Annotated in this window: 53 protein-coding genes and 1 tRNA gene (2 of these 54 running past the window's edge); 30 read left to right on the forward strand and 24 right to left on the reverse strand. The window is 66.7% G+C overall.

Translation table 11 applies throughout. The features are described from left to right. From bioB to IP91_RS22270, 4 genes are all read left to right on the forward strand, one after another. Nucleotides 1-302, forward strand: partial view of a biotin synthase BioB gene (gene bioB / locus IP91_RS22255; protein WP_145652093.1) — the 3' portion only. The gene continues 739 nt to the left of window position 1, outside the view; only the last 302 of its 1,041 coding nucleotides appear in the window; the start codon falls outside the window, past its left edge; the stop codon is at nt 300-302. Nucleotides 303-415: 113 nt separating this feature from the next. Next, nucleotides 416-2,464 (forward strand): acetyl/propionyl/methylcrotonyl-CoA carboxylase subunit alpha, encoded by a 2,049-nt coding sequence (locus tag IP91_RS22260; protein WP_145652095.1) that lies wholly within the window; start codon nt 416-418, stop codon nt 2,462-2,464. Beyond that, the gene (locus IP91_RS22265) at nt 2,464-3,396 is read left to right on the forward strand and encodes a 2-hydroxyacid dehydrogenase (RefSeq protein WP_145652097.1); all 933 of its coding nucleotides are present in this window, start codon (nt 2,464-2,466) and stop codon (nt 3,394-3,396) included. The genes IP91_RS22260 and IP91_RS22265 overlap by 1 nt, the downstream gene beginning before the upstream one ends. Before the next feature lies 1 nt (nt 3,397). Next, a complete protein-coding gene (locus IP91_RS22270; RefSeq protein WP_145652098.1) occupies nt 3,398-4,306 on the forward strand; it encodes a hydroxymethylglutaryl-CoA lyase in 909 nt (302 codons plus the stop codon). 151 nt (nt 4,307-4,457) lie between these two features. Here IP91_RS22270 and IP91_RS22275 read toward each other — a convergent pair. Continuing rightward, nucleotides 4,458-4,534: transfer RNA gene (locus tag IP91_RS22275), tRNA-Pro, on the reverse strand. Between the two features lie 125 nt (nt 4,535-4,659). On the opposite strand from IP91_RS22275, the gene IP91_RS22280 reads away from it, so the two are divergent. Next, a complete protein-coding gene (locus tag IP91_RS22280; protein WP_145652100.1) occupies nt 4,660-5,277 on the forward strand; it encodes a hypothetical protein in 618 nt (205 codons plus the stop codon). 13 nt (nt 5,278-5,290) lie between these two features. Beyond that, nucleotides 5,291-5,902 carry a glutathione S-transferase family protein gene (locus IP91_RS22285; protein ID WP_145652102.1) on the forward strand — a complete coding sequence of 204 codons (612 nt, stop codon included), beginning with the start codon at nt 5,291-5,293 and terminating at the stop codon, nt 5,900-5,902. Between the two features lie 28 nt (nt 5,903-5,930). Here IP91_RS22285 and rsmI read toward each other — a convergent pair whose 3' ends face one another. Then, a complete protein-coding gene (gene rsmI, locus IP91_RS22290) occupies nt 5,931-6,845 on the reverse strand; it encodes a 16S rRNA (cytidine(1402)-2'-O)-methyltransferase (protein WP_145652104.1) in 915 nt (304 codons plus the stop codon). A 10-nt stretch (nt 6,846-6,855) separates the two neighbouring features. Here rsmI and IP91_RS22295 point away from each other — a divergent pair, with 10 nt between their 5' ends. From IP91_RS22295 to IP91_RS22315, 5 genes are all read left to right on the forward strand, one after another. Continuing rightward, entirely contained in the window at nt 6,856-8,151 is a 1,296-nt protein-coding gene (locus IP91_RS22295) for a penicillin-binding protein activator (protein ID WP_229474831.1), read from the forward strand. Between the two features lie 12 nt (nt 8,152-8,163). Continuing rightward, the gene (locus IP91_RS22300) at nt 8,164-8,520 is read left to right on the forward strand and encodes a YraN family protein (protein ID WP_145652106.1); all 357 of its coding nucleotides are present in this window, start codon (nt 8,164-8,166) and stop codon (nt 8,518-8,520) included. 130 nt (nt 8,521-8,650) lie between these two features. Continuing rightward, nucleotides 8,651-9,247 (forward strand): phosphoheptose isomerase, encoded by a 597-nt coding sequence (locus IP91_RS22305; RefSeq protein WP_145652250.1) that lies wholly within the window; start codon nt 8,651-8,653, stop codon nt 9,245-9,247. Beyond that, nucleotides 9,240-9,890 carry a BON domain-containing protein gene (locus IP91_RS22310; protein ID WP_145652108.1) on the forward strand — a complete coding sequence of 217 codons (651 nt, stop codon included), beginning with the start codon at nt 9,240-9,242 and terminating at the stop codon, nt 9,888-9,890. The genes IP91_RS22305 and IP91_RS22310 overlap by 8 nt, the downstream gene beginning before the upstream one ends. Before the next feature lie 8 nt (nt 9,891-9,898). Then, nucleotides 9,899-10,411, forward strand: a complete 513-nt coding sequence (locus IP91_RS22315; protein WP_145652110.1) for a peroxiredoxin family protein — start codon at nt 9,899-9,901, stop codon at nt 10,409-10,411. A 150-nt stretch (nt 10,412-10,561) separates the two neighbouring features. Here IP91_RS22315 and IP91_RS22320 read toward each other — a convergent pair whose 3' ends face one another. From IP91_RS22320 to IP91_RS22335, 4 genes are all read right to left on the reverse strand, one after another. After that, a complete protein-coding gene (locus IP91_RS22320) occupies nt 10,562-10,984 on the reverse strand; it encodes a PaaI family thioesterase (protein ID WP_145652112.1) in 423 nt (140 codons plus the stop codon). A gap of 78 nt (nt 10,985-11,062) precedes the next feature. After that, the gene (locus IP91_RS22325) at nt 11,063-11,986 is read right to left on the reverse strand and encodes an ABC transporter permease (protein ID WP_145652114.1); all 924 of its coding nucleotides are present in this window, start codon (nt 11,984-11,986) and stop codon (nt 11,063-11,065) included. After that, nucleotides 11,983-13,089 carry an ABC transporter permease gene (locus tag IP91_RS22330; protein ID WP_145652116.1) on the reverse strand — a complete coding sequence of 369 codons (1,107 nt, stop codon included), beginning with the start codon at nt 13,087-13,089 and terminating at the stop codon, nt 11,983-11,985. The genes IP91_RS22325 and IP91_RS22330 overlap by 4 nt, the downstream gene beginning before the upstream one ends. Next, entirely contained in the window at nt 13,076-14,668 is a 1,593-nt protein-coding gene (locus IP91_RS22335) for an ABC transporter ATP-binding protein (protein ID WP_145652118.1), read from the reverse strand. Before IP91_RS22335 ends, IP91_RS22330 begins: the two co-directional genes overlap by 14 nt. Nucleotides 14,669-14,932: 264 nt before the next feature. Here IP91_RS22335 and IP91_RS22340 point away from each other — a divergent pair, with 264 nt between their 5' ends. The 7 genes from IP91_RS22340 to IP91_RS22370 all read left to right on the forward strand — a co-directional run bounded on the left by IP91_RS22340 (nt 14,933) and on the right by IP91_RS22370 (nt 20,933). After that, nucleotides 14,933-15,685 carry a GntR family transcriptional regulator gene (locus IP91_RS22340; RefSeq protein WP_145652120.1) on the forward strand — a complete coding sequence of 251 codons (753 nt, stop codon included), beginning with the start codon at nt 14,933-14,935 and terminating at the stop codon, nt 15,683-15,685. Between the two features lie 240 nt (nt 15,686-15,925). Further along, complete coding sequence (locus IP91_RS22345; protein WP_145652122.1) at nt 15,926-16,777, forward strand: outer envelope protein; 852 nt, start codon at nt 15,926-15,928, stop codon at nt 16,775-16,777. Nucleotides 16,778-16,793: 16 nt separating this feature from the next. After that, nucleotides 16,794-17,873 (forward strand): BMP family ABC transporter substrate-binding protein, encoded by a 1,080-nt coding sequence (locus IP91_RS22350; RefSeq protein ID WP_145652124.1) that lies wholly within the window; start codon nt 16,794-16,796, stop codon nt 17,871-17,873. Between the two features lie 55 nt (nt 17,874-17,928). Next, nucleotides 17,929-19,344, forward strand: coding sequence for an 8-oxoguanine deaminase (locus IP91_RS22355; RefSeq protein ID WP_145652126.1), 1,416 nt, complete (start codon nt 17,929-17,931; stop codon nt 19,342-19,344). Between the two features lie 50 nt (nt 19,345-19,394). Continuing rightward, complete coding sequence (locus tag IP91_RS22360; RefSeq protein WP_145652127.1) at nt 19,395-19,874, forward strand: nucleoside deaminase; 480 nt, start codon at nt 19,395-19,397, stop codon at nt 19,872-19,874. 190 nt (nt 19,875-20,064) lie between these two features. Next, nucleotides 20,065-20,442, forward strand: a complete 378-nt coding sequence (locus tag IP91_RS22365) for a hypothetical protein (protein ID WP_229474833.1) — start codon at nt 20,065-20,067, stop codon at nt 20,440-20,442. A gap of 77 nt (nt 20,443-20,519) precedes the next feature. Continuing rightward, nucleotides 20,520-20,933, forward strand: coding sequence for a lysozyme inhibitor LprI family protein (locus tag IP91_RS22370; RefSeq protein ID WP_145652129.1), 414 nt, complete (start codon nt 20,520-20,522; stop codon nt 20,931-20,933). Nucleotides 20,934-20,959: 26 nt separating this feature from the next. Here IP91_RS22370 and IP91_RS22375 read toward each other — a convergent pair whose 3' ends face one another. The 6 genes from IP91_RS22375 to IP91_RS22400 all read right to left on the reverse strand — a co-directional run bounded on the left by IP91_RS22375 (nt 20,960) and on the right by IP91_RS22400 (nt 26,896). Beyond that, nucleotides 20,960-21,622, reverse strand: a complete 663-nt coding sequence (locus IP91_RS22375; RefSeq protein WP_145652131.1) for a uracil-DNA glycosylase — start codon at nt 21,620-21,622, stop codon at nt 20,960-20,962. Between the two features lie 70 nt (nt 21,623-21,692). Then, on the reverse strand, nt 21,693-22,679 hold the full coding sequence (gene lipA, locus IP91_RS22380) for a lipoyl synthase (RefSeq protein WP_145652133.1): 987 nt from the start codon (nt 22,677-22,679) through the stop codon (nt 21,693-21,695). An 18-nt stretch (nt 22,680-22,697) separates the two neighbouring features. Next, nucleotides 22,698-23,387: a lipoyl(octanoyl) transferase LipB gene (gene lipB / locus IP91_RS22385; RefSeq protein WP_145652135.1), complete on the reverse strand. Its 690-nt coding sequence runs from the start codon at nt 23,385-23,387 to the stop codon at nt 22,698-22,700. 83 nt (nt 23,388-23,470) lie between these two features. After that, on the reverse strand, nt 23,471-23,746 hold the full coding sequence (locus IP91_RS22390) for a DUF493 family protein (RefSeq protein ID WP_145652137.1): 276 nt from the start codon (nt 23,744-23,746) through the stop codon (nt 23,471-23,473). Nucleotides 23,747-24,054: 308 nt separating this feature from the next. Next, nucleotides 24,055-26,157 carry a DUF6600 domain-containing protein gene (locus IP91_RS22395; protein WP_199754712.1) on the reverse strand — a complete coding sequence of 701 codons (2,103 nt, stop codon included), beginning with the start codon at nt 26,155-26,157 and terminating at the stop codon, nt 24,055-24,057. 100 nt (nt 26,158-26,257) lie between these two features. Then, on the reverse strand, nt 26,258-26,896 hold the full coding sequence (locus IP91_RS22400) for a LysE family transporter (protein ID WP_145652139.1): 639 nt from the start codon (nt 26,894-26,896) through the stop codon (nt 26,258-26,260). A 110-nt stretch (nt 26,897-27,006) separates the two neighbouring features. Here IP91_RS22400 and IP91_RS22405 point away from each other — a divergent pair, with 110 nt between their 5' ends. From IP91_RS22405 to hemN, 4 genes are all read left to right on the forward strand, one after another. Next, complete coding sequence (locus tag IP91_RS22405; RefSeq protein ID WP_145652141.1) at nt 27,007-27,951, forward strand: DUF808 domain-containing protein; 945 nt, start codon at nt 27,007-27,009, stop codon at nt 27,949-27,951. Nucleotides 27,952-28,013: 62 nt separating this feature from the next. Then, nucleotides 28,014-28,427 (forward strand): inner membrane protein YiaA, encoded by a 414-nt coding sequence (gene yiaA / locus IP91_RS22410; RefSeq protein ID WP_145652142.1) that lies wholly within the window; start codon nt 28,014-28,016, stop codon nt 28,425-28,427. Nucleotides 28,428-28,629: 202 nt separating this feature from the next. Beyond that, the gene (locus IP91_RS22415; RefSeq protein WP_145652144.1) at nt 28,630-30,255 is read left to right on the forward strand and encodes a methyl-accepting chemotaxis protein; all 1,626 of its coding nucleotides are present in this window, start codon (nt 28,630-28,632) and stop codon (nt 30,253-30,255) included. Between the two features lie 31 nt (nt 30,256-30,286). Continuing rightward, nucleotides 30,287-31,702 carry an oxygen-independent coproporphyrinogen III oxidase gene (gene hemN, locus IP91_RS22420; RefSeq protein ID WP_145652146.1) on the forward strand — a complete coding sequence of 472 codons (1,416 nt, stop codon included), beginning with the start codon at nt 30,287-30,289 and terminating at the stop codon, nt 31,700-31,702. Nucleotides 31,703-31,718: 16 nt separating this feature from the next. Here the strand turns inward: hemN and fnr are convergent, their stop codons facing one another. Next, nucleotides 31,719-32,474 (reverse strand): fumarate/nitrate reduction transcriptional regulator Fnr, encoded by a 756-nt coding sequence (gene fnr / locus IP91_RS22425; protein ID WP_145652148.1) that lies wholly within the window; start codon nt 32,472-32,474, stop codon nt 31,719-31,721. A gap of 142 nt (nt 32,475-32,616) precedes the next feature. On the opposite strand from fnr, the gene IP91_RS22430 reads away from it, so the two are divergent. Continuing rightward, on the forward strand, nt 32,617-35,721 hold the full coding sequence (locus tag IP91_RS22430; protein ID WP_145652150.1) for a HAMP domain-containing sensor histidine kinase: 3,105 nt from the start codon (nt 32,617-32,619) through the stop codon (nt 35,719-35,721). A 45-nt stretch (nt 35,722-35,766) separates the two neighbouring features. Here IP91_RS22430 and IP91_RS22435 read toward each other — a convergent pair whose 3' ends face one another. Further along, nucleotides 35,767-36,654, reverse strand: coding sequence for a LysR family transcriptional regulator (locus tag IP91_RS22435; RefSeq protein ID WP_145652152.1), 888 nt, complete (start codon nt 36,652-36,654; stop codon nt 35,767-35,769). 99 nt (nt 36,655-36,753) lie between these two features. On the opposite strand from IP91_RS22435, the gene IP91_RS22440 reads away from it, so the two are divergent. Beyond that, entirely contained in the window at nt 36,754-37,668 is a 915-nt protein-coding gene (locus tag IP91_RS22440) for a DMT family transporter (protein WP_145652154.1), read from the forward strand. 9 nt (nt 37,669-37,677) lie between these two features. On the opposite strand, the gene IP91_RS22445 is transcribed toward IP91_RS22440, so the two are convergent. From IP91_RS22445 to IP91_RS22480, 8 genes are all read right to left on the reverse strand, one after another. Beyond that, nucleotides 37,678-38,655, reverse strand: coding sequence for an SRPBCC family protein (locus tag IP91_RS22445; RefSeq protein ID WP_145652156.1), 978 nt, complete (start codon nt 38,653-38,655; stop codon nt 37,678-37,680). Beyond that, complete coding sequence (locus tag IP91_RS22450) at nt 38,642-38,995, reverse strand: ArsR/SmtB family transcription factor (RefSeq protein WP_145652158.1); 354 nt, start codon at nt 38,993-38,995, stop codon at nt 38,642-38,644. The genes IP91_RS22445 and IP91_RS22450 overlap by 14 nt, the downstream gene beginning before the upstream one ends. An 81-nt stretch (nt 38,996-39,076) precedes the next feature. Further along, nucleotides 39,077-39,571 (reverse strand): energy transducer TonB, encoded by a 495-nt coding sequence (locus IP91_RS22455; protein ID WP_158643188.1) that lies wholly within the window; start codon nt 39,569-39,571, stop codon nt 39,077-39,079. A gap of 113 nt (nt 39,572-39,684) precedes the next feature. Further along, nucleotides 39,685-41,178, reverse strand: a complete 1,494-nt coding sequence (locus tag IP91_RS22460; protein ID WP_145652162.1) for a tryptophan halogenase family protein — start codon at nt 41,176-41,178, stop codon at nt 39,685-39,687. Nucleotides 41,179-41,188: 10 nt separating this feature from the next. Continuing rightward, on the reverse strand, nt 41,189-42,190 hold the full coding sequence (locus IP91_RS22465) for a cupin-like domain-containing protein (RefSeq protein ID WP_145652164.1): 1,002 nt from the start codon (nt 42,188-42,190) through the stop codon (nt 41,189-41,191). Further along, on the reverse strand, nt 42,174-42,896 hold the full coding sequence (locus IP91_RS22470; RefSeq protein WP_145652166.1) for a SapC family protein: 723 nt from the start codon (nt 42,894-42,896) through the stop codon (nt 42,174-42,176). The genes IP91_RS22465 and IP91_RS22470 overlap by 17 nt, the downstream gene beginning before the upstream one ends. Before the next feature lie 37 nt (nt 42,897-42,933). After that, nucleotides 42,934-44,490 (reverse strand): tryptophan halogenase family protein, encoded by a 1,557-nt coding sequence (locus IP91_RS22475; RefSeq protein WP_145652168.1) that lies wholly within the window; start codon nt 44,488-44,490, stop codon nt 42,934-42,936. 179 nt (nt 44,491-44,669) lie between these two features. Continuing rightward, nucleotides 44,670-47,690 carry a TonB-dependent receptor gene (locus IP91_RS22480; protein ID WP_145652170.1) on the reverse strand — a complete coding sequence of 1,007 codons (3,021 nt, stop codon included), beginning with the start codon at nt 47,688-47,690 and terminating at the stop codon, nt 44,670-44,672. A gap of 343 nt (nt 47,691-48,033) precedes the next feature. On the opposite strand from IP91_RS22480, the gene IP91_RS22485 reads away from it, so the two are divergent. Together IP91_RS22485 and IP91_RS22490 are read left to right on the forward strand one after the other, a co-directional pair. Then, nucleotides 48,034-49,440 (forward strand): M20/M25/M40 family metallo-hydrolase, encoded by a 1,407-nt coding sequence (locus IP91_RS22485; protein ID WP_145652172.1) that lies wholly within the window; start codon nt 48,034-48,036, stop codon nt 49,438-49,440. A 13-nt stretch (nt 49,441-49,453) separates the two neighbouring features. Beyond that, complete coding sequence (locus tag IP91_RS22490; protein ID WP_145652174.1) at nt 49,454-49,990, forward strand: DinB family protein; 537 nt, start codon at nt 49,454-49,456, stop codon at nt 49,988-49,990. A 4-nt stretch (nt 49,991-49,994) separates the two neighbouring features. On the opposite strand, the gene IP91_RS22495 is transcribed toward IP91_RS22490, so the two are convergent. Further along, complete coding sequence (locus IP91_RS22495; protein WP_145652176.1) at nt 49,995-50,762, reverse strand: SDR family NAD(P)-dependent oxidoreductase; 768 nt, start codon at nt 50,760-50,762, stop codon at nt 49,995-49,997. Nucleotides 50,763-50,877: 115 nt separating this feature from the next. On the opposite strand from IP91_RS22495, the gene IP91_RS22500 reads away from it, so the two are divergent. The 3 genes from IP91_RS22500 (at nt 50,878) to IP91_RS22510 (ending at nt 53,347) form a co-directional block, all read left to right on the forward strand. Continuing rightward, a complete protein-coding gene (locus IP91_RS22500; RefSeq protein ID WP_145652178.1) occupies nt 50,878-51,789 on the forward strand; it encodes a LysR family transcriptional regulator in 912 nt (303 codons plus the stop codon). A 43-nt stretch (nt 51,790-51,832) separates the two neighbouring features. Continuing rightward, nucleotides 51,833-52,918, forward strand: a complete 1,086-nt coding sequence (locus IP91_RS22505; protein ID WP_145652180.1) for an MBL fold metallo-hydrolase — start codon at nt 51,833-51,835, stop codon at nt 52,916-52,918. Nucleotides 52,919-53,047: 129 nt separating this feature from the next. Further along, nucleotides 53,048-53,347, forward strand: a complete 300-nt coding sequence (locus IP91_RS22510; protein ID WP_145652182.1) for a hypothetical protein — start codon at nt 53,048-53,050, stop codon at nt 53,345-53,347. A gap of 92 nt (nt 53,348-53,439) precedes the next feature. Here the strand turns inward: IP91_RS22510 and IP91_RS22515 are convergent, their stop codons facing one another. Then, nucleotides 53,440-53,682: a hypothetical protein gene (locus tag IP91_RS22515; RefSeq protein WP_145652184.1), complete on the reverse strand. Its 243-nt coding sequence runs from the start codon at nt 53,680-53,682 to the stop codon at nt 53,440-53,442. Nucleotides 53,683-53,718: 36 nt separating this feature from the next. Here IP91_RS22515 and IP91_RS22520 point away from each other — a divergent pair, with 36 nt between their 5' ends. Further along, on the forward strand, nt 53,719-55,719 hold the 5' portion of the coding sequence (locus tag IP91_RS22520) for a TonB-dependent siderophore receptor (protein WP_145652186.1). It continues 237 nt past the right edge of the window; the window shows 2,001 of its 2,238 coding nt (coding positions 1-2,001); its start codon is at nt 53,719-53,721; the stop codon falls past the right edge of the window.

Raw genomic sequence — 55,719 nt, forward strand, 5'->3', positions numbered from 1 at the left:
CGGGCACGCCGCTGCATGGCCTCGACCGCCTCGACCCGCTGGAGTTCGTGCGCACGATCGCCGTGGCGCGCATCACGATGCCGAAGGCGCGCGTGCGCCTGTCGGCCGGCCGCCGCGAACTGGGCGAAGCCGTGCAGGCGATGTGCTTCCTGGCCGGTGCCAACTCGATCTTCTACGGCGACAAGCTGCTCACGACCGACAACCCGGAAGCGAACGACGACCGTGCGCTGCTGGAGAAACTGGGCCTGCCGACGCGCGCCGCGCTGCTCGATTCGGTACAGAAGGAAGCCTGCGGCTGCTGAGTATCGAAAGCGCCGAACGGGCCGCAGAGCCCGTGCGCAGCAGCCGTGCCGCCATGGCAGTAAGGAACCCCGCACTGGACTGACGGGGTCGGAAAGCTCATAGGGGAGACAATATGTTCAAGAAAATCCTGATCGCCAACCGCGGCGAGATCGCCTGCCGCGTGGCGGCCACCGCCCGCAAGCTGGGCATCCAGACCGTGGCCGTGTATTCGGAAGCCGATGCCGATGCCCGGCACGTGGCCGTCTGCGACGAGGCCGTGCTGCTGGGTCCCGCGCCGGCCCGCGAAAGCTATCTGTGCGGCGACAAGATCATCGCCGTGGCGCTGGCCACCGGCGCGGAAGCGATCCATCCCGGCTACGGTTTCCTGTCGGAGAACGCCGAGTTCGCGGAGAGCTGTGCCGAAGCGGGCCTGGTATTCATTGGTCCGCCGGCGGCAGCGATGCGCGCCATGGGCTCCAAGTCCGCCGCCAAGTCGCTGATGGAAAGGGCCGGCGTACCGCTGGTGCCCGGCTACCACGGCGACGAGCAGGGCGCCGAGTTCCTGCAGCAGCAGGCCGACCGCATCGGCTATCCGGTGCTGCTGAAGGCTTCGGCGGGCGGTGGCGGCAAGGGCATGCGCGTCGTCGACGATGCCGCGGCATTCAAGGAGGCGCTGGCTTCCTGCAAGCGCGAAGCCACCAGCTCCTTCGGCGACGACAAGGTGCTGGCCGAAAAATACCTGCAGCGTCCCCGCCACATCGAGATCCAGGTGTTCGCGGACATGCACGGCAACTGCATCCACCTGTTCGAACGCGACTGTTCGGTGCAGCGCCGGCACCAGAAGGTGCTGGAGGAAGCGCCGGCACCGGGCATGACGCCTGAGCGCCGGCAGGCCATGGGCGATGCCGCCGTCGCTGCCGCGAAGGCTGTCGGCTATGTCGGCGCCGGCACGGTGGAGTTCATTGCCAATCAGGATGGCAGCTTCTACTTCATGGAGATGAACACGCGGCTGCAGGTCGAGCATCCCGTGACGGAAATGATCACGGGGACGGACCTCGTCGAATGGCAGCTGCGGGTGGCGGCCGGCGAGCCGCTGCCGAAGCGGCAAGAAGAACTGACCATCCATGGCCATGCGATCGAAGCGCGCATCTACGCGGAGAATCCCGACAAGGGTTTCCTGCCTTCGATCGGCACGCTGCGCCACCTGCAAACGCCGGGTGCGGTGCAGTTCGAACTGGGCGGCACGCCGGCACAACCGGCCGCCGTGCGCATCGATTCCGGCGTGCGCGCGGGCGATGCCATCTCGCCGTTCTATGACCCGATGATCGCCAAGCTGATCGTCTGGGGCGCGGACCGCCGGCAGGCGCTGGCGCGGATGGCGCAGGCGCTGGCCGACTACCAGATCGTGGGCCTGGCCGCCAACGTGGCGTTCCTGAAGCGGCTGGTGGAAAGCCCGGCGTTTGCCGAGGCGGACCTGGACACGGGCCTCATCGAACGCAACCAGGACACGCTGTTCCCGCCGAAGCGCTCCGTGTCCGTGGCCGCACTGGCCCTGGCCGCGGTGGCGCTGATCGACGACGAGCGCGCCGCGGCGGCGAGCCTGTCCGGCCAGCGTGGCGATCCCTGGGGCCATGCCACGGGCTGGCGCCTGAATGCGCGCTATTCGCGCTCGCTGGCCTTCCATGACGACCAGGAGAAGGAATACGCACCGATCGTCACGTATCTGCCGGCCGGCTGGCAGCTGGCCATCCGTGGCATCGATGTCGACGTGGCCCTGCAGTCGCGCGATGGCGCGAAGCTGTCGATCCGGCTGGGCGAAACGTCCGTGCAGGGCACCGTGCGGCGCGATGGCGACACCTTCCACGTATTTGCCGGCGGCCTGCATCACATCCTGCAGTACAACGATCCGCTGGCCCATGCGGGCGAGGCGGAAAGCGAAGGCGGCCGCTCATTTTCTCCATTGACGGCACCGATGCCGGGCAAGGTGGTGGCCGTGCTGGCCACGCAGGGCCAGGAAGTGAAAAAAGGCGAACCGCTGGTGATCATGGAGGCGATGAAGATGGAGCACACGATCGCCGCGCCGCATGACGGCACCGTCGACGAGATCCTGTATGCGGTGGGCGACCAGGTGGCCGATGGCGCGCCGCTGCTGGCCTTCCGCGCGGCGGTACAGGCATCCTGATGCGCCTCCTCCTGTACCGTAGCGATGGGGCGACCGGCCCGTGGCTGGCCGATCTTGCCCGTCATCTGCCGCAGGCCGAGTACGTGACATGGGTGGCGGGCGAGACGCCGCCGCCGTGTGATTACGCGGTGGTGTGGGGGCCGCCGCCCGCGATGCTGCCGGCATTGGCCGAGGTGCGCGCCGTCTTTCTCATGGGTGCCGGTGCCGATGCGGTGCTGAAGCATGGCGATGCCCTGCCCCGGCAAGTGCCGGTGGTGCGGCTGGGCGATGCGGGCATGGGCGTGCAGATGGGCGAATACGTGGCCCATGCCGTGCTGCGCTACTTCCGCCGTTTCGACGACTATGCCGACCAGGCGGCCGTCGGCGAATGGCGCCCGCTGGAACTGCACGAGCGGGCCACGTTCACGGTCGGCGTGCTGGGTGCCGGCGTGCTGGGCCGGCGCGTGCTCGACTGCCTGCGCCCGTTCGGCTTTCCACTGCAGGCGTGGAGCCGCAGCCCGAAAGCGCTGGACGGCGTGCAGTCGTTCAGCGGCGAGGCGGGCCTCGATGCCTTCCTGCGCAGCAGCCGCGTGATCGTCTGCGTGCTGCCGCTCACGGAGGCCACCGCCAACCTCCTGAACCGCGCCAACCTGGGCAAGCTGCCGGCGGGTGCGTATGTGATCAACGTGGCGCGCGGCGGCCACCTGGCCGAAGCGGACCTGCTGACCTACATCCAGTCCGGCCACATCGCGGGCGCCACGCTGGACGTGTTCCGCAACGAGCCGCTGCCGGCCCAGCATCCGTTCTGGCAGGAGCCGCGCATCACCATCACGCCGCACATCGCGGCCATGACGCTGCGCGCCGAAAGCGCACGGCAGATTGCCGGCAAGATCGGCCAGCTGGAACGGGGCGAAGCCATTGCCGATGTCATCGACCGAGAACTGGGATACTAAAATGAACCTGCCGACGCAAGTGAAGATCGTCGAAGTGGGCCCGCGCGACGGCCTGCAGAACGAGAAGGAAGACGTGCCGGCGGAGGTGAAGATCGCGCTGGTGGACCGCCTGAGCGCCGCCGGCTTCGCCAATATCGAGGCGGCCGCGTTCGTGTCGCCGAAATGGGTGCCGCAGATGGCCACCAGCCGCCAGGTCATGGACGGCATCGCGCGCAAGCCGGGCGTGATCTATTCGGCGCTGACGCCGAACCTGCAGGGCTTCGAGGCGGCGCTGGCGGCACGGGCCGATGAGGTGGTGATCTTCGGCTCCGCCTCCGAGGCGTTCTCGCAGCGGAACATCAACTGCTCGATCGCCGAATCGATCGCCCGCTTCGAGCCGGTGGCGCGCGCGGCCAAGGAACACGGCATCCGCCTGCGCGGCAGCATCAGCACCGCGTTCGGCTGCCCGTACCAGGGCGAGGTGCCGCTGGCCGCCGTGTCGGACGTGGTGGCGCGCATGCGCGACCTGGGCTGCGACGAGATCGACATCGCCGATACCATCGGCGTCGCCACGCCCCGCCATGCGCAGGCCGTGATGGCGGCAGCGATCGCCGCGTTCCCGATCGAGCGGCTGTCCGGCCACTTCCACGACACCTACGGGCAGGCGCTGGCGAACATCTACGCGTCGCTGGAACTGGGCATCGCGATCTTCCACTCGTCCGTGGCGGGCCTGGGCGGCTGCCCGTACGCGAAAGGCGCCACCGGCAACGTCGCCACCGAGGACGTGCTGTACATGCTGAACGGGCTGGGCATCGACACCGGCATCGACCTGGACCAAGTGGTGGACGCCGGCGCCTACATCTCGCAGTTCCTCGGCCGCAAGGGCGCCAGCCGCGCCGGCAACGCCCTGCTCGCCAAACGGGCCCCCTAACACTGCCCAGCCCGTGTCCTGGTGCCAGGCACCAGGACACGGACAGAGCAATGTCCTGGTGCCTGGCACCAGGACACGGGCTCTGCCGTAAACCGACGGCACAAACAAAAAGACCCTTGAGTCGAAACTCAAGGGTCTTTCTGATGAATCTTGGTCGGAGTACAAGGATTCGAACCTTGGACCCTCTGGTCCCAAACCAGATGCGCTACCGGGCTGCGCTACACTCCGAAGAAGCAAGATAATACCTGTCCATCCAAAGGTCGTCAAGGGTCGATTCAAATTAATTCAATTCGCTTGCACTTGCCAACTAAGCAATATGAGAAGATGGCCGCTCCTGGCACGAATGACGAGCGATGCAATCGACCCTGACCTACCCCGGTGGACCCCGTCCGCGCCTCGTGGCCGGGCTGGCGGTGTCGCTGCTGCTGCATGCCGTATTGCTGCTCCTGCTGCGCGCCCCTTCCGCGCCGCCACCAAGCGATGAGCGCCGCTGGGCCCAGCCGCTGACGGTGCTGCTGGTGCCGCCGAAGGTCGTTCCCGAGCCGATCCGCGCGCCGGAGCCAAAGGCAGAGCCGAAGCCACGGCGCGTCCAGGCGTCGGCCAGGCCGGCACCAGAGGCCGACACCCCGGCAACCCGCCCCGCTCCAGCCCCGATCACTGTCACGCAGGAAGAAGCCACCGCCGCAGCGGCACCAGCGCCAACGCCAGCGCAGGAGGAACCCAGATTCGACCAGGAGGCTGCCCGCAAGTCCGCCCGTGGCATGTATGACGCGGTCAAGCCGCCCGTCACCAACTGGGCGGCCGAGAAGCTGAACAAGGACAAGGAGTGGAAGGAAACGAAGTTCGAGCGCTTCGGCAAGGCCGTGGCCAATTCGGCGCGCGAAGACTGCAAGACGGCCCATGCCAGCGCCGGGCTGCTGGCGCCCCTGTTCATGCTGGCGGACAAGAAAGACAGCGGCTGCAAATTCTGACCAAAGGAGAACCATGAAGACCGTGCTGGGCAAACTCGTCTCGATCAACGTGCGCAAGGTGTTGTGGACCGCCCGCCTGCTCGATATCCCCGTTACCCTGGAACCGTGGGGCGCGGGCGTGCGCGATCCGAACGTGCCGGAATTCCTGGCGCTCAATCCGAACGGCCAGGTGCCGGTGCTGCGCGACGGCGACACGGTGCTGTGGGAATCGAACACGATCTGCCGCTACCTGGCCCACGGCAGCGCGCTGCTGCCGCCCGACGCGCTGGGCCGGGCCCGCGTGGAGCAGTGGATGGACTGGCAGGCCACCGAACTCAATAACGCCTGGCGCCCCGCCTTCATGACGCTGCACCGCGGCAGCACGAAATTCAGCGCGGACGAGGTGCAGGCCGGCGTGCGCGACTGGAATACGAAGATGGCCCTGCTCGATGCGCAGCTGGCGCGCACCGGCGCCTACGTGGCCGGCGATGTGCCCAGCGTGGCGGACGTCGTCATCGGCGTCTCCGTGCACCGCTGGCGCGCCACGCCGATCGACCATGCCGACCTGCCGGCCGTGCGTGCCTACATGGAGCGCCTGAGCCTCCTGCCCGGCTACGAGGTGTACTGCGGCGACGCCACGCCCTGAACGGCAGCGGGCTGCCGGGCGCGGTGTATCAGTCCGCGTCCTTCAGCGCCAGCGCGCGGTCATACAAGGCGTTCTTCTTCATGCCCGTGATCTGCGCGGCCAGGCTGGCGGCCTGCTTCACGGAGCACTCGGCCAGCAGGATCTTCAGGATGCGCTCCGCATCCGCTTCCTGCGCGTCGGTCTGCTCCATCGCGCCTTCCAGCAGCACCACGTATTCGCCCTTCTCGCGGTGCGCATCCGCGGCCAGCCACGCGGGCGCGTCGGCCAGCGGGCAGCGGTGGATTTCCTCGAACAGTTTCGTCAGCTCGCGGGCGAACACCACTTGCCGCGCCGGCCCGAAGACCTCGAGCAGCGCCTGCGCGCATTCGACGATGCGGTGCGGCGCTTCATAGAACACCAGCGTGGCCGTGGCGGTACGCAGCGCCGTCAGCGCCGTCTCGCGCTGCTTGGCCTTCGATGGCAGGAAGCCGACGAAGTGGAACTGGTCGTTCACCAGGCCACTGGCCGACAGCGCCGTCACCGCGGCCGAAGCACCGGGCAGCGGCACCACGCGCAGGCCCGCGGCGCGCACCGCGTCGACGATCTTCGCACCCGGGTCGGAGACGGCCGGCGTGCCAGCATCCGAGACCAGCGCGATGCGCTCGCCCGCCTGCAGCCGCCGCACGATCGCCTCGCCCGCCTCGCGCTCGTTGTGCATGTGCGCCGCCACCAGCGGCTTCGACAGGCCGAAGCGTCCCATCAGCTGCGCCGTATTGCGGGTATCCTCGCAGGCGATGGCATCGGCCAGCGCCAGAACGTGCAACGCGCGCAGGCCGATGTCGGTAACATTGCCGATGGGAGTGGCCACTACATACAATGTTGCCGTAGGATACGTTTGAAGCGCTGTCTCGCCGAGCACCGGCAGGGCGGCAATGCTGACGGGGTTAGTGGATGGAACGGTCATGGAGGTAACGATGCTGGCTGATAGGATGAATGGACTGCTGTCCTGCGTGGCGGGCGTGGCGGCGGCGCTGTCGCTGTCGGCCTGCAGCACGCCTTGCGGCAGCCCGGGGGCATTGTGCGCGCCAATCGAGAGTGTGACAAGCCCGGCGCCCCGCGTCACGGCGCCGCCGCAGGAACGTCCCGCGCCGCCGCCGCCCACGCCGGAAGAACAGGCGCAGGTGGAAACCTTCGCCGTCGCGACGCCCGGCGACATGAGCGGCAACACTGCCACCGCACCTTCGGGCCAGACGACCCGCATCGGCCTGATGCTGCCGTTGCGCTCCGAAACGCTGGGCCGCGCCGCCGATGCCGTGCGCGCCGGCTTCATGGCGGCCTGGGAACGCGACCGCGCCGGCTTCGAGGTGACCGTCATCGAAACCGGCGACGCATCCGAGGACATCCTTGCCACCTACAAGGGCGCGCTCGAACAGCAGGACATGATCGTCGGCCCGCTGGCCCGCTCCGCCGTCACGGCCCTGGCCAGCAGCCCCGCGGTGACCAAGCCCACCATCGCACTGAATCACCCGGAAGCGCGGGACAACACGGTGCTGCCCACGAACATGCTGTCGATCGGCCTGTCCATCGAGGACGAGTCGCGCCAGGTGGCCGAATGGGCCGCGCGCGAACATCCGGCCGCGAACGCGATGATCCTGTCCGGCAGCGCCGCCTGGCAGCGCCGCATCGCCACCGCGATCGCCGCGCAGGCCGAGCGCCTGGGACTGACGTCGAAAACGCTGGAACTGACGGCGCTGAACGGCTACCTGAGCGATCCGGAACTGGTGGCCCTGCGCGCGCGCCTGGCGGAACAGCCGGTGGACGTGCTGTTCGCCGCCCTCGATGCGGACCAGGCGCGCCAGCTGCGCATCGCGCTGAGCGCCCCGCCCGTGGGCGACATTCCGCTGTACGGCACCTCGTCGCTGAATCCCGGCCGTGTCACGCTGCTGCCCGGCCCCGAGCTCGATGGCGTGAAGCTGCTCGACCTGCCGTGGCAGATCCAGCGCGACAGCCCCGCCGTGATGGCCTATCCACAGCCCGTGCCGCGCGACGACCAGCGCCTGTCGGCCGACATGGAGCGCCTGTACGCGCTGGGCATCGATGCCTTCCGCGTGGCGCGCGAACTGGCGCTGCATCCGGGCCAGCCGGTGGCGCTGGACGGCGTCACGGGCCAGCTGTCCATCGAGTTCGGCAGCGGCCGGGCGAAAGTCAACCGCATCGAACCGCGCGCCATCTACCGCAACGGCGTGCCGGTGCCCCTGACTGCCCAGTAAGGACCCGGGGCCATGGCCCGCACCGACAAGCAGAACCTGGGCCGGCAGGGCGAGGACGATGCCCTCGACCACCTGCAGCGGCACGGCCTGGCGCTCGTCGCCCGCAATTTCCTGTGCAAGGGCGGCGAGCTCGATCTGGTCATGCGCGACGGTGCCGCGCTCGTGTTCGTGGAGGTCCGGCGGCGCAAAAGCAGCCGGTTCGGCGGCGCCGCCGCCAGCATCACGCCGGCCAAGCAGCGCCGCATGACGCTCGCGGCGCAGGTCTTCCTGCTGCGCTACCCGCAACCGCCGCCGTGCCGCTTCGACGTGGTGGCCATCGATGCCGGCCACATCACCTGGCTGAAAAACGTGCTGGACGATGGTGCCTGAGCGCGCGCCCCTCCCCATTGCATGCACGATAAGCCTGCTGAGCATGCATCGTTTTCAAGTTTAGTTTGTAAGTTTATTTATCCGTCCTTGGCGAACGGCGCGGTCCGCAGCACTATATAATTTCATGACTATGACCAATCAACGCATCCTCTCGCACTTCCACGAAAGTGCCGAAACCAAGATCCAGTCCGCCACCGTGCTGGCGCAACCGATCGCCCAGGCGATCGAACTGATGTTTGCCGCCCTCTCCAACGGCAACAAGATCCTTGCCTGCGGCAATGGCGGCTCCGCGGCCGACTGCCAGCACTTCGCGGCCGAGCTGGTGGGCCGTTTCGAACGCGAGCGCTTCCCGCTGCCCGCGCTGGCGCTGACCACCGACACGTCGCTGCTCACCGCGGTGGCCAACGACTACAGCTACCGCGAAATCTTCAGCAAGCAGGTGCAGGCGTTCGGCCAGGCCGGCGACATCCTGCTGGCCATCTCCACGTCCGGCAACTCGGCCAACGTGATGGCGGCGATCGAAGCGGCGCTGGAACGCGAAATGCGCGTGGTGGCGCTGACCGGCAAGGGCGGCGGCGCCATCGGCAAGATGCTGACGGATGCGGACGTGCACATCTGCGTGCCGGCCGAGCGCACCGCGCGCATCCAGGAAGTCCATTTGACCTGTATTCACTGTATCTGCGACGGTATCGACGTTGCCCTGTTCGGAGGAGATGTGAATGAATAAAGCCCTGCTGGTACGCCTGCAGCGTCCCGTCGCCATCGCCCTGCTGGGCGGTGCGCTGATGGCCAGCCTGTCCGGTTGCGTGGGCCTCGTCGTCGGCGGCGCCGTCGCCGGCACCATGTCCGCGTCCGACCGCCGCACCTTCGGCGCGCAGACGGAAGACAAGACCATCGACTTCAAGGCCAGCAACCGCGTGCGCAACCTGGTGGGCGATGCGGCCCACGTGAACATCAATGCGTTCAACCGCAAGGTGCTGATCACGGGTGAAGTACGCGACCAGGCGATGAAGCAGGCCGTCGAAAACGAAGTGAAGACCGTCGAGGGCGTGCAGTCGGTGGTGAACGAACTGGTGATCGCCGGTCCGGCCAGCTACACCTCCCGCTCCAACGACACGCTGCTGACGACGAAGGTGAAGGCCAGCCTGGTCGATGCGAAGGACATCTCGGCCAACTCGTTCAAGGTGGTGACGGAACGGGGCGAAGTGTTCCTGATGGGCCGCGTGACGCAGTTCGAAGCGGGCCGCGCTTCCGACATCGCCCGCGGCGTGAACGGCGTGACGAAAGTCGTGCGCGTGTTCGAGTACATCTCGGAAGCCGAGTACAAGCAGTACCAGACGTCGTCCTCCTCGGGCTCGTCCTCGAACTGAGGCCGGCCATGGGCAGCGCGACGAGACCCTGGCTGAAACCCGCGCTCGCAGCCGCCGTGCTGGTGGGCGCGGGCGTGGCGGCGTATGCCTTCCTGAACAGCGGGCCGGCCGCGCCGGACATCACCTTCACCGGCATCAAGGGCGAGCGCATCACGCCGGCCGACCTGCGCGGCAAGGTGGTGATGGTGAACTTCTGGGCCACCTCGTGCGCCACCTGCGTGGCCGAGATGCCGGAAATGGTCGATACCTACAACCGCTTCAAGGGACAAGGCATGGAGTTCGTTGCCGTGGCCATGAAGTACGACCCGCCGAACTATGTGCTGAACTATGCCGAAACCCGGCAGCTGCCGTTCAAGGTGGCGCTGGACATCACGGGCGAAGCGGCCAAGGCCTATGGCGACGTGCAGATGACGCCCACCACCTTCGTCATCGGCAAGGATGGCAGGATCCTCAAGCGGTATGTGGGCAAGCCGGAATTCGCGGCGCTGCACCAGCTGCTGGAGAAGGCGCTGAAGGGTTAATGAAACAGGACGCCGAGGCGTCCTGTTTCATTTTTGCTCCCGGTCCTTCCTGCGCCGGTTCCGCTGCCACTCCCACACCAGCGGCGACAGCGCCGCCACGATCCCCGCGGCGATGATGGCCAGGCTGGCGTAGAGCATCCTGCACCTCCGCTACTTCGGGTACAGCACCATCTGCGTGCAGCGGAACAGCGCAATGGTCTTGCCGTTCGCCTTGTTGCTGACGGTGGCATCCCACACCTGCGTCGTCTTCCCCATGTGGGCCGCCTTGGCGGTGACGGCGATGGTGCCGTCGCGCGCGGTGCCGAGATGGTTCGACTTCAGTTCGATGGTGGTGAAGTTCTCGGCACCTTCCGGCAGGCTCGTGAAGCAGCCGTAGCCGCAGGCCGTTTCGGCCAGCGTCACCACCGTGCCGGCATGCAGGAAGCCATTCGGTGCCAGGTGATGCTTCTGGATGTCGATCTCGGCGGAGAGCTCGCCGTGCGCGGCGGCCGTGAAGCGGATCCCCATGTGGTCGGGCAGCGTGCCGTTGGCGCGGCTGTTGAAGCGTGCTAGTTTTTGCTGGATGTCGTCCATCTCTGTCCCCTGGTGAATGCCGCATCATAGACCAGGGAACGGCACTGCGCGCCGAGTGACTCTTTTAAAGCGGAACCCTCAATCCGCCTTGAAGTTCTGCCCCAGCGACATGGGCTTGTTCAGCAGGATCGTCTTCGGATCGCGGCAGATGATCACCAGGATCACGATGGTGGCGAGGTACGGCAGCATCGCCAGGAACTGCGACGGCACGTCGATGCCCATGCCCTGGCCGTGGAACTGCAGCACCGTCACGCCGCCGAACAGATAGGCGCCGACGACCAGGCCGCGCGGCTTCCACGTGGCGAACACCACCTGCGCCAGCGCGATCCAGCCGCGGCCCGCCACCATGCCCTCGACCCACATCGGCGTGAGTGCCAGCGACATGTAGGCACCGCCCACGCCGGCCATCGCACCGCCGAACAGCACGCAGGCGTAGCGCAGCTTGACGACGGACATGCCGATCGCATGGGCGCTGTGCGGCGCTTCGCCCACGGCGCGGATCTGCAGGCCGAGGCGGGTGCGCGCCAGCAGGTAGCCGATGGCCGCCACGAGGATCAGCGACAGGTAGACGATGCTGTCGAAGCGGAACAGCAGCGGCCCGAGGAAGGGGATGTCGGACAGCACGGGGAACGACAGCCGCGCGATCGGCGCCACCGTCTGGCCCACCAGGTCGCGGCCCAGGAAGGCGGACAGGCCCGTGCCGAACAGGGTCAGCGCCAGCCCCGTCGCCACCTGGTTGGTTTGCAGCGTCAGCACGAGGAAGCCGAAGATCAGCGACATTGCCACGCCGGCGGCCAGCGCCGCGAGCAGGCCGATCGTGAGCGAACCGGTGCGCAGCGTGGCGCTAAAGCCGGCCACGGCACCGACCAGCATGATGCCCTCCAGGCCCAGGTTCAATACGCCGGAGCGCTCGGCCACCAGCTCGCCGGACGAGGCCAGCACCAGCGGCGTGGCGGCACCGGCGGTGCTGGCCAGGAAGGCGATGACGTACTCGGTATTCATGCGGCGATCTCCGTGGATTCGGTCGTAACGGGTGGCAGGGGTACAACCGGCGTGCGCGGCTTGAAGCGGTAATGGATGAACAGGTCGGCGGCCAGCAGGTAGAACAGCAGCAGGCCCTGGAACAGTCCCGTGATGGCGGACGGCAGTTGCAGCTCCATCTGCGCCGCCTCGCCGCCGATGTACAGCAGCGACATCAGCAGCGATGCCAGCAGCACGCCCAGCGGATGCAGGCGGCCCACGTAGGCGACGATGATGGCGGCAAAGCCGTAGCCGGGCGAGACGGATGGCTGCAGCTGGCCCAAGGGTCCCGCCACTTCACCGACACCGGCCAGGCCGGCCATGCCGCCGCTGACGAGGAAGGCCAGCCACACGTTCTTCGGTGCGGAAAAGCCGGCGTACAGCGCGGCGGCCGGCGCGATGCCGCTGACCTGCATGCGGTAGCCGGCAAAGGTATGGCGGCAGAAGAACCACGCCAGCGCCACGCCGGCCAGCGACAGCAGGAACGCCGCATTCACGCGCAGCCCTTCCACCAGCAGCGGCAAGGTGGCCGAGTCGCCGAACATGATCGACTGCGGGAAGTTGTAGCCGGCCGGGTCGCGCAGCGGGCCGTGCACCAGGTAGCTGAGGAACAGGTAGGCGATGTACACCAGCATCAGGCTGGTGAGGATCTCGCTCGTGTTGAAGCGCGTGCGCAGAAGCGCGGGAATCGCCGCCCACGCCATGCCGCCCAGCGCGCCGGCCAGCAGCATCAATGGCAGCACCCACGGCGCCTCGACGCCCTCGAAATACACGGCCACGCAGCCGGCCGCGATGGCGCCCATCGTCAGCTGGCCGTCGGCGCCGATATTGTGCACGTCGGCGCGGAAACCGATGGCGAGACCGATGCCGCACAGGATCAGCGGCGTGGCCTTCAGCAGCAGTTCGCCGACACCGTACAGCGTGGTGGCCGGCTTGATGAAGTACACGTAGAACGCATGCAGCGGCTCGTGGCCGAGGAACAGGAACAGCATCGAGCCCGTGACGAGCATCGCCACCGCCGCGATCAGCGGCGAGGCGAGCATCATCGCGCGCGAGGGTGCGGGGCGGGCTTCAAGCCGGGACATGGGAGCTTCCTTCTTCAATGGTCGTACCGTGGGCGGCGCCGAAGTCGCCGCTCATCCACACGCCGATCTGGTTGATCGTCGCTTCCTTCGTCGGGATGGTGCGCGACAGGCGCCCCTGCGCCAGCACGGCGATGCGGTCGCACATCATGAACAGCTCATCGAGCTCCTCGGAGATCACGAGCACGGCAACGCCCTGGTCGCGCAGGTCGATGATGGCCTGGCGGATCAGCATGGCCGCGCCGATGTCGACGCCCCAGGTGGGCTGGGCCAGCACCATCACCTTCGGCGCCAGGCCGATCTCGCGGCCGACGATGAACTTCTGCAGGTTGCCCCCCGATAGGCTGGTGGCCAGCGCACCGGCGCCGCCGCATTTCACCTTGAAGCGGGCGATGACGCCGTCGGCAAAGGCGCGGATCGCGCCACGCTTGACGAGCCCCTTGTTCACCATGCCGGTGGCACCGGCCAGGTAGCCCGTCAGCAGCGCGTTATCGGCCAGCGACATGGCCGGCACGGCGCCGCGGCCCAGCCGTTCTTCCGGCACGAAGCCCAGGCCCAGCGTGCGCCGCGCCGCGGCGTTCAGGCGGCCGGCCGGCTGGCCGAGCAGGCGGATGCCCTTTGCCTCCCGCAGCGGCAGTTCGCCGGAGATGGCTTTCATGAGTTCCTGCTGGCCGTTGCCGGATACGCCTGCCAGGCCGACGATCTCGCCGGCCCGCACGTCCAAGGTGATGCCCTGCAGGTTGGTGCCGAAGGGATCGGGGCTGGCCACGGTCAGGCCCTCCAGCGCCAGCAGCACGTCGCCCGGCACGCGCGGTGCCAGCGTGCAGGTGGGCAGGTCGCCGCCGATCATCAGTTCGGCCAGCGCATGAGCCGTCTGCGTCTTCGGCGTGGCGGTGCCGGAAACGCGGCCGGCGCGCAGCACGGTGGCCTTGTCGCACAGCGACTGGATCTCGTCGAGCTTGTGGCTGATGTACAGGATGCTCATGCCTTCCGCCGCCAGCTGGCGCAGCGACACGAACAGCTTCTGCACCGCATCCGGCGTGAGCACGGAGGTGGGTTCGTCCATGATCAGCAGGCGCGGGGACTGCAGCAGGCAGCGCACGATCTCCACGCGCTGCCGCTCGCCGACGGACATGCTGTGCACGCGCCGTGCCGGATCGAGGGGCAGGCCATAGCGCTCCGACACTTCGCGGATGCGCGGGGCCAGTGCCGCCGGCGTGATCTTCTCGTCCAGTGCCAGCGCGATGTTTTCGGCCACCGTCAAGGTCTCGAACAGCGCGAAGTGCTGGAACACCATGCCGATGCCGAGGCGGCGCGCGGCGGCCGGCGAAGGGATCGTCACCTGCCGGCCTTCCCACACGATCTCGCCCGCATCGGGCCGCGTGACGCCGTAGATCATCTTCATCAGGGTGCTCTTGCCGGCGCCGTTCTCGCCCAGCACTGCGTGGATCTCGCCCGGCAGCACCGTGAGGTCGACCCGGTCGTTGGCCACGACGGCCGGGTAGATCTTCGAGATCCCCAGCAGCTGCAGCCGCGGTTCGATCTTCGTGCGCCCGGGCGGCGGTGACTGTGCTTCGCTCATCTGCGGCTCCTCGTTGATGTCCACGATCCTTGTGCAAGTTATATGCCATCGTCTGACGCCCTCCACGCATCATTTCTGCCCCAGGTTGTATACAACTTGCACCATGAAGTGTGCACGGGCTCACCAGGAACGGGCATGCATGCTTCTTCTTTACAGATGTATCGAGCCATGCGGGTTCCCGCAAGTGCCGTGCACGATTCCTGCTTAGCAGGAGAATGCGCGCGGCAGATCCCGCGCGCCATCAACATCGAGTGGAGAGTTTCAATGCCAAAGAAGACCCCTGCGGAACGCCCACCCGGCCGCCGCACGCCGGCCGCGCACCCTGCGGCCGGCACCAGCAAGCGTGGCGAGACGGCTGTCGACCTGCGCATCCACGGCGCCGTGGTGAATGCCGTGATGAGCCACCGCCTGCCGCCCGGCACGCGCCTGGGCGAAGCGGAGTTCTGCGAGCTCTATCAGGTGAGCCGCACCACCGTGCGCAAGGCCCTGCAGCGGCTGGCGCACGACCATATCGTGGTGCTGCGGCCGAACCGCGGCGCCGTCGTTGCCTCCCCCTCGCCCGAGGAAGCGCGCGACGTGTTTGCCGCGCGCCGGGCGCTGGAACGGGAGATCGTGCCGCTGGTGATCAGGAATGTCACGCCTTCCTCGCTGAAGCGCATTCGCGCGGCCATCGATGCGGAAGAGCAGGCGCGCACCAGCGGCGACCGCGCGGCATGGATCCGGCTGGGCGGCGAGTTCCACCTGCTGCTGGCCGAACTGGCCGGCAATGCGGTGCTGCAGCGTTTCATGATGGAGCTGATCTCGCGCTCGTCGCTGATCATCGCCGTGTATGAGAACCCGGGCGCGCCGATGTGCGGCAACCACGATCACAACGAGCTGCTGGGCTTCATCGAGAGCGGCAACATCAAGGCGGCAACGAAGCTGATCGAACATCACCTGGCCGATATCGAGGACCGCCTGCACCTCGGCGCGCCGGAGCGCAAGCTCAGTCTCGCGGAAGCGTTGTCAGGCGGCTGACGAATGCACGTCCCTGCAGATTGGATACAAACTTCATGCCGATCGTGTGCATACTGCACCGGCAGCGCGCACACGCACGGGCACGGCGTACCGCGGTGGTGCGACGAGAGAGAGGCCGGCATGTCTTCCCATAGCAGGAGCCGGGGTGGCCCGGTCCTTGCTAAAGGTTATGACGTCATTGCATGCAAGCGCGCGGCACATTGGATGCAATCGAACCCTCCCACACTCATAGGATCTCGCATGAAGAACTTCCGCTCCGCTGCCTTCCTCCTCCTTGCTGCCAGCTGTGCCGGCGCCGTGCATGCCGCCGACTGGAGCGACACGTCGCTGAGCTACCGCTACGGCGAGAAGTTCTCCGAACCCTACAACGGCGAGGACATCACCAAGCACATCCTGAACTTCAGCCATGTCAGCGGCTACAAGTACGGCAAGAACTTCTTCAGCATCGACTACCTGATCTCCGACAAGATGGATCCCTCCGCGGTCGGTGCCCGCGACGGTGCGCACGAGGCCTATGCGGTGTACCGCCACACGCTCGACCTGGGCAAGATCATGGACCGGAACCTGGCGTTCGGTCCCGTGCGCGGCGTGGGCATCACGGCCGGCTTCGACATCAACAGCAAGACGGATGCCGGCTACAACTCGAAGAAGCGCATGCTCGTCGCCGGTCCCACGCTGATGTTCGACGTGCCCGGCTTCCTCGATGTGAGCGCGCTGGTCCTCAGCGAGAGCAACGCCCCCTTCAACGGCTTCACGCAAACCTCCACGTCGCGCTACCGCTACGACACGCACGGCATGCTGACGGCCGCCTGGGGCATCCCGTTCACGCTGGGCATTCCGCTGTCGTTCGAAGGCTTCGCCAACTACATCGGCACCAAGGGCAAGAACGAATTCGGCGGGCCGACGGCGGTCGAGATCAACGTCGACATGCAGATCATGTACGACGTGAGCGCGCTGGTGAACGCACCGAAGAACACCTTCAAGCTGGGCGTCGAGTACCAGTACTGGAAGAACAAGTTCGGCAACCCGGAGCGCGTGTCGCCGGGCGCCACCGCGCGTACCCCGATGGTGCGCGCCGAATACCACTTCTAACCTGAAAGAGGACCCCATGAACCGTCGCAATCTGCTCGCAGTCACCCTGTCCGCCCTGCTGGGCGCCGCCGCATCTGTTCCGGCCCACGCTGCCGAACCGATGAAGGTGGGCTTCGTCTACATCGGCCCCGTCGGCGATGCCGGCTGGACCTATGCGCACGAACAGGGCCGCCTCGAAATGGAGAAGGCGCTGGGCGGCAAGGTGAAGTCCACCTTCGTGGAAAACGTGCCGGAAGGCGCCGACTCGGAACGCGTGATCCGCAAGCTGGCCGCGGACGGCAACAAGCTGATCTTCACCACCTCGTTCGGCTACATGAACGCGACCGAGAAGGTGGCCAAGGCCTACCCGAACGTGGTGTTCCAGCACGCCACCGGCTTCAAGACATCGAAGAACATGGGCGCGTATGAATCGCGCCTGTTCGAAGGCTCCTACCTGCAGGGCATCATCGCCGGCAAGATGACGAAGACGAACACGATCGGCATGGTCGGCTCGTTCCCCGTACCGGAGGTGATCCGCAACATCAACGCGTTCACGCTGGGCGCGCAGAGCGTGAACCCGAAGATCAAGACGAAGGTCATCTGGGTGAGCAGCTGGTATGACCCGGCCAAGGAACGCCAGGCCGCCGAGACGCTGATCGCGCAGGGCGCGGACGTACTGACGCAGAACACCGATTCCCCGGCCACGCTGCAGGTGGCGCAGGAAAAGGGCAAGTTCGCGTTCGGCTGGGATTCGGACATGCAGCGCTTCGCACCGAAAGCCCACCTGACGGCCAGCACCAACCAGTGGGGCGGCTACTACACGGAAGTGGCGAAGGCCGTCATGGCCGGTACCTGGAAGACGGGCCACGTGCACGGTGGCCTGAAGGAAGGCATGGTGAAGATGTCGCCATTGAACCCGGCCGTGCCGGCCGATGCGGCCAAGCTGTTCAACGACAAGAAGGCCGCGTTTGCCGCCGGTACGGCCGTGCCGTTCACGGGGCCGATCAAGGACCAGTCGGGCGCCATCAAGGTGGCCGCCGGCCAGCAGATGCCGCTCAAGGACCTGATGTCGATGAACTTCTACGTGCAGGGCGTGGAAGGCAGCATCCCGAAGTAAGCCTTTCATGAAGTACGCGGGACCGTGCGCGGTCCCGTTTTTTTTTTGCGATGCCATGACTGAAAAACGCCTATACCTGCGCCATGCGGACGTGCTGGCCACCGTCGATCCGCAGGGCCGCGAGATCGCCGACGGCGCGCTGCTCACCGACGGTCCGCGCATCCTGAAGATCGGCACGACGGCCGAGCTGGATGCGTGGATCGCGGCCGATCCGACCCGTGCACCCACGCGCACGATCGACCTGCGCGGCTGCGTCGTCACGCCCGGCCTGGTGAACTGCCACCACCATATGTACCAGTCGCTCACACGCGCGATCGGCACGGGCCGCGGCCTGAAGCTGTTCGACTGGCTGAAGATGCTGTACCGCGTGTGGGCCGGCCTGACGCCCGACGGCGTGCGGGTCAGCACGCGCACCGCGCTGGCCGAGCTGCTGCTGTCCGGCGCCACCACGGTCGCCGATCACCTGTACCTGTTCCCGAACGGCTGCCGTCTCGACGACGAGATCGATGCGGCCATCGGCATGGGCGTGCGCTTCCATCCCACGCGCGGCAGCATGAGCGTGGGCGAATCGGCCGGCGGCCTGCCGCCCGACACGCTCGTGGAACGGGAGGACTTCATCCTGGCCGACTCGCAGCGGCTCATCGAGCGCTGGCACGATCCGGAACCGCTGTCGATGCTGCGCATGGGCCTCGCGCCGTGTTCGCCGTTCAGCGTGAGCACGGACCTGATGCGGCAGTCGGCCGTGCTGGCGCGCAGCTACCGCCGCGTAGGCCTGCACACGCACCTGGCCGAGACGCTGGACGAGGACCGCTACTGCCGCGAGCTGTTCGGCATGGGCCCGCTGGCGTATGCCGAATCGGTCGGCTGGCTGGGGCCCGACGTCTGGTTCGCCCACATGGTGCATCCCGGTGCGGACGGTATCGCGAAGATGGCCCACACCTGCTCCGGCGTCTGCCACTGCCCGAGCAGCAATATGATCCTGGCCTCCGGCATTGCACCGGTGCGCGAGATGATCGATGCCGGCGTGCGCGTCGGCCTCGGTGTCGACGGCTCGGCCAGCAACGACGGCAACCACATGCTGGGCGAGGTGCGCCAGGCGATGCTGCTGCAGCGCGTGGGCTGGCCCGGCTTCGAGTCCGATGCTTCCCGCTTCTCCGCGCGCGAAGCCCTGAAGCTGGCCACGCTGGGCGGCGCCCGCACGCTGGGCCGCGCGGACGATATCGGCAGCCTGGAAGAAGGCAAAGCCGCCGACATCGTCGCGTTCCGTGTCGATGGCCTCGCCCATGCGGGTGGCCAGGGCGATGCGCTCGCCGCGCTGCTGACCTGTGCGCCGGCCGGTGCCTGGCTATCGGTGATCAATGGCCGCGTCGTCGTCGAGGATGCGCAGCTGGTCGGCGTGGACCTGCCGGCGCTCGTGCACGAACATAACGCGGTCAGCCGCCAGCTGCTGGTCAAGGCCGGCCTGGCGTAATGCATTCCCGGAGCCTGGCGCTCCGGACACACCTACCTGAAGAGAACCCCATGTCCCAACCCACCGAACGCGATCACCAGTTCCTCACCGACGTCCTCGCACTGGCCCAGCGCTCGCGCGACGAAGGCCACCATCCCTTCGCCGCGATCATCGCCGATGCCGATGGCCGCATCCTCGCGCAGGCGATGAACGCCTCGAGCAGCGACCGCACCGCGCACGCCGAAATGAACGCGCTGCGCCAGGCATCAATGCAATACAGCCCCGAGCAGCTGGCCGGCGCGACGATGTACACCAACGCCGAACCCTGCGCGATGTGTTCGGGCGGCACCTACTGGAGCGGCGTGGGGCGGGTGGTGTATGCGATGTCCGAAAAAAGCCTGCTGGAGCTGACCGGCAGCGATCCGGAAAACCCGACCTTGTCGCTGCCGTGCCGCGACGTGTTCGCCGCCGGGCAGCGGCCGACCGAAGTCATCGGACCGCTGCGCGAGGAGGAGGCGCGCAAGGCGCATGAGGGGTTCTGGAGGAAGTGAGCGGCGGTTCCTGATGGCGGGTTTTCGCCGGGACGCAAGACAGCGAGGTGTTTATTGCCGTTGACGCTCACCGGCTGCTTGACACCACACAATCGACAGGATTTTCAACCCAGCACAATGACCCTTCCCACTTTGGCGGAGGGTCTCATGGCCATGCAAATGAATGTCCACATGCTGCTCCGGAGTTGACATGCGAATGCCACTATTCATGCTGATCTGGGGTGCGATGGGCGTTTGGCCATCCATGCAAGCGAGGGAAAGCACCGTCGCCTATAGGCCACTGCAAGCAACCTACTCGATTTATGCAGGAGAAGTTCCTGAACGAAAACCACCGACAGATAGTGATCGCAAGCTTGCAATTGCTATTGATGGAAAATCCGCAAAGGATATCTTTGAATCAATTGGACCGGACGTGCATCCAACGTGCAGTGAACAAGCGGGCAATCGCGACCGTCGCAAGGGGAATCTGATGTGTACATACAATGCGCACGGTCCAGCGCAAGGCTACCGTTGCTGGATCGGCGTGAACTTGAAGACCGGTACGAGTATCCCTGCCATCACATGCTAACTCAAGGCAAGCAAAAGGTCGTTCTTCGCTCTGCGGTACTGTGGCGAAGGCCGATTCTTGTGATGGTCTAGTTTGCCATGACACTTGCAGCCCGAGCGGACGGTCTGTCAACCCGGCGCCATGCCGTCGATCCGGCAATGGATGTGATGGCGCAGTGCGACGAGTTTTCCCAAGCAGCCATACGCGCCTGCCTGACCCGGAAGGCTGACGAGAGCTCGAAAGCCCTGGCGGCCGCAGAAAAAAAATTCGCTGCGGCCCTGCAGCAGTGGGATGAGGAACCGAAATACATTACGCAATCGCTAGCAAGACTTCAGGCGTCACGCAAGGCATTTCACACGTACAGGAAAGCGCATTGCGGCTTCGTCTCGTCACTTGGCGGTGGTGCGATTCTGAATGCACTGGAATTGCGGCGACTGTCGTGCGAGTTTGCCTTGAACACGGAACGGACGCGATATCTGCAAAGCCTGGAGCGAAGGTTCGTTGCCCGCTGACTAACGGCTCCCTGACAGGCGGACTTTCACCCCCACGCGATCGGCGCCTGCCCGTTCGCCTGCAAATACGCATTCGCCTTTGAAAACGGCTTGCTGCCAAAGAAGCCCTTGTGCGCAGCGAAAGGCGACGGGTGCGGCGAAGTGAGCACCAGGTGCTTCGTCGTGTCGATCAGCTCCTTCTTCTTGATCGCGTAGGCGCCCCACAGGATGAACACGAGGTGCTCGCGCTCCTCCGACAGCGTGCGGATCGCGCTGTCCGTGAACGTTTCCCAGCCCTTGCCCGCGTGCGAGCCGGCTTCGCGGGCGCGCACCGTCAGCACGGCGTTCAGCAGGAACACGCCCTGCTCCGCCCAGTCCGACAGATCGGTCTGCGTGCGCTGCACGCCGGTGTCGCTGGCCAGCTCCTTGAAGATGTTCTGCAGGCTGGGCTGGGCGCGGTTGCCGTCCGGGACAGAGAAGCAGAAGCCCATCGCCGCGCCGGGCGTGTGGTACGGGTCCTGGCCCAGGATCACGACTTTGACCTTGTCGAATGGCGTGAGGTCGAACGCGCGGAAAATCTGCTTGCCGGGCGGGCAGCACTGGGCGGCAGCATATTCGGCGCGCACGAAGTCGGTAAGCTCGGTCCAGTAGGGCTTGTCGAACTCGGCTTGCAGGTGGGACTTCCAGGAGGCTTCGATATGGACGGTCATGGTGGGGACAGATGTGAAAACGGCGGCATCGCAGCCGCCGTAACGAGACAGATTTCTGATGAGCTTAGAATCAAACGGCCTGCAGCAGATCGTGCGCCTGCACGTCGGCGTGGTACGAGCTGCGCACCATCGCGCCCACGGCGGCGTGGCCGAAGCCCATCTTGTACGCTTCTTCCTCGAACATCTTGAACACGTCCGGATGCACGTAGCGGCGTACCGGCAGGTGGCTGTTCGATGGCGCCAGGTACTGGCCGATCGTCAGCATGTCGATGTCGTGCTCGCGCATGTCGCGCATCACCTGCAGGATCTCCTCGTCCGTTTCGCCCAGGCCGACCATCAGGCCGGACTTGGTCTTCACGTTCGGGTACATGGCCTTGAAGTCCTTCAGCAGCTTCAGCGAGTGCAGGTAGTCCGCGCCGGGGCGGGCTTCCTTGTACAGGCGCGGCACCGTTTCCAGGTTGTGGTTCATCACGTCCGGCAGGCCGTCGGCAAAGATGTTCAGCGCCTTTTCCAGGCGGCCGCGGAAGTCCGGCACCAGCACCTCGATCTGCGTGCGCGGGGACAGCGCCTTCGTCTTCGTGATGCACTCGACGAAGTGGCCGGCACCGCCGTCGCGCAGGTCGTCGCGGTCGACCGAGGTGATCACCACGTACGACAGGCGCAGCTTGGCGATCGTGTTCGCCAGGTTCTGCGGCTCATCGACATCCAGCGGGTCGGGACGGCCGTGGCCCACGTCGCAGAACGGGCAGCGGCGCGTGCACTTGTCGCCCATGATCATGAAGGTGGCCGTGCCCTTGCCGAAGCATTCGCCGATGTTCGGGCAGGACGCTTCCTCGCACACCGTCACCAGCTTGTTCTCGCGCAGGATGTCCTTGATCTCGTAGAAGCGGCTCGATGCCGATGCCGCCTTCACGCGGATCCAGTCCGGCTTCTTCAGGCGCTCCACCTGCTCGATCGGCACGATCTTGATCGGAATGCGCGACGTCTTGTTGGCGCCCTTCTGCTTCTCGCTGGGGTTGTAGGCAACGGCGGTGACAGTGGTGTTCTCGATGGTCATGGTGACTTTTCAAAAAATTTAAGCGGCGGCGGACAGGGCGGCGTCCGCGCTCACGTCGAGCAGGCGGGCCAGTTCGTGGGCCAGCGCCAGCTGCACATCGGCCAGCGGCACGTTGGCGCCCATGCTGCGCATGTCGACCGTTTCCAGGCCGGCGTAGCCGCACGGATTGATCCAGGTGAACGGCGCCAGGTCCATCGCCACGTTCAGCGACACGCCGTGATAGGTGCAGCCGTTGCCGCGCACTTTCAGCCCCAGCGCGGCGATCTTGGCCCCCTTTTTGGGGCCCTCGGCGATGTAGATGCCGGGAGCGCCCTCGATGCGCTCACCCGCGAGATTATACGCCGCCAGCACATTGATGATGGCCTGCTCGATCTTCTGCACGAACTGCCGCGCATACAGCTTGCCGCCCGGCTTGTTGCGGCGCAGGTCCATCAGCAGGTAGATCACGACCTGGCCGGGGCCGTGGAAGGTGACCTCGCCGCCACGGTCCGTCTGCACCACCGGGATCTGCGTGGCGGCGCCCAGCAGGTGGCCGCGGTCCGCGCCCAGGCCCAGCGTATAGACGGGTGCGTGCTCGACGATCCACAGCTCGTCCGGCGTGTCGACGGTGCGCGCATCGGTGAACGCGCGCATGGCGGCGAACGTGGCTTCGTAGTCGGCTGGACCGAGGTGGCGGATGATCGCCGGTTCGGGGCGGGTGGTGGACATGGGACTTCCGGCGGGGCTGCGTTGATCGGAGCCCTGCCATTATACGCGCCGTCTCCGGCGCCTGCTCAAGCGGCGGGCAGTGCCTACAGGACGATCTTGACCATCGGGTGGCCGGACAGCTCGGAGTACAGCGCATCGAGCTGCTCGCGGCTGGTGGCGCGCACCGTCACGGTCAGGCCCGTGTAATTGCCGCCGGACGAAGGACGCACCTCGACCTTGCCTTCATGGAAAGTCGGATCGTGCTTCGTGATGACTTCGACGATCGTGACGGTGAACGCCTCATGCGTCGGGCCCATCACCTTGATCGGAAAGTCGCTCGGGTATTCGATGAGGGACTCTTTCGGAGGGATTGCAGCCATGATGTTTTCCAGTCGGATCGGTAATGAAGCGGTCAATATTGGGTCGGGCTCGCGAATTCACAGTGTTCCGCGGCGCCATCCGTCATTTTAGCCAAATCGCCCCCGGTTGGCAGGTGCAAAAAAAAACCAGCCCGGAGGCTGGCGAAGAACTATTCAGTTGGAGAACCGGAATAGTCGGGACACTTGACACTCTACGGAGTGTACCGGTGCCCTGCTACGGCTTTGTGACAGGCGGTCGGAAAACCGGGATGGACGAGCGATATCCGGGAATGAAAGGGAGCGCCTCCTCCCGCCGCTCGACTCTGCCTTCAACGCTCCCGGCCACCACGATCACCGCGATCCCCACGATCTCCCCGGTCGCCGCGCTCGCCCCGGCCGCCACCCTGCTGTGGCTGTGCCGGCTCGGCGCGTGGTGCGACGACGGGCGCCGGCGCCGGCCGTGGCGCCGCTGTCGGCGCCGGTGTCGCGATCGGTGCCGGTACCGGCGCGGCCCGTGCTGCCTGGGCTTCCTGGCGACGCTGCATGCGCTCCTGCATCATCTCGCGGCGGCGCTCCATCTGCTCGTCGCCGCCGGTCGGCTTCGACATGCCCGTGTACGCGCCCGGGTTCACGGACGGCCGCACGGCAGGCTGCTGCGCGGGCGGCTGGGCCGGCTGCGGTGCCGTCATGATGGGTGCCGGCGTGGCGACAGGCGCGTGGGGACGTTCCTGCTGGTTGCCGCGGAACTGGTTGCGGTCCGGCACGCCATCGTTGTTGCGGTCGCCCCGGCCCATGTTGTCGCGGTTGCGTTCGTTGTTCTGCATTCGGTCGGCGATGCCGTCGCGGTTGCGGTCGATCTGCTGGCGATCGACGATGCCGTCGCGGTTGCGGTCCGGCTGCTGCACCGGATTCGTCGAGATCACGCCCGGGCGGTTCACCTGGCTACTCCCCTGGTTACTCGTTTGCTGGCGGTCGGCAATGCCATCGCGGTTGCGGTCGATCTGCTGGCGGTCGGTCTGCGGATGGTCCGGCACCCCGTCGCGATTGCGGTCCGTGCCGATCACATTCGGGCGGCCCACCTGCTGGCGGTCCGGCATGCCGTCGCGGTTGCGGTCGACCTGCACGCGGTCCGGCATGCCGTCGCGGTTACGGTCCCGGTTGCGGTCGACGTTGTACACGCCGCCCGGCACCACCGGCGTCGCCACCGGCAGGTTGCCCCGGTTCGGTACCACGGTGGCACGCGGCACACTGTTCACCCGCACGGTGCGGCGCTGCTCGAACTGCTCGCGGGGCACGACGGTGATGCCTTCGCGGCGGTCCGGGCCCGGTTTCCAGCGCTCGTTGCCGCGGAAGCGCCAGCCCAGGCGGCGCTCATGGTCGGGGGAGACCTCGTAATGCGGCACGAAACGGTCGCGCGGCGTCAGCGGGTACCAGCCCATGCCGGGACCGCGGTGACGGTTGTTGAAATCGACGGCCCAGCCGGCGCCGCCCACCCAGCCCACCAGCGCGGGCGCCCACACGGGGCGTCCCTCGAAGCGGCCCGGCGACCAGCACCAGCGGTTGTTCACGGTTACCCAGCGGCCATAGTGGAATGGCGCGTAGCCCCACGGCGCGTTGTCGACCCACGTCCAGCCCCACGGATCGACCCAGGCCCAGCGGCCGTCGCGGTACGGTGCCCAGTCGGCGGCGATGCCGCGCGGTGCCCACAAGGGGCCGTATTCGTCGTTGACGGTCCAGCTGCCGTAGTTGTCCAGTTCCTCGTAGCCCGTCACGTCGCTGGGGATGTAACGGGTAGTGATGGAAGCGTCGCCACGGCGGTCGCGTTCCAGCGCCCACGAATCGAAGGAATCCTGCAGGGCCTGCGCGGTGCTCACGTCGTCGCCACGGATGATGGCGCGCTTGCCGGTGCGCAGCGTGAGCGCGGTGCCCGCGCCTTCCAGCCGGGCAGTGCCCATCAGCACGGAGACGGAGGTGGTGTCGGGCGAGCGGTCGGTATCCACGCGCACCATGCCCGGCTCCGTCAGCAGCACGCGGCCCTGGTCGGTGGCCAGCTCGAAGCCGGCCAGCATCTGCGGGTCGCGCACGCGCGCGCTGGCGGCGCCGTGGTTCAGGCGCAGGTGCATCGTTCCTTCGTCCAGCTGGCCGATTTCCAGTTCGCTGTCGCCGTCCAGGCGCACCGCCACCGGCCCCACGCGAAATTCGGTGCGCGCGCCGCGGTCCGTGATGATGCGGTCGCCCTCCTTGACGGGCCAGTTCAGCAGGGAGCCGGTTTCCTCGCCTTCGCCGGATTGCACCGTCACGCGGCCTTCGGTTGCGGAGATACGGCCGACCAGCGAGGGCGGATCGGCCATGGCCAGCGACGACACGGTCACCAGCACGGCCAGTGCGACGAAATGCAGAAGTTTGCGGGAGGAAAAGCGGCGCGGCATCATTGTCTCCGGTTAGTTATGGGTAGTTAACGTCGGAAACAGTTCAGGGAAGACCGCCGTTACAAAGTTTTGCGTTTATGCGGACAAGACAAATATCAGGCGTTCAATTGTGGCCACGTTTCACGAAAAACAGCGCCGTGCCCACGGCCATCAGCAGGCCGCCGAAAATCCGGTTCTGCAGGCGCATCGCCCGCACATCGCGGAAATACCCCTGCATCGTCGAGGCCAGGAAGGCATAGCCATGCATGACGGTCATGTCGATCGCCACCATCGTGGCGGCCAGGATCAGCAGCTGCGGCAGCACCGGCTCGCTTTGCGTGATGAACTGCGGCAGCACCGCCACCATGAAGATGATGCCTTTCGGATTGGTCGCATTGGTCAGGAAACCGGTCAGCACGCGCCGTTTCACGGAGGGCAGCGCGGCACGCGTGGCCACGTCCACCTCGGTGCCTTCCTTCACCCTGGCGCGCCACTGTGCCAGGCCCAGGTAGATCAGGTAGAGGGCACCCACCGTCTTGACGATGTTGAACGCCAGCTCCGAGGCCAGCAGCAGCGAGCCCACGCCGGCGCCGGCGATGAACAGCACCATCAGCAGGCCCAGCTGCAATCCCATCACCGTGGCACTGGCCTTTTTCACGCCATACGACAGCCCGTGCGACATCGACAGAACGGCGCCCGAGCCCGGCGACAGCGCGATGATCACGGCGGAAATGGCAAAACCGAGCCAGGTAGCGAAATGCATGACGATTCCTGCGTAGAAGTGACGGAAAGAAGCCCATTGTAGCGCGCGGGCATTCGGGGGTGGCTGGGGTAAGATTGTCACATTGATCATTACTCATAAGGAACAATCCAATGGCCGGAACCAGCCTGCTAGCCCTGATCGACGATATCGCGTCCATCCTCGACGACGTGGCCGCCATGAGCAAGGTGGCTGCCAAGAAAACCGCCGGCGTGCTGGGCGACGACCTGGCGCTGAATGCGCAGCAGGTGTCCGGCGTACAGGCCGACCGCGAACTGCCCGTCGTGTGGGCCGTGTGCGTGGGCTCGCTGAAGAACAAGGCGATCCTCGTGCCGGCCGCGCTCCTGATCAGCGCGTTCGTGCCCTGGGCGATCACGCCGCTGCTGATGCTGGGCGGCGCTTATCTCTGCTACGAAGGCTTCGAAAAGCTGGCCCACAAATTCCTGCACAGCAAGGAGGAAGACGCGGCCCACCACGCCGAACTGGCCGCCGCCGTGGCCAATCCCCAGGTGGACCTGCCGGCCATGGAAAAGGAAAAGATCAAGGGTGCCGTGCGCACCGACTTCATCCTCTCCGCCGAGATCATCGTCATCGCGCTGGGCACGGTGGCCGAAGCGCCGTTCGCGCAGCAGGTGGCCGTGCTGGTCGGCGTGGCGATCCTGATGACGGTCGGCGTGTACGGCCTCGTCGCCGGCATCGTCAAGCTCGATGACGCCGGCCTGTACCTCACCAGGCGTCCCGGCAGCGGCGCCGGCACGCGCGCCGTCGGCCGACTGCTGCTGGCCGCCGCGCCCAAGCTGATGAAGCTGCTGGCCGTGCTGGGCACGGTGGCCATGTTCATGGTGGGCGGCAGCATCATCGTGCACGGCGCGCCCTTCCTGCACCACACGATCGAGCACGCCGCCGCGTCGGCCGCCACCATCGGCGGCATCGGCCCCTTGCTGGCCGCGATCACCTCGCATGTGGCCGATATCGTCGTGGGCGTGGTAACGGGTGCGGTAGTACTGCTCGTTGTCAGCGTGGTCAGCCGTGTGCTGCGCGGACGCAAGCGTCAATAAGAAAACTTCTGGTCTGATCCACGGGCGGCAACCGTCCGTCTTCACACTTTCAGGGAGATCACATGGTCAATCAACGTCCTACTTCCGCCTTCATCGGCGCCTCGTGGCTCGCGCTGCTGGTCGGCATCGGTGCCTACCTGCTGGGCCTGTGGAACGCCACCATGCAACTGAACGAAAAGGGGTATTACCTCACGCTGCTGCTGTATGGCCTGTTCGCGGCCGTGTCGCTGCAGAAGTCCGTGCGCGACCGGATGGAAAACGTGCGTGTCACGTCGATGTACTTCGGCCTGTGCTGGATTTCCGTGCTGATCGCCCTCGCGCTGCTGGGCATCGGCCTGGTGAACGCCACGCTCACGCTCAGCGAAAAAGGTTTCTACGCGATGTCGTACACGCTGAGCCTGTTCGCCGCCGTGGCGGTGCAGAAGAATGTGCGCGACAGCCTGCCGACGGATGACAGGGTGGGCGAAACCACCTGACACACTGTCGCCTCCTTGCCACGGCCGCCTTCGGGCGGCCGTTTGCGTTTCCGGAAAGCGTTTCAAAGCCTGATCCTGTTCCGGGTATTTTGATCTAAATCAAAGTTTTGGTGGGTTGGCCTCCCTACACTGACTTTGCGCCATTGCTGCGCAGAAATATAAAAGACAACAATACAAGTAGTCCAGGCTTAGGAGTAACACCATGCGCAAGAACCTGCCGGTAACGAACCGCGAGATCACCCTCGACGATGACCAGGCCATCGTCTCGAAAACGGACCTCGACGGCAATATCGTCTACGTCAACCCCTACTTCGTCGATGTCAGCGGCTTTGCCGAGGACGAGCTGCTCGGCGCGCCGCAGAACATCGTGCGCCATCCGGACATGCCGGCCGAGGCGTTTGCCGACCTGTGGGCATCGCTGCGCGCCGGCACGCCGTGGACCGGCATCGTCAAGAACCGCTGCAGGAACGGCGACCACTATTGGGTAAAAGCCAACGTCACGCCGATCCGCGAACAGGGCCGCACGACCGGCTACATGTCGGTGCGCACGAAGGCCACGCGCGAGCAGATCGCCGAAGCCACGGCCGCCTACGCCGCCCTGCGTGCCGGCAGCAGGGACGTCGAGATCCGCAACGGCCAGCTGGTGCGCCGCGGCCTGCGGCACCTGGTGGCGCGGCTGTCGCACGTGTCGCTGGCGATGCGCATCTGGCTGTCGACCAGCATCGTCAACGTGCTGCTGGTGATCGTCTGCTTCGCCAGCCTGGTGGAGGGTGACGGCAGCGGTGCAGCGCGCTACGGCATCTTCGCCGCCACCTTCATCGGCCTGCTGATCAACGTGTTCCTGTGGTACACGCTGCGCACCGGCGTGCTGCAGCCGCTGGCCCGGGCGCTGCAGGGTGCACGCGCGATCGCGGCTGGCGACCTTTCCACCACCTTCGATGCGCACGGCACGGACGAAGTGGGCCAGCTGCTGCGCGCGCTGCAGCAGATGAACAGCAACCTGATCGCCACGATCCGCGACGTGCGCGTGAATGTCGAGACGATGGCCGTGGCCACGCGCCAGATCGCCGCCGGCAACAGCGACCTGTCCGGCCGCACCGAGGCGCAGGCCGCCAGCCTGGAACAGACGGCGGCCTCGGTCGACGAGTTCTCCTCCACCGTGAAAGCCAATGCGGACAACTCGCAGCAGGCCAACGAGCTGGCCGTCGCGGCCTCCGGCGTGGCCGAGGAAGGCGGTACCATCGTCGCCGAAGTGATCGCCACGATGGACGAGATCAACAGCTCGTCGAAGCGCATCGTGGACATCATCGGCCTGATCGAAGGCATCGCCTTCCAGACCAATATCCTGGCGCTGAACGCCGCCGTGGAAGCGGCCCGCGCCGGTGAACAGGGCCGCGGCTTCGCCGTCGTGGCGGGCGAGGTGCGCAACCTGGCGCAGCGCTCGTCGCTGGCCGCCAAGGACATCAAGGAGCTGATCGAAGTCTCGGTCGGCAAGGTCAGCGCCGGCATGGAACGTGCGCACCGCGCCGGCGCCACGATGGAGCAGGTGGTCAGCTCGGTGAGGCAGGTGACCAGCATCATGCAGGAGATCTCGATCGCCTCGCGCGAGCAGAGCCTGGGCGTCGACCAGGTCAACCAGGCCATCGCGCACATGGACGAAGTGACGCAGCAGAACGCCGCGCTGGTGGAGGAAGCCGCCGCCGCAGCCAACAGCCTGGCCGAGGAAGCGCATGGCCTCACGCAGGCCGTCAGCCTGTTCAAGTTCGGCCGGAGCAAGGCGGAGCGCCACGGCCGCGCCCAGCCCGACACCAGGCGCCTGGCCGCCTGAAACGAAGCAAACGAAGCCAACGAAGGCAACCATGAACACCCCGTCCGTGCAATTCGATGCGGCGGTCATCGACAGGCTGTCGATGTCCGGCCCCCGCTACACCTCCTACCCCACGGCCGACCGCTTCACGCCGGGCTTCGGCTACGGCAGCTTCCTGGAAGCGCTGGCCGGCCTCACGCTGCGGGGCAACCGCCGCCCGCTGTCGCTGTACCTGCACGTGCCGTTCTGCGACCGCCTGTGCTATTACTGCGCCTGCAACAAGATCATCACCAAGGACCGCAGCAAGGCCGCGACTTACCTCGGCTACCTGAAGCAGGAAACGGCGATGCAGGGCAAGCTGTTCGCCGGCATGAACCGCGTCGAGCAGCTGCACTTCGGCGGCGGCACGCCCACCTATTTTTCGGACCGGCAGATGGATGAACTGATGGCGCACCTGCGCCGCCATTTCGACTTCGCGTCCGACACGGAAGGCGAATACGCGATCGAGATCGATCCCCGCACGGTCGATGCGGCGCGTATCCGCACGCTGCGCGCGCAGGGCTTCAACCGCGTCAGCCTGGGCGTGCAGGATTTCGATCCGGACGTGCAGCGGGCCGTCAACCGCATCCAGCCGCCCGGGGAAACGCTGGCCATCATGGCGGCCGCGCGCGAGGCCGGCTTCAGCTCGGTCAGCATCGACCTGATCTACGGCCTGCCGAAGCAGACATTGGCCACGATGGAGCGCACGCTGGCGCAGGTGATCGAGGCCAGCCCGGACCGCATCGCGCTGTACAACTACGCGCACATGCCGCACCTGTTCAAGCCGCAGCGGCGCATCCTCGACGCGGACCTGCCGGCGCTGGCGGTGAAGCTGGACATGCTGGCCCTGTGCATCCGCCGCCTCACCGATGCGGGCTACATCTACATCGGCATGGATCATTTCGCGAAACCGGACGATGACCTGGCCGTGGCGCAGCGCCAGGGGCGCCTGCACCGCAACTTCCAGGGTTATTCCACGCATGCGGAGATGGACCTCGTGGCCTGCGGCGTGTCGGCCATCAGCGCCGTCAACGGCACCTACAGCCAGAACGAGAAAACGCTGGACGAGTACTACGCCCGGCTCGATGCCGGCAAGCTGCCGATCGCGCGCGGCTATTGTCTCGACAACGACGACCTGCTGCGCCGCCTGGTGATCCAGCGGCTGATGTGCAATTTCGAGCTGTCGCTCGTGTCGGTATCGCAGCGCATGGCGGTACCGTTCGGCGAATACTTCGCGCCGGAACTACGCGAGCTGGAAGGGTTCGTGACCGATGGCCTGGTGACGATCGAGGACGACTGGATCGCCGTCACGCCGAAGGGCCGCCTGCTGATCCGCAATATCTGCATGGTGTTCGACCGGCACCTGCGGCAGGCGCGCCTTGCACAAGCGGCGCAGCCGCAGCCGCTTCGCTATTCGCGCACGATCTGAAGCAGGCGCATAACGCTCAGGCGCAGGTCTCCGTGCCGGCCGTGATGGCCTTGAGCCGCGGCAGGTCGAGCACCTCGATCTCGCGGTTCGACACGCGCAGCAGGGCCGCCTTCTTGAACTTGTTGAGGAGGCGGCTGATGCTTTCGATCGTCAGGCCCAGGTAGTTGCCGATGTCCTCGCGCGACATGCGCAGCTGGAAGGCCGTGCCCGAATAACCGCGGGCCTCGTAGCGCGCCGCCAGGTTGACGAGGAAGGCGGCGAAGCGCTGCGTGGCCTGCATGTTCCCCAGCAGGAGCATCACGCTCTGCTCGCGGGTGATCTCCTGGCTCATCATGCGGTGGAAGTGCCGCAGCAGGGTGGGCATGTCGCCCAGCAGCTGTTCCAGGCTGGCGAACGGGATCTCGCACACCTCGCTGTCTTCCAGTGCCATCGCGCTGCAGTAATGCTTGTCCGTGCTGATCGCGTCCATGCCCAGCAGTTCGCCGCCCATCTGGAAACCCGTCACCTGCTCGGTGCCGTTGGCATCGATCTGGTAGGTCTTGAAGTGGCCGAGGCGGATCGCGTACAGCGTCGTGAACGGATCGCCGATGCGGAACAGGTTCTCGCCCTTGGCCAGCTTGCGGCGGCGGCCGATGATGCGGTCCAGCTTGTCCATGTCGCCCACGTCCAGCCCCATCGGCAGGCACAGCTGGTGCATGCTGCAGGTGGAACAGCGCGCCTTCAGCGCCTCGAGGGTGGTGCCCGGCAGGGTCAGGGGTGGCAGCTCATGCATCGTCGAAAACGGTCGCGGTAGGAATGACCGCTAGTGTACTGCACCGCGCATCCTCGTTTGCAACGTGCTCTCCCGCACAGTGCGTCATACTCGGGGGAGGCATAGTAAACGGCAAAACCGGTAACTCCGTTCGGGAGGCAGCGTGGCACCACTGGGTATCAAGGCGAAAGTGGCATTGGCAACGACCGTCACGTCGATCGTGATGATCGCGCTCGTCACCATGCTGCAGGCCGAGCGCATGCAGGAGGATTTCTCGCGCGTGCTGTATGCCCAGCAGGATGCGCTGGTGAGCCGTACCGCGCTGGAGCTGGACGACAAGCTGACGATGCTGCGCGATATCGTGGGCGAGTCGGCACGCTGGCAGCCCGCCGACATCTGCAACGACCCGCCCGCGCTGCGCGGCTATTACGACAACCGCGCCGTGCTGCGGCTGTTCGACGACCTGCTCATCATCAGCAAGGACGGCATGATCGTCGCGGACGTGCCCGCGCTGCCGGGCCGGCCCAATGTGTCGGTGGCGGACCGGCACTACTTCAAGGCCGTGATGGCGCAAAAGGCGCCCATCATCGCCAGCCCCGTGGTCGGCCGCAACAGCGGCAAGCCGGTGGTGCAGATGGCCGCGCCCGTGCTGGGCGAGGACGGCGACGTGCAGTGCATCCTGGTGGGCGTGCTGCGCCTGTACCGCGACAACCTGCTGGGCCACCTGCGCACGGCGAAGGTGGGCCGCACGGGCATGTACTACATCGTCACGCGCGGCACGCCAGCTGCCCCGCCGATCTACGTGCTGCATCCGGATGCCGCCATGATCCTGCAGCCCTACCGGCCGGCGGCCGGTGGCGCCAGCGGCAGCACGCTCAGCACGGACGGCAAGGGCGAAGTATCGCTCGTCAGCGCGAAACCCCTGCAGGCGGTGCCGTGGACCCTGGTGGCTTCGCTGCCCGTCGCCGAAGCCTTCGAGGCGCGCGAGAATTTGCTGCTGCGGCTGGCCTTGCTGGGGCTGCTGGCAGCCTTGCTGGCGGCCTGCATCATCACATGGATCACGCTGCGGCTGATGTCGCCCGTGGTGCGGCTGCACGATGCGATCGGCGCGCTGCGCCGCGCACCGCACGAGCACTTCACGCCGCTGCCCGTGACGGCGCGCGACGAGATCGGCGCCCTGACGGCGGCCTTCAATGACCTGATGCGCGAACGCACCACGTCCGACCGGCGCACCGGCGAACTGCTGCACGAACTCGAGGCGCGCGCCACCGAGCTGGAACGGGAGCGCGACCGCGCCGAAGCGGCCAACCGGGCGAAAAGCGATTTCGTGGCCAACATGAGCCACGAGATCCGCACGCCCATGAACGGCGTGCTGGGCATGGCGCACCTGATGCAGAACACGCCGCTCACCGCCCAGCAGCGCAAGTACCTGGCGATGATCCGCACGGCCGGCGATTCGCTGATGGGCATCCTGAACGACGTGCTGGACTTCTCGAAGATCGAGGCGCAGCGCATGGAACTCTCGCCCATCGAGTTCGACCTGGACGAGTCGATGAGCACCCTGGCGACGACGATGACGATGAACGCCGGCGACAAGGAGCTGGAACTGGCCATCGTCGTCGAGCCGGACGTGCCGCGCCTGCTGCGCGGCGATGCGCTGCGGCTGCAGCAGATCCTCGTCAACCTGGCCGGCAATGCCATCAAGTTCACCGAGCAGGGCGAAGTGGTGGTGCACGTGAGCCGCGTGCGGGACGATGGCCACAGTGCCACGCTGTGCTTCCAGGTGCGCGACACGGGCATGGGCATGAACCGCGAGCAGCTGGCGCACCTGTTCCAGGCCTTTACCCAGGGCGACGAAAGCATCACGCGCCGCTTCGGCGGCACCGGCCTGGGGCTGGCCATCACGCGCCGCCTGATCGAACTGATGGGCGGCGCGGTGCATGTCGACAGCACGCCCGGCCAGGGCAGCCGCTTCTGGTTCGAGCTGCCCTTCGGTCTGGTACCCCAACCGGCCGGGCTGCGCAAGCCGGCGGCCGGTGCCCTGACGGTGCTGGTGGCCGACGACAACGGCACCAGCCGCGCGCTGATCGCGCAGCTGATCCGCGCCTGGGGCTGGGAGGCGCACCTGGCCGACACGGGCGAGGCGGCGCTGGTCCTGTTCGACCAGCGGCTGCGTGCCGGCATGCCGTATGGGGTGGTGCTGGCGGACTGGCACATGAAGACGCCGGATGGCCAGGCGCTGGCCAGCGCGCTGCGGCGCGCCGAGGATGGCCACCACCAGCCCGTGGTCGTGATGATCAATGCCTTCGCGCGCGAGCAGCTGGAAACCATCTCGAAGAGCGCGGAAGCCGATGCGGTGCTGGTCAAGCCCATCACCAGCTCCACGCTGTTCGACGCGCTGCACCTGGCGCTGGCCACGAAGGCCGGCGGCGACGAAGGCGCGCAGCAGGCCCAGGAACACCTGCACCGCCTGCAGGGCGTGCACTTCCTGCTGGTGGAGGACAACGCGCTGAACCAGGTGGTGGCACGCGGCATCCTGGAGCATGCCGGCGCGACGCTGGACGTGGCGGCCGACGGCCAGCAGGCCCTCGATGTGCTGCGCGTGGATGCGGAACGCTACGACATCGTGCTGATGGACATGCAGATGCCCGTGCTGGACGGCTTCTCGGCCACCGCCGCGATCCGCCGCGAGCTGCAACTGACCTTGCCGGTGATCGCCATGACGGCCGGCGTGCTGGCCTCGGAGCGGGACCGCTGCGTGCAGGCCGGCATCTCCGACTTCATCGCCAAGCCGGTCGTCGTGGACGAGATGATGGCGGTGATCGAGCGCCACCTGCCGGCACGGCGCCGCGGCGTCCCGGAAGCCGCGGTGCCATCGCCGGCACCGGCGGACGAACCCGTGTTCGGCATGGACAGCCTGGCGCGCGTGATGGGCCGCGACCCGAAGGGCCGCGCGCTGATGCGCAAGATGGTGGAAGGCGCGCTGGCCGGCGGCATGGCGCCGGTGGACGATGCCGATGCGGCGCTGCTGGCCGGCGATCCCGCCGCGGCCGGGCGCATCTTCCATGCGATGCGCGGCGCGCTCGGCGTGCTGGGCGCGAAACGCCTGATCCGCGCCACCGTGGATGCCGAGATGGCCATCGAGGAACGCACGCCGCAGGAATTGCCGCCCTACTTCGCCGCCGTGCGCGCGGAGCTGGCGCTGGTGCTGGAAGCGGGCCGCGCGTGGCTGACGCAGGCTGCCGAGGACGCCGACCGGAACGCGTGACCGATCCGCCCTGCTAGTCCACCTTCCTGCTAGTCCACCTTCCTGCTAGGCTATCTTCTTCGCCGCCACCCGCGCGATCCCGGCAAACGCCTGCACGGCCGGCGATGCCTGCGCCAGGCTGCGCAGGATCAGGCCCACGCGGCGCCGCGCCATCGGCCGCAGCGGCCGCGCCACGATGTGCGGGTGGGTCTGCGCCATGGCGTGGGGCAGCGACAGCTCGGGCAGCACGGTGATGCCGTCGCCGTTGTCCACCAGGGCCAGCACGGTCAGCATCTGCGACATGCGGTAGCGCACCTGCGGCCCCAGCCCGGCATTGGCGAACAGGGGCTCGATCAGCGCCGAACAGCCCTGCTCCGGCATGATGAAGGGCTCGCTTGCCAGCTCGTCCAGCGTGACGGATTTCTTGGCCGCCAGCGGATGGTCGCTCTTGAGCAGCGCCACCAGCTGGTCCTCCACCAGCGGCACGGTGTCGAAGCGCTCGTCCGGCAGCACCGCAAACCCCACGTCGACACGCCGGTCCGCCACCCACTGCAGCACGGCCGCATCGGGCCCCTCGTCGATCTGCACCTCGATGCCGGGATAGCGGGACCGGTATGCCTGCAGGATCGCCGGCAGCAGCTTCAGCGACGACGTGGGGCCGAACGAGCCGATGCGGATCAGCCCCTGGTTCAGGCCGCGCGCCACGGCGGCATCCTGGCGCATCGCCTCAGCCAGCCCCAGGATCTCGCGGGCGCGCAGCAGCAGGCGGCGGCCCAGCTCGGTGACTTCGATGCCGGACGGCTGGCGCTCGATCAGCTGGCCATCGAGCTCCCCCTCCAGCGAGCGGATCGCATGCGACACGGCGGACTGGCTGATCCCGAGGCGCAGCGCCGCGGCCGTGAAGCCGCGCAGGTCGGCCACCATCACGAAAATGTCCAGCTGGGTAAAGGTCATGCGGTCACGGCTTTCCGGTCCATGAGCTTTCGCTCATTTGACCATGAGTTGGGATAAGCAATACTGTATGACCTTCTCCATCCCGGCGGCAAGCAGAAAATGACCAACCATCCCGCATCCCCGACATTCGTATCCCTGAAACTCGTGTACCTGAAGCTGGTGTGCGTGACCGTGTTCTGGGGCGGCACGTTCATCGCCGGCCGCATCGTCGCGCATGCACTGCCACCCATGATCGCGGCGGCACTGCGGTTCGCCGTGGCGGTATCCCTGCTGCTGCTGGTGGCCTGGAAAAAGGAAGGCGGCCTGCCTCGCCTCACGGGCCGGCAGGTGGCCGCCACCGCCGCGCTGGGACTGACCGGCATCTTCCTGTACAACCTGTGCTTCTTCGGCGCGCTGGGCACAATGCCGGCCGGCCGTGCCGCACTGTTCATCGCGCTCAACCCCATCGTGACCGCGCTGGCCGCGGCGGCGCTGCTGCGCGAACGCCTGCAGGCGCTGAAGTGGGCCGGTATCGCGCTGGCCTTCGTTGGGGCCGCCATCGTCATCACGCGTGGCGAGCCGGTGGGGGCGCTGCACGATATCGGCCAGTCGCTCGGCAAGGGGGAAGTGATGATGCTGTGCGCGATCAGCAGCTGGGCGGCCTACACGCTGATCGGGCGTGCCGCCCTGAAGGGCCTGACGCCGGTGGCGGCCACCACGTATGCGGCGGCCTGGGGGCTGCTGTTCCTCGTGATCGGCGCGGCGCGCGACGTCGGCAGCGTGGCATGGAACGCGCTGGGCTGGCAGGTATGGGCCGGGCTGGCCTACCTGGGCGCGTTCGGCACCGTGCTCGGCTTCGTCTGGTACTACGAAGGCGTGAAGGCCATCGGTGCTTCCCGCACGGCCGTGTTCAACAACCTGGTGCCCGTGTTCGGCATCGGCCTCGCCGCCCTGCTGCTGGGCGAGCCGGTGCTGGCGTCGATGGTGGCCGGCGGCGTGCTGGTGGCGGCCGGCGTGATGCTCACCAACCGCTGAGCCGACCGGTTACGGCCGGGCTTCCGCCCCGGCCAGGAACGCGGCCAGCTTGTCGATCGTCTGGTTGCCCAGTTCCTCGGCACCGAATTTCTTCACCGCGGCCAGGGTCTCGGCGCTGGCGAACACGGTATGCATCGTCAGCAGCGTGGCGCCGTTGCCGGCATCCTCGAACGTCACGCGCACGGCGAAGCCGGGATCGCCGTCCGCGCCGCTGCCGTGCCGGTAGACGAGCCGCTCGGGACGCACCACTTCGCTGTATTCGATCAGGTTCGGCCAGAGCTTGCCGTCCGGCCCCGTCATCTCGAAGCGCCAGCTGCCGCCAGGGCGTGCCTCCATGCTGTCGATCGCCACGCTGTAGCCGCGCGGGCCCCACCATTTGCCGACCTGCGCCGGGTCCGTGAACGCGTCGAACACCAGCTCGCGGGGCGCCTGCAAGGTGCGTGTGAGGACGATCTCGCGGTCCGTCGTGTCGCTGGAAGCCATCGTCTGCAGGTACGCCTCGTACACGTCGTACATGCCGCCGAAGCCCGCTTCCATCGACGCGTGGCCCGCCAGGAACACGGCGAACTCGGCCTCGCTGGCATCGATGGGCACCGAGTGCAGTGTCATCACCGTGCCGCCGTCGCCCTCCTCCAGCGTGATCGTATTGAGCACTTCCAGCGGCCACATGGGCAGCAGCGGGTAGCGGATGCGGTTGCCCTCCTCGTCCGCGAAGCCGTTGACGAAGACGATGCGTTCCGGGCGGTCCAGCTCGCGGAAATCGAAGCGCCCCCACACGGCCATGTCGGCGCCGCCTTCGCGGGGCCGCATGCAGTAGTGGAGGATGCCGCCGGGCCGCGCCTCGGCCTGCGCCACCGTCACCGTGCATTCCTTCGGGCCCCACCAGTGCCGCAGGTGCGCGGGATCCGTCATCGTGTCGTACACCAGGTCGCGCGGCGCGTCGAACACGCGGCGGATGACCAGTGCTGCATCGTCAGCGTTTGGCATGGCTCTTCTCCTTGGTTTGCAGATCGGTGAGGTAATCGTCGAGACGGTCGAGGCGCCCTTCCCACTGCTGGCGGTACTGCTCGATCCAGCCGTTTGCCTCGCGCAGCGGCTGCGCCTCCAGGCGGCAGGGCCGCCACTGCGCCTGCCGGCCGCGCGACACGAGGCCGGCGCGCTCCAGCACTTTCAGGTGTTTCGTGATGGCGGGCAGGCTCATGTCGAACGGCTCGGCCAGTTCCGAGACGGCCGCGTCGCCCTGCGCCAGCCTAGTAAGGATCGCGCGCCGCGTGGGGTCGGCAAGTGCCGCGAAGGTGAGGCTGAGGTGTTCGTCGTGGAGGCTCATGGGACGGTGAAGCCATATTTAACCGATTGGTTAAATATAGGAGGATGAGCGGCGCGTGTCAAGCACCCGGCGGCATTGCGGTCAGTGCACCAGCCGGAACGTGAAACGGAACGGGAACTCCTGCGCGCAGGGGATGCCGTGGCAGCGCGCCGGCTTGTACTGCTCCAGCATCAGCACATTGGCAGCGACACGCACGAACTGCTCATCCGGCGAGCTGTATACCTTGACCTCGGTGGCGCGGCCGTCCGGCCCCACCATCACGCCCAGGTCCAGCATGCCCTCTGCCTGCAGCTTCTCCTGGGCCGCTCCCAGGTTGCGCATCAGGCGCTTGTAGCCTTTGGCAGGGAATGGCGGCTCGTCGTCCGGCCCCATCGAGACATACATGCTGCGCACCCGCGCCTTGTCCTTCTCGGAGAGCTGTTCCCAGGTCTTGTCGAACGGCAGGCTGGAGAAGCCCGCATCCCGCTTCAGCAGCGTGCCGGTACGGGCTTCTTCCGCCTTCATCCGGTATTCGTCCGCCTGCACGGACGATGCACACAGGGCCAGCAAGGCAGTAACGGCAACAAGGGATCGCACGGGAGCTCCACAGGAAAAAACGCAGTTATAGCGCATTTCATCCTGTCAGAAACTCACCGTTTGTCACAGCGTGGCAATTATCACCATCATCACCATCACCATCATCACCCTCGTCACCAGCCCGTGCCGGCGCAGTACTGCTCCACGTAGCGCTGGTGCGACGGCAGCTGCGCCACCGTGCGCTCGATCGAGCCGCGGATGCCGTCGAGGAAGTGGGCCAGTTCCGCGTCGCCCATCAGGTCCGCCGACTGGTGGTGCGAGGCGGGATGGATGCCCTGCCCCAGCATCACCTGGATCCACGAGTTCTCCGCGAACAGTTCGTTCGGGATGCGGAACACGCGGCCGGTGGCGCGGAACAGGTCGATGCGGTGCTGCAGCGAGGCCGGCACGGTCATCTCGGCCGCATCGCGCCAGTACGGCGTGTCGCGCCGGTTGGTCACCTTGTAGTGCAGGATGATGAAGTCGCGGATGTGCGCGATCTCCGTGTTGGCCTGCGTGTTGAATTCGTCGATGTCGGCCTGGCTGATGCCGTCCTGCGGGAACAGCTGCAGCAGCCGCACGATGCTGCGCTGGATCAGGTGGATGCTGGTCGATTCGATCGGTTCCAGGAAGCCGCTGGCCAGGCCGACGGCCACGCAGTTGCGCTTCCACGTTTCCTTGCGCTGGCCGGGCTGGAAGCGGATCACGCGCGGCGTCATCAGCGGCTCGCCGGCCACGGCGGCCAGCAGCGTGCGCTGCGACGTTTCATCGTCCGTGTAGCGGCTCGAATAGACCAGGCCATTGCCCACGCGGTGCTGCAGCGGGATCTGCCACTGCCAGCCGGCGTCGCGTGCGATGGCCCGCGTGTACGGCACGGCCTCGCGCACGGAGGTGGTCTGCACCGCCAGCGCGCTGTCGTTGAACAGCCAGTGCGACCAGTCCTCGTACTCCACGCCCAGCGCACCGCCGATCAGCAGCGCGCGGAAGCCCGTGCAGTCGATGAACAGGTCGCCCTCGATCTCGGCGCCCGAGTCCAGCCGCAGCGCGCGGATGTCGCCGTCCGGATCCATGCGCACTTCGGCGATCTTGCCTTCGACGCGCCTGGCACCGAACCGCTCGCTGAACTTGCGCAGGTATTTCGCATAGCGGCTCGCATCCATGTGGTAGGCGTAGTTCATGCCGCCCTTCGGCAGGTGCGCGAAGCGGTTCTGCAGGCTCGCCTTCAGTTCCAGGCAGTAGTCGCCGTAGTCGGTGGCCAGCCCGCGCTCGCGGCCCTTGTGCCAGAAGTGCTGGAAGCCGGCCGTCCAGTGGTCCGTGCCGGAGGTGCCGAACGAGTGGATATAGTCCTCGTTCACGTCGCGCCAGTTCTCGAAGCTGATGCCCAGCTTGAAGGTGGCCATCGTCTCGGCCATGAATTCCTGCTCGTTGATCTCCAGCAGGTGGTGGAAATTCTGCAGCGACGGAATGGTGGCCTCGCCCACGCCCACGGTGCCGATTTCGTCGGACTCGACGAGGGTGATGTCGAGCAGGCGGCCCAGCGATTTGGACAGGCCGGCCGCGACCATCCAGCCGGCCGTGCCGCCGCCGGCGATCACTACCCGGCGCACTGGCTTGTTCTTGTTTTCCATGTTGTCTCCTTCAGCGGTTCATTCTTTTCAGAAGCTGGGCACGCATGGCGCGCGTGCCGTCTTCGTCCATCGGTGCCAGCGAACGGCGCGCCGCCGGCGGGATATGAGCGGACGTATCCTCGTCCGTCTCGAACACGTAATGGCGGAACAGCTCGCGCCACGCGGCACGCTGCGCCGGCGGCAGGTCGCGCACCGTCATGATCGCGTGCATCAGCGCCGTGGTGGGCGTGTCCATGTAGTCGGGCGACTGGCGCCACCAGTAATTGACCAGCACGTTGAACGGTTCCAGCGCTTCCACGTGGTGCCACCACATGCTGGGGATGAACAGCGCGTCGCCCGCTTCCATCTCGGCCACCTGCGCGTGTTCCAGCGCCTCGGCAAATTTCGGGAAGCGTTCGAAGTCCGGCGCATGCAGGTCGACGAGGCTGATCGGCTGGCCGGCCGGCGTCAGGTCGAGCGGGCCCACGTACAGGTTCTTCAGCTGCTCGGGCGGGAACAGCGTGAAGCGGCGCCGGCCCGCCGCCACGCAGGCCAGGTTGTCCGGCAGGTCGTAGTGCGCGGCGATGCGCGTGCGGTTGCCGATCCAGATCGAGGCCAGCGCATCGCGGCCCTGCAGGTCCACGTCGTTCTCGTCGCGGAAACCGGGCAGGCAGGTGTCGATCGTCGTCGAGCCCACGTAGATGGCCGGCGGGACGGGATTGGCGTAGTGGCCGGCCAGCTCCTCCAGCACGGCGTCGAGCCGCGCATGCACGGGCCGGAAGTTGAATCCGGACAGGTCGCCGTTGTAGAAGAAGCGCCCGCCGATGTCCGGGCCGCCCAGCAGCGCAGTGACCGTTGTATCGCGGTAGAAGCGGCGCAGGTAGGCGCTGGCCGCTTCCTTCGACTCGCGCGCGGCGCGCACCACGGGCCAGTGGTTCACCAGCCCGCGCAGCAGCAGCGGCTGGGTGGACGTGAGGATGCGCGCGTTCAGGTCGCGCGGCGTGAGGCCGCGCAGTTCAGCGATGGGTAGCATCGGCGTGCTTCGCCTGGCGGTTCTTGCGGTCGATCAGCCGGCGGAACTGCGACAGCGACGCCAGCGCCATGTAGATCGGCTGCAGGTAGCCGGCCTGGTGCAGCGCTTCCAGCGCGGCACTGCCCAACGCCGCCAGGCGCTCCTCGTGGATCGTGTAGAAGCCGGCCAGGCGGTTCTGCGAGCCGTCATCGAGCTCGATGTCGAACACGAACGATTCGAGCAGCTCGTGCTGCAGCAGCGCGGCGACCAGGCCCGTGTTGTCCTGCAGGCCCTGGTGGATGGTGAACAGCACCGAGTTGATGCGCTGCAGGTAGTCGCTGATGCCGCCGTGCGGCAGGAAGGCCGGCTCGCCTTCGGTGCGGGACACGCGCGGGTTGTCGAGGTCCACGTGCACCAGCAGTTCGTCGCCATTCCGGCCGATCAGGAACGGCTGGCGTTCCACCAGCAGCGGGATCTCGGGCGCGTCCCAGCCCTCTTCCGTCAGGAACAGGTTCTCGCCCTGCTGGAAGCCGAACAGCGCGACCGGTTCGAACGTGGTGCCCTCGTCGCTCTTGCGGAACACGATCGGATAGTGCGCCTGCAGCGTGCGGAATTCGGCCGGGAAGGTGGCGACGAACATGATGTCGTCGCCCAGGCCGGCGCCGTGGCGCGTGATGACCTTCAGGTCCTTGTGCTGGACGTTGTCGAGTAGTACGTGGTTGGGCATGGTGTCTCGTTTTTTATAGGTCTGGTTTGGATTCGATTTACAGCTTCGGCAGCCCGTGCAGCCGGATGTGCGCGAGCAGTTCCCGGTTCGACGGCAGTGCGCGCAGCATGCGCCGCGTAAGGTCCGCCGCGGCATGGAACTGCTGTTCCGCCGCCTGCGGTTCGATGCGCCGCGTGCCGTGCGCCCGGTCGGGCCGGAAGCCCATCCCGTACAGCACATACTGCCAGCTGGCGGACGGGAAGACTTCCTCGATGCGGTGGAAGTCCAGGCGTGACGGCGGACGGTGCCGCCACAGCGTGAGCAGCTCGCGCAGCCGTTCGGGCATGGCGGCATCGCTGCGGTTATCGCGCCAGTATGCCGAATCGTCGCGGCCCGACAGGACGTAGTGCAGCTTGAGGAATTCGATGACGCGTTCCCAGCGATACGTGAACGCCTCGTTGAAGCGGCGCGACACGATGTCCATCGCCGCGCGCGTGGCCGGCAGGTCGTCGCTGACCATCGCGGCGGACAGTTCCACCAGCGCCAGCGCGGAGGCTTCCAGCGGCTCGATGAAGCCGGCGGACAGGCCGATGGCCACCACGTTGCGGTGCCAGAACTGCTGCCGGTATCCCGGCTGGAAAGTCAGCTTGCGCGGTGCCGGCATGTCGGCCGGGCCGCCCGTGGCCGCCACGTAGGCACGCAGGTCGCGTTCGGCCTGTTCGTCGTCCGTATGGGCGCTGGAATACACGTGGCCGATGCCGCGCCGGGTCGGCAGGCCGATGTCCCAGATCCAGCCGGCGCGCTGCGCGGTGGACGTGGTCTGCGAGGCGATCGGGCTGTCCTCGCGCTCGTACGGCACCTGCACGGCCAGCGCGCTGTCGTTGAACAGCACGTGCTTCTGGTGCAGCAGCGGCACGCCGTAGTGACCGCCCAGCAGCAGCGACTGCATGCCGGTGCAGTCGATGAACAGGTCGCCGGCCAGCGCGCCGTGTTCCTTCGTCTGCAGCGAAGCGATGTCACCGTTCTCGTGCGAATTCACCGCCGTGACGTGGTCCGGCACGTAATGCACGCCCAGCTTTTCCAGGCAGTGCCTGCGCAGGAAGACGCCGAACTTGCCGGCATCGAGGTGGTAGCCGTAGTTGGCCACGGCGGCGAATTCCGGCGTGCCGGCCTGCTTCGGCGCGCGGCCGTTCACGCACAGGTGCGGCTGGAAGCTGACCAGGTCCGCGAACGGCACGTCGCCGCGCCGCTGCAGCCACGGTGCGACGAGATCCGTGTCGCCATACCCCTGCGGCAGCACGAAGGGATGGAAGTAGTAATCCTCGTCGGCGGCACCGCCATGGCGCCAGCCGTTGAAGCGGGAACCCTGCTTGAACGCGGCATCGCATTCGCGGAAGAAGTCCGACTCGCTCACGCCGATGCGGTGCAGCGTATCGCGCATCGACGGCCAGGTGCCCTCCCCCACGCCGATCGGCGGCACGTCGGGCGATTCGATCAGGGTCACGCGCAGGCCGTGCGGCGCGCGGGCCTGGTGGTCGGCGGCGATGATGCCGGCGGCCAGCCAGCCGGCGGAGCCGCCACCGACGATCACCACATGTTCGATCGGCTTGTTCATGGAGTACGCGGCAGGGAGAACACGGGGTTAAGGGTAATTAAGGCTGATCAAGGGTGACCAAGGCGTCGGCAAAATATTATGAAAGCGTTTTCAACAGCTGAACCAGTGTAACCCAAAAAAACCGGGATCGGTCCCCGAAAAGACCGATCCCGCAACGGAGGTAACAGTGATGCCGGCGCCTAGAACTTGTAGCGCAGCCCCAGCATGTAGCGCGGACCGGACTGCGTGGCGTTGACCAGCATGGTGGACGTGCGGCCATGCTTGCGCGTCGTTTCGTTGGTCAGGTTGATGCCTTCGAACTGCAGCGACAGTTTCGGCGTCACGTTGTAGCCCAGCGAGAGGTCGAACTGGCCGTAGGCTTCCGTGTACACCGGGTTCGGGCCGGCCGCATCGAAGGTATCGGACAGGAATTCGTCGCGCCAGTTCCAGGCCGCCCGCACCGTGAACCTGGCATCCTCGTAGATGCCCACGATATTGGCCGAATCGGACAGGCCCACGACGGCGAACTGTTCGCCGATGCTGGCGTTGTCGTAGCCGATGCCCGAATCGACATAGGTGTAGTTCGCCGCGATGCCGAAGCCGCTGTCGCCGAACATGTGCTGCACGTTGATCTCGGCACCCTTGATGTCGGCCTTCTTCTGGTTCGAGAACGTGGTGATGCGGAACGTGGCGACCGGATCGTTCGGCTGGCCCACGATGGAGCCGGTGGCATTGCCGGAGCCGTCGTCCGGACCGCGCGTCACGCCGGCGGCGGTGGGGTGGTTGCGGAAGATGTAGTTGCGGATGCAGGTGGTGTCCGCGCCCGCGCAGCCGTTCGCCAGCGCCTCGTTCCACAGCGCGCCGCCCACCGGCGTGTGCAGTCCGGCAGACTTGTCATCGAAGCGCGACTGGCCCGCGTACTTTTCCAGGTTCTTCTTGAACAGGCCCACGGCGAAGAAGTTCTGCTTCCCGTAATACCACTCATACGACAGGTCCAGGTTCTTCGACTTGACCGGCTCCAGCGCCGGATTGCCCTGGCTGCCGCCGCCACCGTCCAGGCGCGCCAGGTTGTTCAGCACCTTGCCACCGGCGATCTGGTCATAGCGCGGGCGGCCGATGGTCTGGCCGTAGGAGAAGCGCAGCTTCATGTCGGGGCGCAGGTCCACGTCCGCATCGAGGCTCGGCAGCAGGTTGTGGTACTTGCCTTCCAGCGTGGTGAAGGCCGGCGCGCCGAACAGCACCGAGAACTCGTTCTGCGAACCCCAGTCGATCACGGTGGGCGTCTGCACCAGCGCGCTGGAGACGACATCGGTCTTCTCGTAGCGCACGCCGAGCGCCGTGTGCACCGGCAGCGCCAGGTCCCAGTCCGTGTTCACTTGCAGGTACAGCGCCTTCGATTTTTCCTCGGTGCGCTGGTCGGTGTCCCAGGTCGGCTTGACGGAATACAGGTCCGGCCGGCCGGACGCCTTGATCGCCAGGTCGCGCACCTGGTTGAAGTTGAACGTGTAGAAGTTGTTGAACAGGTTCGGGTTGCCCGAGCCGCTGATCTTGTCGAAGTAGCCGCGCACCGTTTCGGGATGCCAGGTGCTGCTCGGGTAGTCGGCCGGGCTGGTGGCGCCGCCCCACGAGTCGCGCTGCATCGTGGAGAAGGCGGAGCGGTTGTCCACCTTGGTGGCGGACACGCCGAAGTTCAGCTGCGATGCTTCCATCAGCTTCAGGCGGCCCTTGAACTGCACCTGGTCGATCTCGCCCTTCATGTAGCCGTTGCGGAACGCCGAGCCGGTGACCTGCTGGCCGCCCACGCCCGTGAAGTTGGCGCCGCTGATCGACAGCACGGGGAAGTCCTGGCTGAAGTCGGCCGTGGTATTGCCGCGGCTGAAGGACGAGGTGCCCAGCACGTTGTCCGAGCCCCACGGGCTGTCCGCCTTCGATTCGGCGGTGGAGTGGTGCGCATCGAACTCGAAGCGCAGGTCCGGGTTGACCTTCCACAGCGCGTTGAAGCCCACCGAGTTGTTGGCGCTCTTGGTGGCGAAGTCGGCGCCGCCCATGGCGATGTCGCTGTTCCCGGCCGGGATGAATTCCGTGTAGACGAGCGGGCCGGCCACCGGGCCGTTGGTCCAGCTGGAGGCCGACGGGCCGAAGTTGAACCAGGCCGACAGGTCCTGCCGGCGCGTGTGGATCTTGTTCTCGGAGTAGGTGTAGTCCAGCGTGGTGGTGATGTCCTTGCGCGGCGCGAACTGGAACGTCACCTGGCCGTTGGTGCGCTTGCGCTCGACGCCGGAGAAGGCGTAGTTCAGGTTCTGCGGTACCGAGTACACGTCGTTCGGGCCGGGGCGGTTGGTGATGTTCTGCGAGCCGTCCTTGCCTGGCAGGGGGATCGCGCCCCAGGTCTCTTCGCTGCCGCGGAACGGGCCCTTCCAGCCGCTGGAAACGGAGGCCGTGTTGTAGCCCAGGTTGCGCTCCTGGTAGCTGCCCGTGACGGCCAGGCCGAACATATTGTCGTTCCAGGTGGTGCTGTAGATGCCGGAGATTTCCGGCGTCACGCGCTTGCCCGTCTTGACGTCCTCCGGCAGGTTGGTCGACGAGTCGTCGTAGACGCCCTTGATGCCGATGCTGGCCTGGAAGCCGGGCCGGTCGAGCGGGCGCGCCGTCATCACGTTCAGCGTGGCGCCGATGCCGCCGGTGGGCGTTTCGGCGCGGCTGGTCTTGTACACCTGGATCTGCGAGATGCCTTCCGAGGCCACGTTGGCGAAGTCGAACGCGCGGCCATTCAGGTCGCCCAGGTTCGAGGTCGGCATCTGGCGGCCGTTCAGCAGCACCATGTTGAAGTCGGGGCCGATGCCGCGCACGGTGACCTTCGAGCCTTCGCCGATCGAGCGGTCGATCGACACACCGGAAATGCGCTGCAGCGATTCGGCCAGGTTCGTGTCGGGGAACTTGCCGATGTCCTCGGCCACGATGCCGTCGACGATGCCGTCGGAATTGCGCTTCATGTTCAGCGACGACTGCATCGAGGCGCGCAGGCCCGTGACGACGACGGCCTGCACGGGCTGCGAGGAGGACAGGTCGGCGCCGCCTTCCTGCGGACCGCCGGTGGCTTCCTGCGCGAATGCAGGGAGGGCGATGGCGGCGCAAGCGCCCGCCACGGCCAGGGTGATGAGTTTCTGCCTTGCGTGGTGTTGATTGCACTGCTTCGGCTGCTGCGCCTTCGGATGATGCATGGTTGTCTCCAGTTCTTCTGGTTTTTTATGGTTTCTCTACCCGGCACCTGCCGGAGTTTGGAAACGTTTCCAACTTCGGTCGGCAAAAATCCGGTCGAAACTGCCTGGCCGATCGGAGTGAGTTGCCGGTGCCGCCGCGATACATCTGTTGCGACGGCTGGATACGATGATGATGTCTGTGGATGGTAACGTTTCCAATTTGCCGCTGCAATGTGTACGGTTGGGTCCGTTGCGTGTTTGACACAGTTACTTTGTTTGTTATTCGCGCGTCCGGCCTGTCGGGCGCCGTATTGCTGTGATAACTTTTCGGGTTCACCTTCGTTCACCCGTACCAAAGGAATCCATGCTGCCGCGCCGCCCGCTGTCGATCGCCCTGCTGTCGACCATCCTGCTGTCCCTGCCACTGGCCACGCTGGCCAGTCCCGCCAACGATCCCTGGCATGCGAAAGCCCGTGCGCTGCTGGAGCATGCGGTGAACATTCCAACCGTGGCCGGCCGCGGCCGCGTGCCGGAACTGGCAGCGTATCTGGCAGCGCAGTACCGCGAAGCCGGCATCCCGGATGCCGACATCCGCGTGATGCCCTACGAGAAAACGGCGGCGCTGATCGTGCGCTGGCGTGCAAAGAAACCGACCGCAAAGCCGATCATGGTGATCGCCCACATGGATGTGGTGGAAGCGAAGCGCGAGGACTGGGAACTGGATCCCTTCGTGTTCACGGAAAGGGACGGCTATTACTACGGCCGCGGCACGTTCGACGACAAGATGGGCATCGCCGCGACCACGACGGCGATCCTGAAGCTGAAGGCGTCCGGCTTCGCGCCACAGCGCGACATCATCGTGTTCTACACGGGTGACGAGGAGACCGACGGCGTGGGCGCGGAACTGGGCGCGACCAAATGGCGCGAGCTGCTGGAAGTGGAATTCGGCCTGAACGCGGACAGCGGCCGCGGCGGCTTTGCCACGGATGGCCGGCCGCTCGGCTTCGCGCTGCAGACGGCCGAAAAGACCTTCGCCAACTTCACGTTCACGACGAAGAACCGGGGCGGCCATTCGTCCAAGCCGCGCAAGGACAACGCCATCTACCAGCTGGCCAATGCGCTGCAGCGGCTGGAGCGCTACCGCTTCGAGCCGGCCCTGAACGAAACCACGCGCGCCTATTTCAACGAACGCGCCAGGATGGAAAAGGGCCCGCTGGGCGATGCCATGCGCGCCTGGCTGAAGGATCCGAAGAATGGCAAGGCGGCCGACGTCATCGAGGCCAGCGATACGGAAGTGGCGTTGACGCGCACGCGCTGCGTGGCGACGCTGCTGTCCGGCGGCCATGCCGACAATGCGCTGCCGCAGACGGCCACGGCCAACGTCAACTGCCGCATCATGCCGGGCGTGTCGCCCGATGCGATCCGCGCCGAGCTGGAAAAGGTGGCGGCCGATCCGGGCGTGGCCGTCACGCGTGCCGACGACTACGTGGCTTCGCAGATCTCGCCGCTGCGTCCGGACGTCGTGCAGGCCTACACGGCCGCCGTGAAGGCGCTGCACCCGGCGTCGCCCGTGATCCCGCAGATGAGCACCGGCGCCACCGATGCGCGGCCGTTCCGCGCCAGCGGCATTCCGATCTACGGCGTGGATGGTTCGTGGGGCATCGTGCCCACCGATTCGCGCACCCATGGCCGCGACGAGCGCCTGCCGGTGAAGGCACTGGACGACGATGTGGACCACTGGACCATCATGCTGAAACAGCTGGCGAAATAAGCGGAGCAAGCATATGCCCACCTGCGCCGACATCCGCCTGCTGGCCGCGTACAACGCGCACATGAACCGCAAGCTGTACGCCGCTGCTGCCCGATTGCCGGCAGAGGAACTGGCGGCGGAGCGGGGCGCGTTCTTCGGGTCCCTGCTCGGCACGATGAACCACCTGTGCGCCGCGGACACGATCTGGCTGACGCGCTTCGCCGCGCACCCGGTCGCCTTTACCGCACTGGCTTCCCTGCGCGACGGCCCCGTGCCGTCGAACTTGCGGCAATCGTACGGCGACGATCTGGCCACGCTGCAGGCCAGCCGCGTGCGCATCGATGGCATGATCGACAGCTTCGCCGCGCAGCTCCAGCCGGCCGACCTGGACGCGGTGCTCGTCTACCGCAACACGCGCGGCCACGAGTACCGCAAGCACTTCGGCACGCTGCTGCTGCACTTCTTCAACCACCAGGCGCATCACCGCGGCCAGGCCAGCACCCTGCTCACGCAGGCCGGCGTGGACATCGGCGTCACGGACCTGCTGGAGATCATTCCGGACGCGGACTGACGAGTCAGATCTGCCCCTGGCCGCCATCGACATACAGCTCGGTGCCGTTGACGAAGCTGGCATCGCTTGATGCGAGGAAGGTGACGGCCTTCGCCACTTCATCCGGCTCGCCCACGCGGCCCATGGGGATGCCGGTGGTCAGGTAGTCCAGCAGGCCTTGCTGCGCCTGGGCGTCCGTGCCGGCCAGTTCCACCAGGCCCGGCGTGCGGATCGGGCCCGGCACGACGGTGTTGATGCGGATGCCGCGGTCCTTCAGGTCCAGGATCCAGTTGCGGGCGAACGAGCGCACGGCCGCCTTCGAGGCAGCGTACACGGAGAACGCGGCGGTGCCCTTGTTGGCGGCGGTGGAGCCGGTGAGGATCACGGAAGCGCCCGGCGCCAGCAGCGGCAGCGCTTTCTGCACGGTGAACAGCACGCCCTTCACGTTGCGGCCGAACGTGTCCTCGTACTGCTGCTCGGTGATCTCGCCCAGCGGCAGCATGTCGCCGCCGCCGGCGTTCGCGAACAGCACGTCAATGCGGCCGTGGGTGGTGCGCACCTGTTCGTACAGCGTGTCCAGCTCGGCCGGCTTCGACGAGTCGACGCGGTAGCCGGCAGCGCCGTGGCCGATCGCCTCGACGGCGGCATCGAGTTCGGCCTGGCGGCGGCCCGTGACGATCACGCGGGCGCCTTCGGCGGCGAAGCGTTTCGCGGTGGCCAGGCCGATGCCCGTGGTGCCGCCGGTGACGATGGCGATCTTGTCCTGCAGCTTGCTGGTGGTGGTCGTGTTCATGGTGAGCTCCTTGTCGGTTCGTTCGGTTCAAAGTGTGCTGCGATGAACGAATGGTAGCGACGGTGCGATCGCATTAAAATAGCAACTATCGCAAACCATCATTGCAGATTTGACGATGTCCAAACTGCCCGACTTCGAAGGACTGGCCCTGTTCGCCAGGGTGGCCGAGGAACGCTCGTTTGCCGGCGCGGCGCGTGCGCTGGGCCTCTCGGTGGCCACCGTCTCGCGTGCCGTGGCGCGGCTGGAGGAGCGGCTCGGTGCGCGGTTGCTGAACCGCACCTCGCGCCAGCTGGCGTTGACGGAGTTCGGCACATCGCTGGCGGAGCGGGCCGGCGACATATTCCGGCTGGCCGAGGAAGCGGAAGGCGCGGCGCGCGAGCAATCGGCCCGGCCGCGCGGACTGGTGCGGCTGGCGGTGCCGATGTCGTTCGGGCTGCGCCAGGTGGCGCCGCTGCTGCCCGAATTCTTCCGCCGCTATCCCGACATCCAGATCGACCTGCACCTGTCGGATGCCACGGTGGACCTGGTGGGCGACGGCTTCGATGCGGCGCTGCGCATCGCCGTGCTGCCCGATTCCTCGCTGGTGGCGCGCAAGCTGGCGCCCGTGTCCCGATTGATCGTGGCGGCACCCGCCTACCTGGCGCAGCACGGCACGCCCACGCATCCTGCCGACCTGCTGCAGCACGCCTGCCTGGGCTATGCCTACAACGCGCGCAGCGACACGTGGCACTTCAGGAACGCGGCGGGCGAGGACGCCAGCGTGCGGCCGCAGGGACCGTTGCGCGTGACGAACTCCGATGCGCTGCTGCCCACCGTGCTGGCCGGGCTGGCGATCTGCGAGCTGCCCGATTTCATCGCGGCCGACCGGGTGCGCGATGGCAGCCTGGTGCCGATCCTGGCGGACTGGCCGATGACGGAGGGCGGGCTGTATTTCGTCACGCCGTCCGCGCGGGCAAGGCCTGCACGGATCACGGTGCTGTCCGACTTTTTCGCCGGGCACCTGTCGAAGGCGGCGTGGCGGCCGTGACGCTGCGTGCGGGTAAAATAAGGGCTCTCCCCAGGACCCCATCATGATCTTCCGCCAGCTGTTCGACCCCGTCTCTTCCACCTACACGTACCTGCTGGGCGATGCGGGCGAGGCCGTGCTGATCGATCCCGTCTACGAGCACGTGCCGCGCGACCTGGCCCTGCTGCAGGAGCTGGGCTTGAGGCTGCTGACCACGCTGGACACGCACGTGCATGCAGACCACGTGACAGGCGCCTGGCGCCTGCAGCAGCGCTGCGGCAGCGGCATCGCGGTGGCTGAAGCAGCCGGCGCGGAGCTGGCCACGCGCACGCTGCGCCATGGCGACCGCATCGGCTTCGGCAGCCGTCACCTGACGGTGCGCGCCACGCCGGGACACACCAGCGGCTGCGTCACCTACGTGCTCGATGACGAGAGCATGGCGTTCACCGGTGACAGCCTGCTGATCCGCGGCTGCGGCCGCACCGACTTCCAGCAGGGCAGTGCCGCGCAGCTGTTCACTTCCGTGCGCGAGCAGATCCTGTCGCTGCCTGAAGCGTGCCTCCTGTATCCGGCGCACGACTACCGCGGCGTGACGGTCACCAGCGTGGCGGAAGAGCGCCGCTTCAATCCGCGGCTGGGCGGCGAGGTGGACGAGGGCGACTTCACGGGCCACATGAATGCCCTGAACCTGCCGCATCCGAAGATGATCGCCGTTGCCGTGCCCGCCAACCTGCGCTGCGGCCAGCCGGAGGAGGGCGGCTTGTTTGCCGGGACATCCGCCGAAACGCCGGACTGGGCACCACTGACGCTGCGCTTTTCAGGCGTGTGGGAAATCGAGCCGATGGCGCTGCTGGAGCACGGCGCCGGCGCGCAACTCGTCGACGTGCGCGAGGAAGCCGAATTCGTCGACCGGCTGGGGCACCTGGCCGGCGCGCGGCTGCTGCCGCTGTCGCAGCTGTCCGACCACCTGCCGGAGCTGGACAAGGAACGGCCCGTGGTGGCCGTGTGCCGCTCCGGCGTGCGCTCGGCGCAGGCCTGCGTGCTGCTGGCCAAGGCGGGCTTCGGGCAGGTCGCCAACCTGGCGGGCGGGATGCTGCGCTGGCACGTCGAGGGCTTGCCGGTGGTTTGCAGCGACAACGCCACGCATTGACACCGCGTAGGAGGGGTTTCGTGAAGCGCAGCTTCGCGCCTGCGTAGCGGTGGGGCCATGCAGGGCTGCGCTCCTTCCGTGCACCGAGACACGTGCTCGGCGGTTTCGGCTCCATTGCTAGAATGGCGCATGCCCCGTAAAACACCGATCTTCCCTGGCCCCCGCACTGCGCGCGGTGCCGTCCTTGCCGTGCTGCTGTCGAACGCCGACCAGACCGGTGCCGAACCGCTGCGCGGCCGCGTCACGCTGGCGGCGATCGTGCGGGCGCTCAAGCGCAAATACCACTGGCCGATCGAGACGGCGAGCTTTCCTTCCAACGATGCGGACGGCCGCGCCACCTGGGCCACCGTCTACACCCTGCCATCCGAGGTCATCGTCGCCGCCATGGACGAGCGGGGCCGCGACTGGCTGCGCGCCGCCCGCCTGTAACGGCTGCGGGTAGCGCAAATTCAGGCCGCTGCTAATCCGTGCTAATCCGCGATACAGCGTGCTAGTGCGGTCTAACTTCGCCAAGCGGCGCTCTAGAACGGTCGATGAAAAGCCGGTGAAGGTCTAATTCGCACCAATTTTCGCAGCGCAAAGTCCAAAGCGGACGATGTTTCGTTGCCGCCGGTTTCGCAATCGGACGGTTTAGCACGCATCGCGCCAGGAATCGCCCGTCCGGTTTCCTCACCGAACAAAGTCCCACCGATCTCGTCAGCGGATATCGACCAGCCTATGGACCAAACAGCAATTTCTGCCTTAAAATTGAGAATGATTCTCATTCGCTCTTTCATTCTTATCCAAATCCAGGAGTCGTCATGTCCCGCGCCCGCGTCGTAATCGCCCCGTCCCCGCTCGCCCAACGTACCCGGAGGACGCTGCTGTGCGCGAGCCTGGCACTGGCCTATCCGCTGGCGCTGCATGCGACGGAAACCGAAGCGCCGGCCGATGCCGACAAGACGATGCAGACGGTGACTGTCACCGGCACGGTCGACAACACCACGGAGAATTCGGGCTCGCTGGCCAGCCGCAAGGCCAGCGTGATGAAGGGTTTCGACGACGTGCGCGACATTCCGCAGCCCGTCACGGTGATCACCCGCCAGCTGCTGGACGACCGCAACTTCCTCGACATGCACGACGTGCTGCAGAACACGCCGGGCGTGACGGTCGACTACACGGACAGCGAGCGCGTATCCTTCCATTCGCGCGGCTACCAGATCGATGCGATCCAGGTGGACGGCCTGACGATGGCCATCGGCGGCTCGACCTACATCCAGCCGGATACTGCCACGCTGGACCGCGTGGAAGTGCTGCGCGGCTCGGCCGGCATGCTGCGCGGATCGGGCAACCCGTCCGCGACGGTGAACATGGTGCGCAAGCGTCCCGCGAAGGACTTCCAGGCCTCTGCCAACGTCACGGCGGGGCGGTGGGACCGCTATCGGGTCGCTGCCGACGTGTCCACGCCGCTCAATGCGGACGGCTCCCTGCGCGCCCGGGCCGTGGCCGTCGTCGACGACAAGCACTTCTTCCAGAAGGCCAAGCAGGAGCGCCGCGAGGTGCTGTACGGCGTGGTCGACTACGACCTGTCGCCGAAGACCACGGTCAGCGCCAGCCTGCAGCACACCGACCTGGACGCCACCGGCGCGTGGGGCGGCATGCCCGGCAACTTCGACGGCTCGCCGCTGTTCCTGCCGCGCGACACCTACCTGGGTGCCGACTGGAACCGCTGGAACCGCTACAACGACGAAGCCTACGCCGCCATGGAGCACCGCTTCGACAATGGCTGGAGCCTGGAAGCGAAAGCCATGTGGACGCGCATGGCGATGAAGGAGAACGGCTTCAAGCAGTCCTACTTCGCCCGGGCCGCCAATGAAAAGACCAATCCCTACCTGTACGGCGTGACGACGGCGCAGTACACCGGCGACAGGAACACGCAGCGCGCCTTCAACGTCACGGCAAACGGTCCATTTACGCTGTTCGGCCGCAAGCACGAACTGATCGTGGGCGCCGAGCGCATCAACAACGAAACCTATGCGACGTACGGCGTGGGCAACCTGTTCCCGGTGGCGAACGTGGACATCCGTACCTTCGATCCGTACAGCTCGTATCCCGAGCGAGCCGTGGACATGTCGACGGCAGTCCCCGCCAAGCCGACCTACACGCGCCAGAAGGGCGTCTATGGCACCGCGCGCCTGTCGGTCCTCGACCCGCTGACGCTGCTGGTCGGCGGGCGCCTGTCGTGGTGGGAGTACGAGGCGCCGTCCACGCCGGCCAGCAATTACCGCATCCGCCGCGAGGCCACGCCGTACGCCGGCCTGTTGTACGACATCACCCCGAACCTGAACGCCTACATCAGCTACACGGAAATCTTCACGCCGCAGAACGTGAAGGACGTGAACGGCAACATCCTGCCACCGGTGCGCGGCGAGGACTATGAAGCCGGCCTCAAGGGCGACTGGTTCGGCGGCCGGCTCACGGCATCGGCCGGCGTCTTCAAGATCGCCAACGAGGGCAAGGCCGTCGAGGACACCACCTCGTTCGATCCGTGCCTGCCGTGGTTCACGTCGGGCTTCTGCCGCATTGCCGGCGGCAAGACGGAAAGCCGGGGCTGGGAGCTGGAACTGGCCGGCGAACTCCTGCCCGGCTGGCAGATGCAGGCCGGCTACACGAACACGCGCACGAAGTACGTCACGGACACCGTCGCCAACACGGGCAACCCGCTGCGCACGCTCGACCCGCGCCACAAGCTCAACCTCTTCACCAACTACCGCTTCGGCAGCACGCTGGCGGGCCTGACGGTGGGCGGCGGCGTGCGCACC

The sequence above is a fragment of the Pseudoduganella lurida genome, assembly GCF_007830455.1.
GTDB lineage: Bacteria > Pseudomonadota > Gammaproteobacteria > Burkholderiales > Burkholderiaceae_D > Rugamonas > Rugamonas lurida.

Bases quoted from the DNA above. Each gene is read 5' to 3' on its own strand.
- IP91_RS22260 (WP_145652095.1), top strand. From the start codon at position 416: ATGTTCAAGAAAATCCTGATCGCCAACCGCGGCGAGATCGCCTGCCGC.
- IP91_RS22265 (WP_145652097.1), top strand. From the start codon at position 2,464: ATGCGCCTCCTCCTGTACCGTAGCGATGGGGCGACCGGCCCGTGGCTG.
- IP91_RS22270 (WP_145652098.1), top strand. From the start codon at position 3,398: ATGAACCTGCCGACGCAAGTGAAGATCGTCGAAGTGGGCCCGCGCGAC.
- IP91_RS22280 (WP_145652100.1), top strand. From the start codon at position 4,660: ATGCAATCGACCCTGACCTACCCCGGTGGACCCCGTCCGCGCCTCGTG.
- IP91_RS22285 (WP_145652102.1), top strand. From the start codon at position 5,291: ATGAAGACCGTGCTGGGCAAACTCGTCTCGATCAACGTGCGCAAGGTG.
- rsmI (WP_145652104.1), bottom strand. From the start codon at position 6,845: ATGACCGTTCCATCCACTAACCCCGTCAGCATTGCCGCCCTGCCGGTG.
- IP91_RS22295 (WP_229474831.1), top strand. From the start codon at position 6,856: ATGCTGGCTGATAGGATGAATGGACTGCTGTCCTGCGTGGCGGGCGTG.
- IP91_RS22300 (WP_145652106.1), top strand. From the start codon at position 8,164: ATGGCCCGCACCGACAAGCAGAACCTGGGCCGGCAGGGCGAGGACGAT.
- IP91_RS22305 (WP_145652250.1), top strand. From the start codon at position 8,651: ATGACCAATCAACGCATCCTCTCGCACTTCCACGAAAGTGCCGAAACC.
- IP91_RS22310 (WP_145652108.1), top strand. From the start codon at position 9,240: ATGAATAAAGCCCTGCTGGTACGCCTGCAGCGTCCCGTCGCCATCGCC.
- IP91_RS22315 (WP_145652110.1), top strand. From the start codon at position 9,899: ATGGGCAGCGCGACGAGACCCTGGCTGAAACCCGCGCTCGCAGCCGCC.
- IP91_RS22320 (WP_145652112.1), bottom strand. From the start codon at position 10,984: ATGGACGACATCCAGCAAAAACTAGCACGCTTCAACAGCCGCGCCAAC.
- IP91_RS22325 (WP_145652114.1), bottom strand. From the start codon at position 11,986: ATGAATACCGAGTACGTCATCGCCTTCCTGGCCAGCACCGCCGGTGCC.
- IP91_RS22330 (WP_145652116.1), bottom strand. From the start codon at position 13,089: ATGTCCCGGCTTGAAGCCCGCCCCGCACCCTCGCGCGCGATGATGCTC.
- IP91_RS22335 (WP_145652118.1), bottom strand. From the start codon at position 14,668: ATGAGCGAAGCACAGTCACCGCCGCCCGGGCGCACGAAGATCGAACCG.
- IP91_RS22340 (WP_145652120.1), top strand. From the start codon at position 14,933: ATGCCAAAGAAGACCCCTGCGGAACGCCCACCCGGCCGCCGCACGCCG.
- IP91_RS22345 (WP_145652122.1), top strand. From the start codon at position 15,926: ATGAAGAACTTCCGCTCCGCTGCCTTCCTCCTCCTTGCTGCCAGCTGT.
- IP91_RS22350 (WP_145652124.1), top strand. From the start codon at position 16,794: ATGAACCGTCGCAATCTGCTCGCAGTCACCCTGTCCGCCCTGCTGGGC.
- IP91_RS22355 (WP_145652126.1), top strand. From the start codon at position 17,929: ATGACTGAAAAACGCCTATACCTGCGCCATGCGGACGTGCTGGCCACC.
- IP91_RS22360 (WP_145652127.1), top strand. From the start codon at position 19,395: ATGTCCCAACCCACCGAACGCGATCACCAGTTCCTCACCGACGTCCTC.
- IP91_RS22365 (WP_229474833.1), top strand. From the start codon at position 20,065: ATGCGAATGCCACTATTCATGCTGATCTGGGGTGCGATGGGCGTTTGG.
- IP91_RS22370 (WP_145652129.1), top strand. From the start codon at position 20,520: ATGACACTTGCAGCCCGAGCGGACGGTCTGTCAACCCGGCGCCATGCC.
- IP91_RS22375 (WP_145652131.1), bottom strand. From the start codon at position 21,622: ATGACCGTCCATATCGAAGCCTCCTGGAAGTCCCACCTGCAAGCCGAG.
- lipA (WP_145652133.1), bottom strand. From the start codon at position 22,679: ATGACCATCGAGAACACCACTGTCACCGCCGTTGCCTACAACCCCAGC.
- lipB (WP_145652135.1), bottom strand. From the start codon at position 23,387: ATGTCCACCACCCGCCCCGAACCGGCGATCATCCGCCACCTCGGTCCA.
- IP91_RS22390 (WP_145652137.1), bottom strand. From the start codon at position 23,746: ATGGCTGCAATCCCTCCGAAAGAGTCCCTCATCGAATACCCGAGCGAC.
- IP91_RS22395 (WP_199754712.1), bottom strand. From the start codon at position 26,157: ATGATGCCGCGCCGCTTTTCCTCCCGCAAACTTCTGCATTTCGTCGCA.
- IP91_RS22400 (WP_145652139.1), bottom strand. From the start codon at position 26,896: ATGCATTTCGCTACCTGGCTCGGTTTTGCCATTTCCGCCGTGATCATC.
- IP91_RS22405 (WP_145652141.1), top strand. From the start codon at position 27,007: ATGGCCGGAACCAGCCTGCTAGCCCTGATCGACGATATCGCGTCCATC.
- yiaA (WP_145652142.1), top strand. From the start codon at position 28,014: ATGGTCAATCAACGTCCTACTTCCGCCTTCATCGGCGCCTCGTGGCTC.
- IP91_RS22415 (WP_145652144.1), top strand. From the start codon at position 28,630: ATGCGCAAGAACCTGCCGGTAACGAACCGCGAGATCACCCTCGACGAT.
- hemN (WP_145652146.1), top strand. From the start codon at position 30,287: ATGAACACCCCGTCCGTGCAATTCGATGCGGCGGTCATCGACAGGCTG.
- fnr (WP_145652148.1), bottom strand. From the start codon at position 32,474: ATGCATGAGCTGCCACCCCTGACCCTGCCGGGCACCACCCTCGAGGCG.
- IP91_RS22435 (WP_145652152.1), bottom strand. From the start codon at position 36,654: ATGACCTTTACCCAGCTGGACATTTTCGTGATGGTGGCCGACCTGCGC.
- IP91_RS22440 (WP_145652154.1), top strand. From the start codon at position 36,754: ATGACCAACCATCCCGCATCCCCGACATTCGTATCCCTGAAACTCGTG.
- IP91_RS22445 (WP_145652156.1), bottom strand. From the start codon at position 38,655: ATGCCAAACGCTGACGATGCAGCACTGGTCATCCGCCGCGTGTTCGAC.
- IP91_RS22450 (WP_145652158.1), bottom strand. From the start codon at position 38,995: ATGAGCCTCCACGACGAACACCTCAGCCTCACCTTCGCGGCACTTGCC.
- IP91_RS22460 (WP_145652162.1), bottom strand. From the start codon at position 41,178: ATGGAAAACAAGAACAAGCCAGTGCGCCGGGTAGTGATCGCCGGCGGC.
- IP91_RS22465 (WP_145652164.1), bottom strand. From the start codon at position 42,190: ATGCTACCCATCGCTGAACTGCGCGGCCTCACGCCGCGCGACCTGAAC.
- IP91_RS22470 (WP_145652166.1), bottom strand. From the start codon at position 42,896: ATGCCCAACCACGTACTACTCGACAACGTCCAGCACAAGGACCTGAAG.
- IP91_RS22475 (WP_145652168.1), bottom strand. From the start codon at position 44,490: ATGAACAAGCCGATCGAACATGTGGTGATCGTCGGTGGCGGCTCCGCC.
- IP91_RS22480 (WP_145652170.1), bottom strand. From the start codon at position 47,690: ATGCATCATCCGAAGGCGCAGCAGCCGAAGCAGTGCAATCAACACCAC.
- IP91_RS22485 (WP_145652172.1), top strand. From the start codon at position 48,034: ATGCTGCCGCGCCGCCCGCTGTCGATCGCCCTGCTGTCGACCATCCTG.
- IP91_RS22490 (WP_145652174.1), top strand. From the start codon at position 49,454: ATGCCCACCTGCGCCGACATCCGCCTGCTGGCCGCGTACAACGCGCAC.
- IP91_RS22495 (WP_145652176.1), bottom strand. From the start codon at position 50,762: ATGAACACGACCACCACCAGCAAGCTGCAGGACAAGATCGCCATCGTC.
- IP91_RS22500 (WP_145652178.1), top strand. From the start codon at position 50,878: ATGTCCAAACTGCCCGACTTCGAAGGACTGGCCCTGTTCGCCAGGGTG.
- IP91_RS22505 (WP_145652180.1), top strand. From the start codon at position 51,833: ATGATCTTCCGCCAGCTGTTCGACCCCGTCTCTTCCACCTACACGTAC.
- IP91_RS22510 (WP_145652182.1), top strand. From the start codon at position 53,048: ATGCCCCGTAAAACACCGATCTTCCCTGGCCCCCGCACTGCGCGCGGT.
- IP91_RS22515 (WP_145652184.1), bottom strand. From the start codon at position 53,682: ATGAGAATCATTCTCAATTTTAAGGCAGAAATTGCTGTTTGGTCCATA.